This window comes from Shewanella morhuae (genome assembly GCF_900156405.1).
GTDB classification, from domain to species: Bacteria; Pseudomonadota; Gammaproteobacteria; order Enterobacterales; family Shewanellaceae; genus Shewanella; species Shewanella morhuae.
Genome location: NZ_FTNN01000002.1, coordinates 217,890 through 275,560, shown reverse-complemented (window position 1 = coordinate 275,560; position 57,671 = coordinate 217,890). Strand labels below are relative to the sequence as shown.

Annotated in this window: 54 protein-coding genes, 1 other RNA gene and 2 other annotated features (2 of these 57 cut by a window edge); of the genes, 40 read left to right on the top strand and 15 right to left on the bottom strand. The window is 42.9% G+C overall.

Annotation, left to right across the window (positions count from 1 at the left end; translation table 11 throughout):
- A protein-coding gene (locus BW947_RS03550) for a protein YgfX (protein WP_076496944.1) crosses the window boundary here: on the top strand, positions 1–372 show its 3' portion. 69 nt of this gene lie to the left of the window's left edge; only the last 372 of its 441 coding nucleotides appear in the window; the start codon falls outside the window, past its left edge; its stop codon occupies positions 370–372.
- A 30-nt stretch (positions 373–402) separates the two neighbouring features.
- Here the strand turns inward: BW947_RS03550 and nadB are convergent, their stop codons facing one another.
- Positions 403–2,016, bottom strand: a complete 1,614-nt coding sequence (nadB, locus tag BW947_RS03545) for an L-aspartate oxidase (protein WP_076496943.1) — start codon at positions 2,014–2,016, stop codon at positions 403–405.
- A gap of 189 nt (positions 2,017–2,205) precedes the next feature.
- Between nadB and rpoE the strand changes: the two genes are divergently transcribed.
- The 12 genes from rpoE (at position 2,206) to BW947_RS03485 (ending at position 12,250) form a co-directional block, all read left to right on the top strand.
- Positions 2,206–2,784: an RNA polymerase sigma factor RpoE gene (rpoE, locus tag BW947_RS03540; RefSeq protein WP_076496942.1), complete on the top strand. Its 579-nt coding sequence runs from the start codon at positions 2,206–2,208 to the stop codon at positions 2,782–2,784.
- A 26-nt stretch (positions 2,785–2,810) separates the two neighbouring features.
- Entirely contained in the window at positions 2,811–3,416 is a 606-nt protein-coding gene (locus tag BW947_RS03535) for a sigma-E factor negative regulatory protein (protein ID WP_076496941.1), read from the top strand.
- Between the two features lie 15 nt (positions 3,417–3,431).
- Positions 3,432–4,364 carry a MucB/RseB C-terminal domain-containing protein gene (locus BW947_RS03530; RefSeq protein ID WP_076496940.1) on the top strand — a complete coding sequence of 311 codons (933 nt, stop codon included), beginning with the start codon at positions 3,432–3,434 and terminating at the stop codon, positions 4,362–4,364.
- 10 nt (positions 4,365–4,374) lie between these two features.
- Positions 4,375–4,848, top strand: coding sequence for a SoxR reducing system RseC family protein (locus tag BW947_RS03525; RefSeq protein ID WP_076496939.1), 474 nt, complete (start codon positions 4,375–4,377; stop codon positions 4,846–4,848).
- Positions 4,849–5,014: 166 nt separating this feature from the next.
- Entirely contained in the window at positions 5,015–6,805 is a 1,791-nt protein-coding gene (gene lepA, locus BW947_RS03520; protein ID WP_076496938.1) for a translation elongation factor 4, read from the top strand.
- A gap of 185 nt (positions 6,806–6,990) precedes the next feature.
- Positions 6,991–7,908, top strand: coding sequence for a signal peptidase I (lepB, locus tag BW947_RS03515; protein WP_076496937.1), 918 nt, complete (start codon positions 6,991–6,993; stop codon positions 7,906–7,908).
- 1 nt (position 7,909) lies between these two features.
- Complete coding sequence (gene rnc, locus BW947_RS03510; RefSeq protein WP_076496936.1) at positions 7,910–8,590, top strand: ribonuclease III; 681 nt, start codon at positions 7,910–7,912, stop codon at positions 8,588–8,590.
- Positions 8,587–9,603, top strand: a complete 1,017-nt coding sequence (gene era / locus BW947_RS03505; protein WP_076496935.1) for a GTPase Era — start codon at positions 8,587–8,589, stop codon at positions 9,601–9,603. The genes rnc and era overlap by 4 nt, the downstream gene beginning before the upstream one ends.
- A 26-nt stretch (positions 9,604–9,629) precedes the next feature.
- The gene (gene recO / locus BW947_RS03500; RefSeq protein ID WP_076496934.1) at positions 9,630–10,340 is read left to right on the top strand and encodes a DNA repair protein RecO; all 711 of its coding nucleotides are present in this window, start codon (positions 9,630–9,632) and stop codon (positions 10,338–10,340) included.
- 70 nt (positions 10,341–10,410) lie between these two features.
- Positions 10,411–11,148 carry a pyridoxine 5'-phosphate synthase gene (gene pdxJ, locus BW947_RS03495; RefSeq protein WP_076496933.1) on the top strand — a complete coding sequence of 246 codons (738 nt, stop codon included), beginning with the start codon at positions 10,411–10,413 and terminating at the stop codon, positions 11,146–11,148.
- Entirely contained in the window at positions 11,148–11,531 is a 384-nt protein-coding gene (acpS, locus tag BW947_RS03490) for a holo-ACP synthase (protein WP_076496932.1), read from the top strand. Before pdxJ ends, acpS begins: the two co-directional genes overlap by 1 nt.
- Before the next feature lie 194 nt (positions 11,532–11,725).
- The gene (locus tag BW947_RS03485) at positions 11,726–12,250 is read left to right on the top strand and encodes an Mpo1 family 2-hydroxy fatty acid dioxygenase (protein WP_076496931.1); all 525 of its coding nucleotides are present in this window, start codon (positions 11,726–11,728) and stop codon (positions 12,248–12,250) included.
- A 94-nt stretch (positions 12,251–12,344) separates the two neighbouring features.
- Here the strand turns inward: BW947_RS03485 and BW947_RS03480 are convergent, their stop codons facing one another.
- Positions 12,345–13,619, bottom strand: a complete 1,275-nt coding sequence (locus tag BW947_RS03480) for an HlyC/CorC family transporter (protein WP_076496930.1) — start codon at positions 13,617–13,619, stop codon at positions 12,345–12,347.
- A 99-nt stretch (positions 13,620–13,718) separates the two neighbouring features.
- Complete coding sequence (locus BW947_RS03475; RefSeq protein ID WP_076496929.1) at positions 13,719–14,507, bottom strand: cytochrome C assembly family protein; 789 nt, start codon at positions 14,505–14,507, stop codon at positions 13,719–13,721.
- A 304-nt stretch (positions 14,508–14,811) separates the two neighbouring features.
- Between BW947_RS03475 and ffh the strand changes: the two genes are divergently transcribed.
- The 11 genes from ffh to BW947_RS03420 all read left to right on the top strand — a co-directional run bounded on the left by ffh (position 14,812) and on the right by BW947_RS03420 (position 25,821).
- Positions 14,812–16,185 (top strand): signal recognition particle protein, encoded by a 1,374-nt coding sequence (gene ffh, locus BW947_RS03470; protein WP_076496928.1) that lies wholly within the window; start codon positions 14,812–14,814, stop codon positions 16,183–16,185.
- Between the two features lie 217 nt (positions 16,186–16,402).
- Complete coding sequence (rpsP, locus tag BW947_RS03465) at positions 16,403–16,654, top strand: 30S ribosomal protein S16 (protein ID WP_006080788.1); 252 nt, start codon at positions 16,403–16,405, stop codon at positions 16,652–16,654.
- A gap of 20 nt (positions 16,655–16,674) precedes the next feature.
- Positions 16,675–17,205 (top strand): ribosome maturation factor RimM, encoded by a 531-nt coding sequence (gene rimM / locus BW947_RS03460; protein ID WP_076496927.1) that lies wholly within the window; start codon positions 16,675–16,677, stop codon positions 17,203–17,205.
- 15 nt (positions 17,206–17,220) lie between these two features.
- Positions 17,221–17,967 (top strand): tRNA (guanosine(37)-N1)-methyltransferase TrmD, encoded by a 747-nt coding sequence (gene trmD / locus BW947_RS03455; RefSeq protein ID WP_076496926.1) that lies wholly within the window; start codon positions 17,221–17,223, stop codon positions 17,965–17,967.
- Between the two features lie 34 nt (positions 17,968–18,001).
- Entirely contained in the window at positions 18,002–18,355 is a 354-nt protein-coding gene (gene rplS, locus BW947_RS03450; RefSeq protein ID WP_076496925.1) for a 50S ribosomal protein L19, read from the top strand.
- Positions 18,356–18,610: 255 nt separating this feature from the next.
- Positions 18,611–19,702, top strand: coding sequence for a 3-deoxy-7-phosphoheptulonate synthase (locus BW947_RS03445; RefSeq protein ID WP_076496924.1), 1,092 nt, complete (start codon positions 18,611–18,613; stop codon positions 19,700–19,702).
- A gap of 28 nt (positions 19,703–19,730) precedes the next feature.
- The gene (gene tyrA / locus BW947_RS03440) at positions 19,731–20,870 is read left to right on the top strand and encodes a bifunctional chorismate mutase/prephenate dehydrogenase (protein ID WP_076496923.1); all 1,140 of its coding nucleotides are present in this window, start codon (positions 19,731–19,733) and stop codon (positions 20,868–20,870) included.
- A gap of 241 nt (positions 20,871–21,111) precedes the next feature.
- Positions 21,112–22,776 (top strand): hydroxylamine reductase, encoded by a 1,665-nt coding sequence (gene hcp / locus BW947_RS03435; RefSeq protein WP_076496922.1) that lies wholly within the window; start codon positions 21,112–21,114, stop codon positions 22,774–22,776.
- 76 nt (positions 22,777–22,852) lie between these two features.
- Positions 22,853–23,971 (top strand): FAD-binding oxidoreductase, encoded by a 1,119-nt coding sequence (locus BW947_RS03430; protein ID WP_076496921.1) that lies wholly within the window; start codon positions 22,853–22,855, stop codon positions 23,969–23,971.
- 166 nt (positions 23,972–24,137) lie between these two features.
- The gene (locus tag BW947_RS03425) at positions 24,138–24,473 is read left to right on the top strand and encodes a hypothetical protein (protein ID WP_076496920.1); all 336 of its coding nucleotides are present in this window, start codon (positions 24,138–24,140) and stop codon (positions 24,471–24,473) included.
- A gap of 43 nt (positions 24,474–24,516) precedes the next feature.
- Positions 24,517–25,821 (top strand): cation:proton antiporter, encoded by a 1,305-nt coding sequence (locus BW947_RS03420; protein ID WP_076496919.1) that lies wholly within the window; start codon positions 24,517–24,519, stop codon positions 25,819–25,821.
- Positions 25,822–25,951: 130 nt separating this feature from the next.
- Here the strand turns inward: BW947_RS03420 and BW947_RS03415 are convergent, their stop codons facing one another.
- Both BW947_RS03415 and hpf (BW947_RS03410) read right to left on the bottom strand, forming a co-directional pair.
- The gene (locus tag BW947_RS03415) at positions 25,952–27,946 is read right to left on the bottom strand and encodes a chorismate mutase (RefSeq protein WP_076496918.1); all 1,995 of its coding nucleotides are present in this window, start codon (positions 27,944–27,946) and stop codon (positions 25,952–25,954) included.
- 41 nt (positions 27,947–27,987) lie between these two features.
- Positions 27,988–28,104, bottom strand: a sequence feature (Phe leader region).
- Positions 28,105–29,545: 1,441 nt separating this feature from the next.
- Positions 29,546–29,914, bottom strand: coding sequence for a ribosome hibernation-promoting factor, HPF/YfiA family (gene hpf / locus BW947_RS03410; protein ID WP_076496917.1), 369 nt, complete (start codon positions 29,912–29,914; stop codon positions 29,546–29,548).
- A 299-nt stretch (positions 29,915–30,213) separates the two neighbouring features.
- On the opposite strand from hpf (BW947_RS03410), the gene BW947_RS03405 reads away from it, so the two are divergent.
- Positions 30,214–30,906, top strand: a complete 693-nt coding sequence (locus tag BW947_RS03405) for a cytochrome b/b6 domain-containing protein (protein ID WP_076496916.1) — start codon at positions 30,214–30,216, stop codon at positions 30,904–30,906.
- A gap of 78 nt (positions 30,907–30,984) precedes the next feature.
- Here BW947_RS03405 and BW947_RS03400 read toward each other — a convergent pair whose 3' ends face one another.
- A complete protein-coding gene (locus BW947_RS03400) occupies positions 30,985–31,434 on the bottom strand; it encodes a c-type cytochrome (protein WP_076496915.1) in 450 nt (149 codons plus the stop codon).
- 189 nt (positions 31,435–31,623) lie between these two features.
- Here BW947_RS03400 and trpR point away from each other — a divergent pair, with 189 nt between their 5' ends.
- Positions 31,624–31,899, top strand: coding sequence for a trp operon repressor (trpR, locus tag BW947_RS03395; RefSeq protein ID WP_076496914.1), 276 nt, complete (start codon positions 31,624–31,626; stop codon positions 31,897–31,899).
- 186 nt (positions 31,900–32,085) lie between these two features.
- Here the strand turns inward: trpR and slyD are convergent, their stop codons facing one another.
- A complete protein-coding gene (gene slyD / locus BW947_RS03390) occupies positions 32,086–32,745 on the bottom strand; it encodes a peptidylprolyl isomerase (protein ID WP_076496913.1) in 660 nt (219 codons plus the stop codon).
- A 472-nt stretch (positions 32,746–33,217) separates the two neighbouring features.
- Positions 33,218–33,342 (top strand) — a sequence feature (Thr leader region).
- Between the two features lie 29 nt (positions 33,343–33,371).
- Between slyD and thrA the strand changes: the two genes are divergently transcribed.
- From thrA to BW947_RS03370, 4 genes are all read left to right on the top strand, one after another.
- The gene (thrA, locus tag BW947_RS03385) at positions 33,372–35,840 is read left to right on the top strand and encodes a bifunctional aspartate kinase/homoserine dehydrogenase I (RefSeq protein ID WP_076496912.1); all 2,469 of its coding nucleotides are present in this window, start codon (positions 33,372–33,374) and stop codon (positions 35,838–35,840) included.
- Positions 35,837–36,799, top strand: coding sequence for a homoserine kinase (gene thrB / locus BW947_RS03380; RefSeq protein WP_076496911.1), 963 nt, complete (start codon positions 35,837–35,839; stop codon positions 36,797–36,799). The genes thrA and thrB overlap by 4 nt, the downstream gene beginning before the upstream one ends.
- Positions 36,800–36,885: 86 nt before the next feature.
- Positions 36,886–38,169 carry a threonine synthase gene (gene thrC / locus BW947_RS03375; RefSeq protein ID WP_076496910.1) on the top strand — a complete coding sequence of 428 codons (1,284 nt, stop codon included), beginning with the start codon at positions 36,886–36,888 and terminating at the stop codon, positions 38,167–38,169.
- A 333-nt stretch (positions 38,170–38,502) separates the two neighbouring features.
- A complete protein-coding gene (locus BW947_RS03370) occupies positions 38,503–41,787 on the top strand; it encodes a S41 family peptidase (protein ID WP_076496909.1) in 3,285 nt (1,094 codons plus the stop codon).
- Between the two features lie 350 nt (positions 41,788–42,137).
- Here the strand turns inward: BW947_RS03370 and BW947_RS03365 are convergent, their stop codons facing one another.
- From BW947_RS03365 to BW947_RS03350, 4 genes are all read right to left on the bottom strand, one after another.
- The gene (locus tag BW947_RS03365; RefSeq protein ID WP_076496908.1) at positions 42,138–42,575 is read right to left on the bottom strand and encodes an OsmC family protein; all 438 of its coding nucleotides are present in this window, start codon (positions 42,573–42,575) and stop codon (positions 42,138–42,140) included.
- Positions 42,576–42,669: 94 nt separating this feature from the next.
- Positions 42,670–43,020 carry a DUF3325 domain-containing protein gene (locus tag BW947_RS03360; RefSeq protein WP_076496907.1) on the bottom strand — a complete coding sequence of 117 codons (351 nt, stop codon included), beginning with the start codon at positions 43,018–43,020 and terminating at the stop codon, positions 42,670–42,672.
- Positions 43,017–44,681: a PepSY-associated TM helix domain-containing protein gene (locus BW947_RS03355; RefSeq protein WP_076496906.1), complete on the bottom strand. Its 1,665-nt coding sequence runs from the start codon at positions 44,679–44,681 to the stop codon at positions 43,017–43,019. The genes BW947_RS03360 and BW947_RS03355 overlap by 4 nt, the downstream gene beginning before the upstream one ends.
- Before the next feature lies 1 nt (position 44,682).
- A complete protein-coding gene (locus BW947_RS03350) occupies positions 44,683–45,057 on the bottom strand; it encodes a DUF3649 domain-containing protein (protein WP_076496905.1) in 375 nt (124 codons plus the stop codon).
- An 820-nt stretch (positions 45,058–45,877) separates the two neighbouring features.
- Between BW947_RS03350 and hpf (BW947_RS03340) the strand changes: the two genes are divergently transcribed.
- A complete protein-coding gene (hpf, locus tag BW947_RS03340) occupies positions 45,878–46,234 on the top strand; it encodes a ribosome hibernation-promoting factor, HPF/YfiA family (RefSeq protein ID WP_076496903.1) in 357 nt (118 codons plus the stop codon).
- A 227-nt stretch (positions 46,235–46,461) separates the two neighbouring features.
- Here hpf (BW947_RS03340) and BW947_RS03335 read toward each other — a convergent pair whose 3' ends face one another.
- Entirely contained in the window at positions 46,462–47,184 is a 723-nt protein-coding gene (locus BW947_RS03335) for a YebC/PmpR family DNA-binding transcriptional regulator (RefSeq protein ID WP_076496902.1), read from the bottom strand.
- Positions 47,185–47,594: 410 nt separating this feature from the next.
- Between BW947_RS03335 and BW947_RS03330 the strand changes: the two genes are divergently transcribed.
- Together BW947_RS03330 and BW947_RS03325 are read left to right on the top strand one after the other, a co-directional pair.
- Positions 47,595–49,163 carry a methyl-accepting chemotaxis protein gene (locus BW947_RS03330; RefSeq protein WP_076496901.1) on the top strand — a complete coding sequence of 523 codons (1,569 nt, stop codon included), beginning with the start codon at positions 47,595–47,597 and terminating at the stop codon, positions 49,161–49,163.
- A 305-nt stretch (positions 49,164–49,468) separates the two neighbouring features.
- Positions 49,469–49,693, top strand: a complete 225-nt coding sequence (locus BW947_RS03325) for a TIGR02922 family protein (RefSeq protein ID WP_076497073.1) — start codon at positions 49,469–49,471, stop codon at positions 49,691–49,693.
- A 144-nt stretch (positions 49,694–49,837) separates the two neighbouring features.
- Here the strand turns inward: BW947_RS03325 and ssrA are convergent.
- Positions 49,838–50,193, bottom strand: a transfer-messenger RNA (tmRNA) gene (gene ssrA, locus BW947_RS03320).
- A gap of 71 nt (positions 50,194–50,264) precedes the next feature.
- Positions 50,265–50,756: an SsrA-binding protein SmpB gene (smpB, locus tag BW947_RS03315; protein WP_076496900.1), complete on the bottom strand. Its 492-nt coding sequence runs from the start codon at positions 50,754–50,756 to the stop codon at positions 50,265–50,267.
- Between the two features lie 283 nt (positions 50,757–51,039).
- Here smpB and BW947_RS03310 point away from each other — a divergent pair, with 283 nt between their 5' ends.
- Together BW947_RS03310 and BW947_RS03305 are read left to right on the top strand one after the other, a co-directional pair.
- On the top strand, positions 51,040–51,477 hold the full coding sequence (locus BW947_RS03310) for a type II toxin-antitoxin system RatA family toxin (RefSeq protein ID WP_076496899.1): 438 nt from the start codon (positions 51,040–51,042) through the stop codon (positions 51,475–51,477).
- Positions 51,467–51,802, top strand: a complete 336-nt coding sequence (locus BW947_RS03305; protein ID WP_076496898.1) for an RnfH family protein — start codon at positions 51,467–51,469, stop codon at positions 51,800–51,802. Before BW947_RS03310 ends, BW947_RS03305 begins: the two co-directional genes overlap by 11 nt.
- A gap of 153 nt (positions 51,803–51,955) precedes the next feature.
- On the opposite strand, the gene BW947_RS03300 is transcribed toward BW947_RS03305, so the two are convergent.
- Complete coding sequence (locus tag BW947_RS03300; protein ID WP_107884014.1) at positions 51,956–52,447, bottom strand: outer membrane protein assembly factor BamE; 492 nt, start codon at positions 52,445–52,447, stop codon at positions 51,956–51,958.
- Positions 52,448–52,941: 494 nt separating this feature from the next.
- On the opposite strand from BW947_RS03300, the gene BW947_RS03295 reads away from it, so the two are divergent.
- The 5 genes from BW947_RS03295 to BW947_RS03275 form a co-directional block, all read left to right on the top strand.
- A complete protein-coding gene (locus BW947_RS03295) occupies positions 52,942–53,733 on the top strand; it encodes an SAM-dependent methyltransferase (protein WP_076497071.1) in 792 nt (263 codons plus the stop codon).
- Between the two features lie 44 nt (positions 53,734–53,777).
- The gene (locus tag BW947_RS03290) at positions 53,778–54,059 is read left to right on the top strand and encodes a hypothetical protein (protein ID WP_425272268.1); all 282 of its coding nucleotides are present in this window, start codon (positions 53,778–53,780) and stop codon (positions 54,057–54,059) included.
- 20 nt (positions 54,060–54,079) lie between these two features.
- Positions 54,080–54,295 (top strand): hypothetical protein, encoded by a 216-nt coding sequence (locus BW947_RS03285; RefSeq protein WP_076496897.1) that lies wholly within the window; start codon positions 54,080–54,082, stop codon positions 54,293–54,295.
- 48 nt (positions 54,296–54,343) lie between these two features.
- Positions 54,344–56,092 (top strand): GGDEF domain-containing protein, encoded by a 1,749-nt coding sequence (locus tag BW947_RS03280; protein ID WP_076496896.1) that lies wholly within the window; start codon positions 54,344–54,346, stop codon positions 56,090–56,092.
- A 311-nt stretch (positions 56,093–56,403) separates the two neighbouring features.
- Positions 56,404–57,671 carry the 5' portion of a monovalent cation:proton antiporter-2 (CPA2) family protein gene (locus BW947_RS03275; protein WP_076496895.1) on the top strand. It continues 502 nt past the right edge of the window, so only the first 1,268 of its 1,770 coding nucleotides appear in the window; it begins with the start codon at positions 56,404–56,406; the stop codon falls past the right edge of the window.

Here is a 57,671-nt window from a genome sequence, read left to right as displayed (position 1 = left end):
GTTTGTGTCTGTTCTAGCGCTTTTCTACTTTGGCCGCAAAGCGGTAATATTGTGTTATCTCTCTTTAAATACCTGTGTATCTTACTGCTGATACTATTTTTGATATTACAGATGTGGCGACTGCAGCATTGGCATTTAGAGTTTGTACTGAATAATAAAGGCGAGGGACGTTTATCTACAGGGGAGCATTTTAAAGTGCTAAAGCGAACTTGGGTCACCCCTTTTGTTTGCTTGATTTACATCGATGTGGATACGCAAATACGTTTGTTAATGGTTTGGGCTGATATGGTCAATGATGCGCAGTATCGGCATTTATGCCGTCTGTTACTAAGAGCTAAAATACAACAGACTAAACCTTCTTCCGAGATTTAGCCTGTTTATTATCAAGCCAGAGTCACAATCTTACTTTTCAGGTTGTAAAATGGTGGGCTGAGGAGAGTCTAATTTTTCGGGATGATCAATATTAAAATGCAGTCCACGGCTTTCTTTTCTATCCATAGCACAGCGAATAATTAACTCCGCGACTTGCACTAAGTTACGTAATTCGAGCAAGTTATTACTGACTCTGAAGTTACTATAATACTCTTGGATTTCTTGCTGCAACATCATACAGCGTCGCAGCGCGCGCTCTAGGCGTTTATCTGAACGCACAATACCGACATAATCCCACATAAATAGCCGTAGTTCATGCCAGTTATGGGCAATAACGACTTCTTCATCAGAGTTAGATACTTGGCTTTCATCCCATACGGGGATGTGCCCCGGCATTTTAATTTTATTCAGTTGGCTCTCAATATCTTGCGACGCGGCGCGGGCAAACACCAAACACTCAAGTAATGAGTTACTTGCAAGGCGATTCGCACCATGCAGACCTGTGTAGGCGACTTCACCAATGGCATAGAGACCATTAAGATCCGTTTGACCGTGCATATCTGTCATCACGCCACCGCAGGTATAGTGCGCAGCAGGAACGACAGGAATTGGATCTGTAGTGATATCAATGCCCAGTTCTAAGCAACGGCTATAGATGGTCGGGAAATGCTTCTTCACAAAATCAGCATCTTTATGACTGATATCAAGATACACACAATCGGCACCAAGACGTTTCATCTCATAATCAATGGCACGGGCAACGATATCTCGCGGAGCCAGTTCGCCACGTTCATCAAAGTCTGGCATAAAACGACTACCATCTGGACGACGCAAGTAAGCACCTTCACCGCGTAGTGCTTCAGTGAGTAAAAAATTACGGGCATCGGCATGGTACAAACACGTGGGATGAAATTGATTAAACTCCATATTAGCGACGCGAGAACCAGCACGCCACGCCATAGCAATACCATCACCACTGGCCACATCGGGGTTTGAAGTGTATTGGTATACTTTAGAGCTGCCTCCTGATGCTAGCGCAACAAACTTCGCCTTGATTGTTTCGACGTGTTCTTCATCTCGGTTCCACACATAAGCGCCTAACACTCGATTACCTGGGCGATTCAATTTACGGGTGGTAATCAGATCGATGGCGTTATAGCGTTCTAAAACTTGAATGTTGGGGTGTAACAGTACGCGTGCTTGAAGCGTGGTTTGGACTTCTTTACCTGTGGCATCTGCAGCGTGTAAAATACGCCTATGGCTATGGCCGCCTTCACGGGTTAAATGGTAAGGTGCGTCTTTTTCATTGCCGTCTGTGGTTTCTTCTTTGTCGAAGGCAACACCACATTCAATAAGCCACTGCATGGCACTTTTAGCATTTTCGGCGGTAAAGGTAACAACATCTTTATCGCATAATCCTGCCCCTGCAATAAGCGTATCAGCAACATGGGATTCAATAGTGTCACTTTCGTCGAAAACGGAGGCAATTCCGCCCTGGGCGTAGTAAGTTGATCCTTCCGAGAGTGGGCCTTTTGAAAGCAGAATAACTTTTGCTTTTTCAGCAAGATGCAAAGCTAGTGTCAGACCTGCGGCACCGCTACCTATGACTAATATGTCAGATTGGTGTTCAACTACTTGTTTCATCGGGTATCATGATGTGATTGACGAGTACCAACTATGGTAAACCAACTCTCGGATTATGGGTACTTTCCTTTTTACCTTACTTTATTTATACAATTTTAGAACTTTTTCAAAGTACGCGAGTCTACATAAGTGAATATGATTCGAGCGACTGAGAAATCAGCCTTTTAGATTTAGGAGAAGTCGGCTCGGATGAGTGGACAATTAAGTGATCAACAATTAGTTGAGCGCGTACAACAAGGTGATAAAAACGCTTTTAACCTGTTAGTGCTTAAATATCAAAGTAAAGTCATTAGTTTGATTTCTCGTTATGTACGGAATCAAGCAGACGTTGCTGATGTAGCGCAGGAAGCGTTTATCAAAGCTTATCGAGCTTTGCCAAACTTTCGCGGTGAAAGTGCATTTTATACTTGGTTGTACCGCATCGCAGTAAACACTGCGAAGAATTATCTCGTATCACAGGGGCGTAGAACGCCTGCTAATGACGTTGATGTAGAAGATGCCGAATATTATGAAGGCAGTGATGCGCTGAAGGAGTTTGCCTCCCCAGAGCGATTAATGTTATCGGATGAAATCAAAAAGGTGATTTTCGATACATTAGAGACGTTGCCAGAAGAATTGCGTATGGCTATCTCGTTGCGTGAACTTGATGGTATGAGTTACGAAGATATCGCTATCGTCATGGAATGTCCCGTAGGTACAGTAAGATCGCGTATCTTCCGTGCTCGTGAGGCAATAGATAAAAAGCTTCAGCCCTTGCTGGAAGAATGACATCCTTATATTTAGACAGGTGAAAAATGGATAAATTAGGTCAAGAATGGGTATCTGCTACCGTCGATGGAGAGACTGATGCGCAGACCATGGCAGAGTTAGCTGCCGATACACATTCACATGATAAATGGCATAACTATCATATGATAGGTGATGCAATGCGAGGCGAATTGCCTCAGAATATTATGTTAGATCTGTCTGCTAGTATTGCCGCTGCCATCGAACTTGAGCCCGCAATTGTTGCGCCCAAGAGTCGTGCGCCAGCTGCACCACAAATTGCCGCTAATAGCGAACAAAGACGCGTTGTGCCTTTGTTTAAACAATTTGGTCAATATGCTATCGCAGCAACCGTTGCCATGTTTGCGATTGTGGGTGTGCAAAATTACAATCAAACTGCTGATGATGCCGCATCGCCGTCTCCAGTATTAATAACCCGACCTCTGATTGGTAGCGCGTCTCCAGTGAGTTTGCAAACGGGACCAGTACAACAGAACCAAGGTCATAGTAGCGATCAGGTGAACGAACAGCGGCACCGGATTAATACTTATATTCAGGACCACATGTTGCAACAACGATTGAACACGGGTGCGGTTGTTGAGGATAATAACGACGTTGTACCTGTTCCTAATTAATAATGAGGAGTTAGCTTGCGTCTAATCCTGTTGGCTTTATTAGCCTTGGTCTTCCCTGCGATGGCGCAAGAAGACATGGCAGCCAAGGTCTGGCTCGATAAAATGAGTCAGGCTTTAAAAGAAAAAGAATTTAAAGCATCGATTATTCAACTTCAGGCCGATCATATTCGGCCTTTGGTTTATCTGCACGGTAAGGTTAATAATCAAGAGGTTGCCTTTCTTGAATATCTTAACGGGCCGCCTAAAAATGCGGTTCGTGTTGGTAATCGAGTCACGTTTATAGAGCACGATGAGCCAGCTTACAGCATTGTTTCTGATCACATTCAAGGTGTTTGGCCTGCCGCTTTTTCTGCCAAAATGGCTGATTTAGAAGTCGGTTATCAATTTGTATTGGGTGGTAGAAGCCGCATTGCTGGCCGTCCAGGTCAAATGATCCGCCTCTTGCCAAATGATGAGTTTCGTTATGGCTTTCAGGTTTGGGTCGATATGGAAACCTATTTGCCACTCAGGTATGACATGCTGACTCAAGATAAGCAATTACTTGAGCAAATCATGGTAATTGAGCTTATCGAGCTCAGTGAGCCTCCGGCTATTTTACTCGAGGCCTATAAGCAAGAATGGCCAGCAGTGATAGATCAAGCCGAGCGTCAAGATGGCCAAAACTGGCAATTTTCTTGGCTTCCTGCAGGTTTTACCGTGGTCGTACGTGATCACCATAGACTGATTGGCAGCCAGGAAACAGTGGAATATATTGCACTGACCGATGGACTGGCAAATATTTCAGTTTATGTAGCGAGGGCTGGGACCAGCAAATTACCTGAAGAACTGATAACCCGTAACGGTTTATCGTTAGTATCAGAAAACGTAGGTAATGCCGAAGTGGTTGCTGTAGGAAAAGTGCCTACCGAAACCTTGGCACGTATTGCTAAAAGTCTGACGCTAAAATAGGACAAAGATTATGATGGAAGAAGTGGCTAGGGTCGTCGCCAGCGATAATCAAGGTTGGTTGACGGTTGAAGTTGAACTTAAAAGCACTTGTAAGAGTTGTTCTAGCAGTGAGTCTTGCGGAACCTCTGCCATTGCACAGGCTTTTTCTTCAAAAACTCAGCAATTCTCTATCCAAAGTGAACGCCGCTGCGAGGCTGGCGAACTGCTCAAGCTGGGGCTTCCTGAGAGTGTGATTCTAAAAGCAGCGGCATTAATTTATTTAATGCCGCTGTTAGGTTTGTTTATTGGTGCGGCGTTAGGACAGTATTTAGGCCAGCTATTTGAGTTTAATTCTAACCTTGGTGCTATGGGTTTTGCGGTGCTAGGAGCTTTATTGGCGTGGACTTTGGGTAAACAACAAGCTAAACGTTTAGAAGAAGATGCTCAGCCTGTGATTTTGGCTTATTTAGGTATGAGTCTTAATTTGCGAGAATTAGCTCAATAATTTCAATGTGTTATTTTTTATTAAATAACAGTTAACTGCGGTTTTGGGCGTGGTTTTATCCTAGTGCCCTAAGTAAGAGTGAATGTGATTGGTATTGAAACCGCAATCAGGTACAATTTCGCTCCTTTAAACCGTATCCATTTTCAGTATTAGTCATTGCAGCATAATGAAACAAATTAGAAACTTCTCAATTATTGCCCATATCGACCATGGTAAATCGACGCTATCAGATCGTCTTATTCAGGTTTGTGGCGGGTTAACCGACCGTGAAATGGATACTCAAGTTTTAGATTCTATGGATCTAGAACGTGAGCGTGGTATTACGATTAAGGCACAAAGTGTCACTTTGGATTACAAAGCCAAAGATGGCCTCGTCTATCAACTTAACTTTATTGATACCCCTGGTCATGTTGACTTCTCCTATGAGGTCTCGCGCTCATTAGCAGCCTGTGAAGGCGCTTTACTGGTGGTTGATGCGGGTCAGGGCGTTGAAGCTCAGACACTGGCAAACTGTTATACCGCTCTGGATATGAATCTGGATGTGGTACCCATTTTAAACAAGATTGACTTACCTCAAGCTGATCCTGAACGTGTTGCTGCCGAGATTGAAGATATCGTCGGTATTGATGCGATGGATGCTGTGCGTTGTTCAGCTAAAACGGGTGTCGGTATCGACGAAGTTTTAGAAGTCATTGTTGCTAAAATTCCTCCGCCAGAAGGCGATCCCAACGCACCATTGCAAGCCTTGATTATTGATTCTTGGTTTGATAACTACTTAGGTGTAGTGTCTTTAGTGCGGATTAAACACGGTAGCCTGAAAAAAGGCGACAAGTTTAAGGTGATGTCGACAGGGCAAAACCACACAGCAGATCGCGTGGGTATTTTCACACCAAAACAAACCGATAAAACCGAGCTTAAAACCGGTGAAGTAGGTTTTGTTATTGCGGGTCTTAAGGAAATTCACGGCGCGCCCGTGGGCGATACTTTGACGTTAGCTAAAAATGGTGCTGAAAAACCGTTACCTGGCTTTAAGAAAGTTAAACCGCAGGTATACGCTGGCGTATTCCCTATTTCTACCGATGAATATGAAAACTTCCGTGATGCGCTGAATAAGCTCAGTTTAAACGATGCTTCATTATTCTTTGAACCCGAAAGTTCATCGGCACTGGGTTTTGGTTTCCGGATTGGCTATTTAGGCCTACTCCATATGGAAATCGTGCAAGAGCGTTTAGAGCGTGAATACAACCTAGAGTTGATCACCACAGCGCCAACCGTAGTGTACGAAGTGGTGATGACCAGTGGTGAGACAATTTACGTCGATAACCCGTCTGATTTACCAGCGCTTAATAATATTGAAGAAATGCGTGAGCCGATTGTTGAGGCCAACATTTTAGTGCCAAAAGAATACTTAGGTAACGTGATTACCCTCTGTATTGAAAAGCGCGGCACACAAGTCAATATGGTATACCACGGTAATCAAGTGGCTGTGACATATCATCTGCCGATGGCGGAAGTGGTCATGGACTTCTTTGACCGTTTAAAATCGACTAGCCGTGGTTATGCATCACTCGAATATAACTTTATTCGTTTTGAACCTGCTGACATGGTGCGTTTAGATATTCTGATTAACGGCGATAGGGTCGATGCTTTAGCTATGGTTATCCATAGATCAAACATTCGTCATCGCGGCTTAGCCTTAGTGGATAAGATGAAAGAACTGATTCCACGTCAGATGTTTGATATTGCGATTCAAGCGGCAGTGGGCAGTCAAGTTATTGCTCGTTCAACCGTTAAAGCGCTACGTAAAGATGTAACGGCTAAATGTTATGGCGGCGACGTTTCTCGTAAGAAAAAACTCTTAAATAAACAAAAAGAGGGTAAGAAACGTATGAAGCAAGTCGGTAACGTTGAGGTGCCGCAGGAGGCATTCTTAGCGGTACTTAAGCTAAACGAGTAATCGTTAGCATAAGAACGTGACAATTTAGTTGACTATTGCGCCGCTGTTTGCGGCGCTTTAGTTAGGTTATCGTGTTGATTTATGCCTTTGGATTTATCAAGGACAAGTGCGGTAAGTTAACTAAAGTTTGATATTCGCTGAGTTAGGATAGGTTAATTATTTTTAAAGCAGGAGTTCAATAATCAATGGCAGCGTATTTTTCAATTATTCTAGTAATCATCACCCTGTTCTCAGGGATTATTTGGTTAGTCGATGTGCTCTTTTTTGCCCCAAAGCGTCGTGAAAGTTTAGCGTTAGCAAAAGCTTCTCAAGCCAATTTGACTGAAGAAGCGGAGTACCAAATCATTCGCGAATCGACCATTGTCGAAACGGCACATTCTATTTTCCCTGTGATTGCGTTCGTACTGATCCTACGTTCATTCATTTATGAACCATTTCAAATTCCATCGGGCTCTATGATGCCAACCCTGCTTGTGGGTGACTTTATTCTGGTGGAAAAATTTAGTTATGGTCTTAAAGATCCGGTGTGGCGTAATAAACTGATCGAAACGGGCGAGCCTAAACGTGGCGACGTGATCGTGTTTAAATATCCTGAAAACCCCACCATTGACTACATTAAACGTGTCGTAGGTTTACCAGGTGATAGAATTATTTATCGTAACAAACAGTTGATGATTCAAAGTGCCTGCGGTGTTGAGCAAACCGATTGTCCTGAACCACAGGTTATCGCCCGTACTGAAGTCAACCGTGGTGAGTACAACCAAGATGGCGTGCCATTACTGCGTTATACCGAGCAGTTAGGCGAGGTTACCCACGATATTTTGATCAACCCGGGTCGTCCCGATATGTTGGCCTATTTTAAGCGTGAAGGTAATTTACCCGCGGGTGAGTTTTTAGTGCCTGAAGGGCATTACTTTGCCATGGGTGATAACCGTGATAACAGTACTGACAGCCGTTTCTGGGGATTTGTACCCGAAGAAAACCTTGTTGGTAAAGCAGTAGCGATTTGGATTAGTTTTGAATTTGATCGTTCAAAGGCCGACTTTATCCCTAGTTGGGTACCAAGCGGTGTACGTTTTGAGCGTGTAGGTGGAATAAAATAGCATGGAACCGATTAAAAATTTGCCACGTTTGTGTCGTACATTAAGTTATGAGTTCAATAATATTGAGCTGTTGACGCAAGCGCTGACTCACAGAAGTGCGGCAAATAAACACAATGAGCGCTTAGAGTTTTTAGGCGATTCAATTTTATCTATCGTGATTTCTGATGCGCTATATCATCAGTTTCCGAAGGCGACTGAAGGCGATTTAAGCCGGATGCGCGCCACGTTAGTGCGCGGTGATATGTTAACTGTCATCGCTCAAGAATTTAAGCTCGGTGACTATTTATATTTGGGGCCTGGTGAACTAAAAAGTGGCGGTTTTAGACGCGAGTCAATTCTTGCTGATGCGGTCGAAGCCATCATTGGCGCGGTCTACCTTGATTCTAATCTTGACATTTGCCGAGCATTATTATTGAAATGGTATGCTGAACGTTTGGCCGAAATCCAGCCGGGTATCAGCCAAAAAGATGCTAAAACGATACTGCAAGAGCATTTGCAAGGGTTTAAAAAGCCGTTACCTGACTACCAAGTCATCAACATCGAAGGCGATGCCCACGATCAGACATTTACCGTTGAATGTCGCATTGAAGATTTGAGTCAAAGCGTGATTGGTGTTGCCAGCTCACGCCGTAAAGCCGAGCAAATCGCGGCGGCTCAAGTATTGGAGTTACTAAAGAAATGATCAAAAAAACAGACTTGTCAGGTAAGGATGTTGCCAATATGGCCACTGAGCCGAGTTTAGATGAATTACTGGCAAGGATGAATGCGGCTGCGCCAACGTCGTCGGCCCAATATGATGTGACTTATTGCGGTATGGTGGCGATCATTGGTCGCCCTAATGTTGGTAAATCGACGTTAATTAACCGGTTGCTTGGACAGAAGGTGAGTATTACTTCTAAAAAGCCGCAAACGACGCGTCACCGTATCATGGGTATTCATACCGATGGTCCTAAGCAAATCGTGTTTATCGATACTCCAGGTTTGCACATTGAAGAGCAACGGGCGATTAACCGCCTGATGAACCGCGCCGCAGCCAGTTCGCTTGCCGATGTAGCGATGGTGATTTTTGTGGTCGACGGCATGACGTGGACTGCCGATGACGAGATGGTGCTGAGTAAATTACGCCGTGGCGGCGAAGAGCGTCAGACGATTTTGGCAATCAACAAAGTCGACAATATCAAAGATAAAGAATCACTCTTCCCGTATTTGGAAGAAGTGGCTAAAAAATATCCGTTCGACGAGATTTTACCCATTTCTGCCAGTAAAGGCACCAACGTCCAGCGAATTTTAGAGCTGGCGGCGGCATCAATTCCTGAAGGACCATTCTTCTTCCCTGAGGATTATGTTACCGATCGCTCGCAGCGTTTTATGGCGTCGGAAATTGTGCGTGAAAAACTGATGCGTTTCCTCGGTGATGAATTGCCCTACGATGCTACGGTTGAAATTGAACAGTTTAAGATGATGGAGAACGGTGTTTATCAAATTAATGCCTTGATCCTTGTCGAGCGCGAAGGCCAAAAACGTATGGTAATTGGTAGCAAAGGCGAGCGTATTCGTACTATTGCAACCCAAGCGCGCTTAGACATGGAAACCATGTTTGATAATAAAGTTTTCCTCGAAGTGTGGGTGAAAGTGAAATCGGGTTGGGCTGATGATGAACGTGCCCTACGTAGCTTAGGTTACGGCGAAGATTAAATTTTAATTCCTGCGAGCGCTTACCGATGAAACGTGGTTATGTTCTGCATCATCGTCCATATCGAGAGTCCAGTGTGTTAGTTAACCTTTTAGTTGACGGCATTGGACGAGTTGATGTGGTTGCCCGAACGGGCAGCGGTAAGCGTTCAATTAAGAGTATTCTCCAGCCTTTCCAGCCGCTGATTTTTGAATTTAGCGGCAGATCTGAATTAAAAACCTTAACCCAAGTTGAAGCCGCAGCACCCGCTGTGCCGCTTACCGGCCATAGTTTATTTGCTGGCATGTATATCAATGAGTTACTGATGCGTACTTTGTCTGTACAGCACAATGCCGAAGCATTATTCCTCATTTATCATCAGGCTTTAGTTGGTTTAGCTACTAGATTTTGCCAATCCCAATTGCGCTACATTGAACTGGCCTTATTGCAAGAACTGGGTGCTATGCCCTCACTTGGCCGTGATACGCAAGGTGAGCCGCTGAACCCTGAAGATTACTATCAATTAGTGCCCGAGTTAGGTTTTCAATTTGTACTTAACTCCCGTGCCCGCAATGCCTACCAGGGGGCTATGCTCTTGGCTTTAAGTGATAATCAGCTTAATGATGAGCAGTTTTTAACTGCAAAGTTATTGATGCGGTCTTTATTAAAGCCATTACTCGGGGCTAAACCTTTACTCAGTCGACAATTGTTTATCAACTCTGCCATGCCGACTAAAATTGATGCGAATAATTCGCCTTAGCGCCTGTTTTTTAGCGCGAGCCTAAGTACAATAGGCCGCAATATCAGCGTTAATAATTAAGGAGTTCCCGATGAGCCGTATCCTATTGGGCGTGAATATCGACCATATTGCGACCCTGCGCCAAGCCCGTGGCACTAACTATCCTGATCCAGTGCATGCCGCTGCGGTAGCTGAACACGCTGGCGCCGATGGCATAACGATTCATTTACGTGAAGACCGACGCCACATCATCGATCGTGATGTATATCTACTCGCAAAAACATTAACAACTCGCATGAATTTTGAATGTGCGGTAACCGAAGAAATGCTCAATATCGCCTGTGAAATTAAGCCAACTTATGTCTGTTTAGTGCCAGAAAAACGCCAAGAAGTGACTACTGAAGGCGGTTTAGATGTGGCAGGGCAATTGGATAAAATCACCGCAGCAGTAAGGCGTTTAGCCGCAGAAGGTATTCAAGTCTCGTTATTTATTGATGCCGATAAAAGCCAAATTGATGCTGCGGTTGCATCAGGGGCTCCGCTTATCGAAATCCACACGGGTTGCTATGCCGATGCTAAAACGCAAGCACAAGAAGCCACTGAGTTAGCGCGTATTAGCGAAATGGCAAAATATGCCCATGGCAAAGGTTTAGTCGTTAACGCAGGTCATGGTCTGCATTATCACAACGTCAAGCCTATTGCGGCAATTCCTGAGTTATACGAGCTCAATATTGGCCATGCGATTGTCGCACGTGCTGCCATTGACGGTTTAGCGACAGCAGTGAAAGACATGAAAATGTTAATGCTTGAAGGGCGTCGAGGCGAATAATGGCGATTGTTGGTTTAGGTACCGATATCGTTGAAATTGAGCGGATAGAGGCGCATGTGGTGCGCGCAGGCGACAAGCTCGCTAAACGTGTGCTGACCGAGGCTGAGTTGGCCATTTATACTGCCCATAGTCAGCCAAGTCGTTATCTTGCCAAGCGTTTTGCTGCAAAAGAAGCCGCAGCCAAAGCGCTTGGCACCGGTATTGGTCGCGGTGTGTCGTTTCAGCATATTCACATTGGCAATAATGATGATGGTGCGCCGATGATTCATTTTACTGATGGGGCTTTAGCGCGTTTGCAACAACTTAATGCAGTGATCGGGCATATCTCTATTGCAGATGAAAAGTCTTACGCAATAGCAACAGTCATCATCGAATCCCAATAGATAAGCATCTGTATTTATTAATTATATGAGGGAGCCTTCGGGTTCCTTTTTTATTTTCCAGAGAGTTTTTATCATAGCACATAACAATTTATACACTTTTACTGTTCACTCCAGTTATTTTACGTTAGCTTGGTGCTTCAATATATCCTTATTGGATGCTGATAATAGCAGCTGTAAATTTAAAGGGGCCCGAAATGAAATCCGCCGTAGAGCAGTTATCAACCTACAAAAGTGTGCATCTAAATCAGCGTAATATTCAAACGCATTTTATTGGTATCCCACTGATTATTTGGTCTGCTTTCCTATTGCTGGCCACTGTACGTATTCCATTGGGGGGGATTGGTGAAACCAGCTTAGCAGTTATCGTGGGCGTATTTGTGTTAGCTTATTATGTTCGTTTACACCTAAGGCTCTCAATAGGGCTCATTTTATTTATGATCCCAGTACTAATGACTACGCAGTGGGCTGCGCATATTGCCGGCGCGACTTGGCTGGCCCTAGGGGTGTTTGTTATGGGCTGGGTGTTGCAGTTAATTGGTCATCAATATGAAAAAGCCAAACCTGCTTTTGTGGACGATTTAAATCAGCTATTAATTGGGCCATTTTTTTTGATGGCAGAAGTCTATTTTATGCTGGGCTTAGAAAAAGCACTGAAAACGCAAATAACGCCGATGGCAATTGAAAAGCGCCGTGCGCTTGAGGCTCAAAAACTTAGATAGCAGTGAGTCTATTGCTGGATATTGTTTCAATTGAAATAAACATCATCGGCTGGGCTGTATAACAATGTTGCTTGGCCGATTCTGTCATTGAGGGTTAAGTTCTCGGTGGATAATAAAACTGCGGCATAATACGCACGGTTTTTATCATATTCTCTGCCACATCGACTATCTCTAAAGGATAGCCAGCCAAACGTAAACTGGTATTGACTGAAGGGATTTCTTCTAAATATTCCAGAATAAGACCATTAAGGGTTTTAGGGCCATCGGTTGGGAAATTCCACTTCATTTCTTTATTTAAATCGCGGATAGTTATGCCCGCGTCGACGAGATAGCTACCATCTTGTTGTACCTGAATATCGTCACTTGGGGCTGTTAACATTGAGGTGGTGAAGTCACCAACAATCTCTTCAAGAATATCTTCAAGTGTGACTAAACCTTGAATATCACCATACTCATCGACAACTAAGCCGATACGTTCTTTATTTTGTTGGAAGTTAGCCAGCTGTACGTTAAGTGGCGTACCTTCAAGGATGAAATAGAGCTCTTTTACTGCCCGCAGTAAAGACGACTTACTAAATTGCTTTTTAGACTGTAGGCGCAGCGCATCGCGTAAATGAATAAAGCCCACCGCATCGTCGATGGTGTCGCGATAAATTAGCACGCGGGTATGTGGACTTTGAATGACCTGACGGTTGATATATTTAAACTCATCATTCATGTTAATTGCGTAAATATCAGAGCGCGGCACCATAATATCTTCAACAGTGACTTTTTCTAAATCTAAGATTGATAACAGCATTTCTTGGTGGCGTTGGGGGATGAGCGCGCCAGCTTCATGCACTACGGTGCGTAATTCTTCTTGGCTTAATGCATCGCTACTGTTTACCGTTTTTATCCCCAACAGCCGTAAAATAGCTGTGGTTATCAAGTTAACACCTGAAACAACGTAGGCGAAAACCGTTGAAAGTATGATAAGTAATATACTAGAAGGGAAGGCAATACGTTCAGGATTGAGAGCTGCAATAGTCTTTGGCGTAACCTCAGCAAAAACGAGCACAACTAAGGTGAGTACACCAGTGGCAATAGCCACACCTAAGTCACCCCAAAGGCGCATACCAATGATAGTCGCAATGGCAGAGGCTGAAATGTTGACTAAGTTATTACCGATCAAAATTAAGCCAATTAAACGGTCAGGACGCTCAAGCAGTTTTAAAGCCCGAATCGCTCCCTTGTGGCCGTTATTGGCTAAGTGGCGTAAACGATAGCGATTGAGAGTCATCATTGCGGTTTCTGAGCCTGAAAAATAGGCTGAGAATAGGATAAGCACTAATAAAATGATCAGGAGTGCGCTTGTCGATATAGCGTCCAAAAAAGGCTCCAATATGGCCAGTAAACTTAATTAAATACCGACATTTAAAAAAAGTGTCAAGTCGGCGGCAGGATTAACTGCCTTTGCCGACTTAAATGTTTAGCTGAGGATTAACTCTTTGACAATACGTGCGCCAAAATAGGCAAGAGAAAGTAAGCCTGCGCCAGTTAGCGTGTAAATGACCGCTGTCTTTATCTTACAACCTACCCAATATTGCTGCCACAACATAGTTATATAAACAAACCATGCCATTATAGATAAAATTGCCTTGTGACCTTTGCCATCGGCGAACATGTCGTCGAGGAAAATAAATCCGGTAGCAAGTGACAAACTGAGCAGAATAACGCCGATAATAACCAAATGATAAAGTTGTTTCTCAACCGTCATCAGTGGTGGGATACCAGGGCTCAGCATAAATTGTTTTTTCTTCAGTTTATTTTGGATCATCGCCAATTGTATCGCATATAGCGCTGCAATCATTAGGGCACTGTAAGCCATGAGCGACAACACTACATGGGCTAATACTTCAGGATAAAGTTCAAAATGAATAATAAACTTAGGTGGTAACAGCCAGAGTAAGGCAACTGAGAGTACCGAACAGGCATAAACGACGGGTACGACTACAATCACTTTTAACCTAAACATCAATATGGTAAAAGTGAAAGCGATAATCCAGTTTACTAAGGAAATCACATTCGTCAGGCTAAAGTTTTGACCATCAGTGGTGAAAATCACTTGTGAGAGTGCAGCTGCATGTAATATCACTGCAATAGCCGCAAAGCTTGCGACAGCGCGGCGATTTGGCCCTTCTGGATGAAATAATCGACTCGTCACTAATACCAATGCAATGCAGTAAAAAAACATGGCTGAGGCAGAAAAGATGACCATGGGTAATTAGCCTATTTGTGTAGTTAAAGGTGCCTTAAAAACGGGGCATACAGATCAATATTTACCCTAGAATAACATGAGCTGTTGGCAAATGGGCAGTGACATGAGTTGCAAAATTTAGCAGATTCTTATTGTTATGCATAAATAATGTGTCATCAGCGATAAAACATGACACAAAGCAAGTAAAACACTTAAGTACAATCAAGTAAGCACCATCAAGATGAGTGCAGTAGTAGCATAATGTGCATGCATCGTTATAATATCATCTATCAATAGAGACTCTTTAAAGGTATAGAACGGGACGATGTTTGAGAACCTAACCGACAGACTGTCACGCACACTGAAAAATATCAGTGGCCGTGGTCGCTTAACTGAAGAAAACGTTAAGGAAACTCTGCGCGAAGTGCGTATGGCACTGCTGGAGGCCGATGTTGCCCTACCTGTAGTACGCGAATTCGTTAATAACGTAAAAGAACGTGCTGTTGGCCAAGAAGTCTCTAAAAGCTTAAGCCCTGGTCAAGCCTTTATTAAGATCGTTCAAAACGAGCTTGAAAAGTCTATGGGCGAGGCGAATGAAGCTTTAGATTTAGCGACTCAGCCGCCTGCCGTAATTATGATGGCAGGCCTGCAAGGCGCAGGTAAAACCACCAGTGTGGCAAAACTGGGTAAGTTTTTACGCGAGCGTCATAAAAAATCAGTATTAGTTGTCAGCGCCGACGTTTATCGTCCTGCGGCGATTAAACAGCTTGAAACCTTAGCGCAAGAAGTCGCTGTGGAGTTTTTCCCATCGGACGTCAGCCAAAAGCCCGTTGATATCGCTAAGGCAGCTATTGCCCACGCTAAATTAAAGTTCATCGATGTGGTGATCCTCGATACCGCAGGTCGTTTGCATGTCGATGAAGCCATGATGGACGAAATCAAAGCGTTACATGCTGCGGTTAAGCCTATTGAAACCTTATTCGTTGTTGATGCGATGACAGGTCAAGATGCGGCGAATACGGCCAAAGCATTTAACGAAGCATTACCATTGACCGGGGTTATCTTAACCAAAGTCGACGGTGATGCGCGTGGTGGTGCAGCGTTATCGATTCGCCATATTACAGGTAAGCCGATTAAATTCCTCGGCGTGGGCGAAAAAACGGATGCGCTAGAACCGTTCCATCCGGATCGTATTGCTTCACGTATTCTCGGCATGGGCGATGTATTATCGCTTATCGAAGAAGTGGAGCGTGGCGTAGATAAAGAAAAGGCCATGAAGCTCGCTTCGAAAGTGAAGCAAGGTGGTAGTTTCGATTTAGAAGATTTCCGTGAACAGTTACAGCAAATGAAAAACATGGGCGGCATGATGAACATGCTGGAAAAACTGCCAGGCGTAGGTCAATTGCCCCCAGAAGCCTTAGCACAAATCCAAGATGGCAAAATGACCGGCCAAATGGAAGCCATGATCAATTCGATGACGTCTAAGGAACGTAAGAACCCTGACTTAATCAAAGGCTCACGTAAACGTCGTATTGCTGCGGGTTCTGGTACGCAAATCCAAGATGTAAACCGTTTGCTTAAGCAATTTACCCAAATGCAAAAAATGATGAAAAAAATGTCGGCTAAAGGCGGCATGCAAAAAATGATGCGCGGTATGCGTGGCATGATGCCACCAGGAATGAAGTTTCCTGGGCGTTAATCATACATTTCTGGTTGAATTTAATACGTTATCAGTCGGTAGGTTCTGATTGTGATGATGAGTGTACTAAGGTGGTAGGTTTAATAATCGCCATCTTAGGTTGCATTCGTTGGAAACTCAGGTAAAATCTTTCGGCTTTCTATCTGGAACTCTTCGCGAACACGGGGTTCCAGTTTTTATTTTTGCTTCAAGCAAATCATTAGAGGATTGAAAACGCATGGTTACCATTCGTTTAGCTCGTGGCGGCGCAAAAAAGCGTCCATTTTATAACATCGTTGTTGCTGATAGCCGTAACGCTCGTGACGGTCGTTTCATCGAACGTGTTGGTTTCTTCAACCCATTGGCCCGTGGCCAAGAAGAAACGTTACGTTTAGACCTAGCACGCGTTGAGCACTGGGTTTCTAACGGTGCAGCTGCTACAGAACGTGTAGCAAAATTGATTAAAGACGCTCGTAAAGCAACTGCTTAATAGCGTTAAGGTATAGATTGATGAGCAGTAACCAACAGCCAGTCGTACTGGGGAAATTAGGCTCCTGTCATGGCATTAAAGGTTGGCTGAAAATCACCGCCTATACCGATTCTGTTGAAGGTATCTTTGACTATTCGCCTTGGCTTATTAAAGAAAACGGTGAATGGCGCGAAATTAAGGTCACCCAGTGGCGTCATCAAGGCAAGGCTTTAGTGGCTTTACTTGACGGAGTAGAAACACGGGAGCAAGCGCAAATACTCACAAATTGTGAGATTGCGATTTTGCCGGAACAGATGAGTGACTTGCCAGTAGATGAATTTTATTGGCGCGATCTCATCGGTTGCGAAGTGGTCAATACAACAGGTTATAACATGGGTGTCGTCGATCAGATCGTGGAAACAGGATCAAACGATGTACTACTTGTTAAAGCCAACGCTAAAGATAGTTTCGGCAAAGTGGAACGTATGATCCCCTTTGTCCCTGAGCAGTTCATCAAAACGGTGGATCTGCAAGGTAAACAGATTTTAGTGGATTGGGATCCTGACTTCTAAGTCGAGGTACAACAGATGTGGTTAGGGGTAATAACCCTGTTCCCAGAGATGTTCCGTGCCGTGACAGACTTTGGAGTTACGGGTCGAGCCGTGAAAAACGGCCTGCTTGAGTTGCACACGTGGAATCCTCGTGATTTCACCCATGATAGACATAATACGGTAGATGATCGACCTTACGGCGGTGGTCCCGGAATGTTAATGATGGTGCAACCTTTGCGTGATGCCATCCATGCGGCGAAAGCTGCAGCGGGTGAAGGTGCGAAGGTGATTTACTTGTCACCTCAAGGACGCAAGCTGGATCAGCAAGGCGTCACTGAGTTGGCTCAATCATCGCGTTTGATTTTGGTGTGTGGTCGATACGAAGGTATTGATGAGCGTATCATTCAAACGGAAGTGGATGAAGAATGGTCGATTGGGGATTACGTGCTTTCGGGCGGCGAATTACCAGCGATGACTCTGATAGATTCAGTATCGCGATTGGTTCCTGGCGTGCTAGGAAAACAAGCTTCGGCGGAGCAAGATTCTTTCTCCGACGGTTTATTGGATTGTCCACATTACACTCGCCCTGAAAGCCTTGATGGCCTTGACGTACCGGCAGTGCTGCTAAGTGGCAACCACGAACAAATTAGACTCTGGCGTTTACAGCAAAGCCTTGGTAGGACTTTACTGAGACGGCCAGAATTATTGCAAAATCTAGCTCTGACTGACGAACAAACGACTCAATTAGCGCAGTTCGTTGAAGCAATGAACAAGCATGCTTAGTCGTAGCTCAGTTAATTCTAGAACGGAGTAAGTTATGAACAACATCATTAAAATGCTCAACGATGAGCAAATGAAACAAGACGTACCTGCGTTTGGTGCTGGTGATACAGTAGTAGTTCAGGTTCGTGTTAAAGAAGGTGAAAAAGAGCGTTTACAGGCTTTCGAAGGCGTGGTAATTGCTAAGCGTAACCGTGGTCTGCACTCTGCATTCACAGTACGTAAAATCTCTAATGGCGAAGGTGTTGAGCGTGCTTTCCAAACGCACAGCCCACTGATCGCTAGCATTGAAGTTAAGCGTCGTGGCCGCGTTCGTCGTGCCAAACTGTACTATCTACGTGAGCGTTCAGGTAAATCTGCACGTATCCGTGAGAAGCTGGGAACTAAGTAATAGTTACCGCTACAGAAAAAAAGACGTAGTGTTCGCACAGAAAACCGCCCTAGTGGCGGTTTTTTGTTGCTATTTTTTGAGTATTCTTACTTGATCTCGATGGTATGTGCAGGCATAGTAGTCATCCGTTCGTAATGCCGCACCATTACGACAGTTCGCTTTGGATGGTGACACTATTGGTCATTATGAAATGAAATCCCGTTGCTTAGGTATCAATTCAACAACGGATTAAATACTCAGTATTAGGTGGTAAGCATGCAACAAGATACGATTAACAACGTACATATCAGTTCAGAGAAAGTATTAATTACCCCGCAAGAGCTTAAAAATGCATTGCCGCTGCCTGATCATGCTTACCGTTATATCCTAAATGCCCGTAAAACCGTGGCTGATATTGTCCATAAACGTGATAGCCGAGTATTGATCGTCACAGGTCCTTGCTCCATCCACGATATCGCCGCCGCCAAAGAATATGCCCTAAAGCTTAAAACGCTACACGATGAACTTAGCGATGAGTTTTACATCTTAATGCGCGTGTATTTTGAAAAGCCGCGTACCACCGTTGGTTGGAAGGGCATGATTAACGATCCTGATATGGATGGATCCTTTGATGTTGAAAAGGGTTTGAAAATGGCCCGAGAATTGATGATTTGGCTTGCAGAATTAGGGCTACCAGTTGCAACTGAAGCACTCGATCCTATCAGTCCGCAATATATTTCAGAATTAGTGACTTGGTCAGCGATTGGTGCACGTACCACAGAATCGCAAACCCACAGAGAAATGGCATCCGGTTTGTCTATGCCCGTTGGCTTTAAAAATGGTACCGATGGTAAGTTAGAAGTCGCAATTAATGCACTTAAATCTGCGGCTAGCAGCCACCGATTTATGGGTATTAACCAGCAGGGGCAAGTGGCATTATTACAAACTGCAGGTAATCCCGATGGTCACGTCATTTTACGGGGCGGTCTAACACCTAACTATGACGCCGCTAGCGTAGCTGAGTGCGAGCTGCAATTGCATAAGGCTAAGCTTAATGCGCGTCTGATTATTGACTGCAGTCACGGTAATTCATCCAAAGATTACAGCCGCCAAAAGAGTGTCTGTGAAGATGTGTTCGAGCAAATTCATAATGGCAATAAATCAATTGTTGGTGTCATGCTGGAAAGTCATTTAAACGAAGGGAATCAAAGTTGTGATAAACCGCTGCATGAGCTAGCGTATGGTGTTTCTGTGACAGATTCTTGTATTAATTGGCAAAAAACGGAAGCAATTTTACGTAATGGGGCATCAAAGTTATCTTCAGTACTCCCAACACGCTTTGTGAAACTTAACGTCGCCGTAGCTTAAATTAGCCACAGCCTAATGGACTTAATTGATGAACGAAAAAACTACCGCTGAATTAGAACACTTACGCGGCCTAATAGATGGTGTGGATCAGCAACTATTACATTTACTGCGTAAACGTTTAGATTTGGTTGCGCAGGTTGGCACTGTAAAACATGCTGCTGGATTGCCTATTTATGCGCCGCAGCGTGAGGCCGCTATGTTGGCTAAACGCCGTGAAGAAGCAAAAATAATGGGCATTGCACCACAACTAATTGAAGATATTTTACGCCGCCTTATGCGTGAGTCTTATCTTAATGAAAAAGATGTTGGCTTTAAGCAAATCAAAACTGATTTAGGCTCAGTGGTCATTGTGGGTGGTAAAGGCCAGTTGGGGAGCCTGTTTCAACAGATGCTTAAGCTGTCGGGTTATCAAGTTAACATTCTTGATAAAGACGATTGGCAACAAGCTGAGAGTTTATTTGCCGATGCGGGTATGGTGTTGGTAACGGTGCCGATTGCCATTACTTGCGAGCTTATTCGTGAAAAGTTAACCAAGTTGCCCAAAGATTGTATTTTAGCCGATTTAACCTCGATTAAAACAGAACCAGTAAAAGCCATGCTTGAGGCACATTCAGGCCCTGTTGTTGGCTTTCATCCGATGTTTGGTCCCGATGTTGGCAGCCTAGCAAAACAAGTCGTGGTCGTTTGCCACGGCCGCTCACCGGAAAAATACCAATGGCTGCTGGAGCAGATTGCTATTTGGGGCGCGCGTATTGTGGAAGCCGAACCTGAACGTCACGATAATGCGATGCAATTAGTGCAGGCTATGCGTCATTTTTCGACTTTTGTTTACGGCCTAAACTTATGTAAAGAAGAGGCCGATATTGAAACTCTGTTGCAATTTAGCTCACCTATTTATCGTTTAGAGTTAGCAATGGTTGGCCGTTTATTTGCTCAAAGCCCAGAACTTTATGCCGATATTATTTTTGCTCAGCAAGCCAGTCAACATGCAATCAGCGACTATTTGGATAACTATCGTGAAGCATTAGCTTTGCTTAAACGTGGCGATAGAAATGAGTTTATTAAGCAATTTGAAACCGTAGCAAAATGGTTTGGTGATTTTGCCCCTCAGTTTCAGCGCGAAAGTCGTATCATGCTGCAATCAGTCAATGATATGAAAACTAATTAGTAAACCAATAGAAACCAGTTTATCCCAAGTTAAATGGCTTGCGCCATAAAACGCTCATCATTGATGGGCGTTTTTTATGCTACTGAATAAATGCCCTTGTTTTTATTAGCAATTGCTTAAGGTGATCGCTCTCTAACATTTAACATTCCATCTTAAAAATGACTGTCGCTTATGCTGTGTTTAGGTAGACTAGTTTTAAACATGTAAAAATAAAGCATGAATTTAAATTAGGAGTCTATCCATGTTCTGTATTCAATGTGAGCAAACTATTCGTACACCCGCTGGCAATGGTTGTAGTTATTCTCAAGGTATGTGTGGCAAGTTGGCTGCAACGTCTGACTTGCAAGACTTACTGATTTACATGCTACAAGGCGTTTCAGTGTATGCGGTTAAAGCTCGTGAAATGGGCATTGTCGATGCCGAAATTGATAGTTTTGTGCCTAAAGCATTTTTCTCTACCCTAACGAATGTCAATTTTGATGATGATCGCATTATGGCTTATGCCCAGCAAGCAGCTAAGTATCGTGCTCAGTTAAAGACTTCTTACGAGGCGGCTTGTGTACAAGCGGGCGTTACTGCTGAGCAGGTACCAGAAGTCGCTCAGTTAGTGCTGGGAACTAATAAAATCGAAATGCTGGCACAAGCCCCCATCGCGCTGTTGAATAAAGATAAACATGAAGTGCATGAAGATATCATGGGGCTCAGATTATTGTGCTTATATGGTCTTAAAGGGGCCGCGGCCTATATGGAACATGCCCATGTGCTCGGTCAGACCGATGCAGAGGTAGCGGGGCGTTTTCATGAAATCATGTCTTTCTTGGGCGAACCGAGTGTCGATGCTGATAAGCTATTTACCACCGCGATGGATATAGGTCAGCTGAACTACCGCATCATGGCAATGCTTGATGCGGGCGAAACCCAAGCTTTTGGTCACCCAGAACCAACAGTCGTTAATACTAAGGCGGTTAAGGGTAAAGCGATTCTAGTTTCGGGTCATGATATGAAGGATTTAGAGCTTATCCTCGAACAGACGGTCGGCAAGGGTATTAACGTGTTTACCCATGGCGAAATGCTGCCAGCGTTAGCGTATCCCGCCTTTAAAAAGTATTCACACTTGGTCGGCAACTACGGTAGTGCTTGGCAGAACCAACAGAAAGAGTTTGCCAATTTCCCCGGTGCAGTGGTAATGACATCTAACTGTATTATCGATCCAAATGTTGGCAGTTATAGCGATCGTATCTTTACTCGCAGCATTGTTGGTTGGCCTGGTGTGATTCATCTAGAAGGTGATGATTTTTCTGCGGTGATTGATAAGGCGCTTGCTTTAGATGGGTTTAGTTATGATGAAATCCCACATCAAATCACCATCGGTTTTGCCCGCAATGCTTTGATGGCGGCAGCGCCTGCAGTGGTTGAAAATGTTAAGAGCGGTGCAATTAAGCATTTCTTCCTCGTGGGTGGTTGTGATGGCGATAAAGCGGACAGAAGCTACTTTACTGATCTTGCTAAATCGACACCTAAAGATTCACTCATTCTAACTTTAGGTTGCGGCAAGTATAAATTTAATAAGCTTGAATTTGGTGACATTAACGGTATTCCACGTTTGCTCGATGTGGGCCAATGTAACGATGCCTATTCTGCTATCCAGTTAGCAATTGCGTTATCGGAAGTGTTTGAATGTGATATCAATGAGTTGCCACTGAGTTTAGTGCTTTCTTGGTTTGAACAAAAAGCCATTGTGGTTCTACTAACGTTATTGTCATTGGGTGTTAAAAATATCCGTACAGGCCCAACACCTCCGGCATTTCTAACGGCGAATTTAGCTAAAATTTTGGAAGATAAATTTGGCTTACGTAATACCACTACTGTCGAGGCCGATTTAAAAACCATGTTAAACGTGGCTTAAGTCAACCGAGAACTCTTGTTTAACTGCGGTTTTAGGCTGTTCAATAAAGCCGCAGTGTTGTGTGGATAAGAATGCTATGAATATGAACGTGATGGCGGGGACTGGGGCATTATTGGTTGCGCCTCAAAGATCAGAAAGTGTCAATCAACTGGTGTGTGTTGAACGCTGGAATGAAACCGCGGATGTGGTCAGTTTTCGTTTTCAAGCGGGTGAACCGATGAAGTTCGATTACAAACCCGGTCAGTTTATGACTTTTGTACTCGAGATCAATGGCGAGCAAGTATGCCGTAGCTATACTTTATCTTCATCGCCTTCACGGCCCTATTCTTTGATGGTGACGATAAAACGTGTCGAGGGTGGGCTGGTATCTAACTACCTGATTGAAAATCTTATTCCTGGGCAGAGTGTAAGAGTGCTACCGCCAACGGGACAATTTAACTTAATTGATATTCCTGCACAGAAATATCTTTTTTTGAGTGCGGGTTGTGGCATTACGCCTATGTATTCAATGTCTCGTTATCTGACCGACACCCAAATTAATGCCGATATTGCCTTTGTACATAGTGCGAGATCAGAAGCCGATATTATTTTTAAATCATCACTAGATACTATGGCGAGTCGCTTTAATACTTTCAAACTCAGTTATGCATTAGAGACTGGCACCGAAACCGTTACCAGCCATTCGCCCATGATAAGCTTTGATTTCGGGCGGTTAACGGCGAAAATGCTACAAACTGCAGTGCCTGACTTTGCTGATAGAACCATCTATTTATGCGGGCCAGAGCCTTATATGAAGGCAGTAAAAGCATTATTGGATGAACTTAGTTTCGATATGCGTCAGTTACACCATGAAAGCTTTGCTACCGCTTCGATCGCTGCGCGTAGTCAGCTTATGCAAGATGAATTTTCAGATAAAACTAATACAAATCGACAAGAGGTGGCTTTTACCTTGTCTATTGGTGAACGCAGTACAAGGCTAAAGCCAGGACAAAGTTTGCTGGAAGGGATTGAGGCTGAAGGATTACCTATTATTGCGGCTTGTCGTTCGGGAGTTTGCGGTGCGTGTAAATGCCAAGTATTAGCGGGCGAAACCGTATCGACGAGTGTGATGACTCTCACCGCTGCTGAAATTGAAGCTGGGTTTGTGCTAGCTTGTTCCACAACATTAACCTCCGATGCAACACTTAAGATCTAATGTGCTGGTGAAATCGTGCTGGCCATGTAGTGTTTATTTGCTTCATTTTTAATTGGATGGAAATATTTCTAATCCTTAGTTGCGCTTATCTCAGTGAGAACGTAAGGTTAAAGACAAGGGCGTAGAATGTTTGCGCCCAGTCCATTAGTCTGGCTGGAGTTTCTCAATGACAATGACAACCACTTATGCCACAAAAATTGAAGATCGTACTCTTGGGCATTTGTTGTACGCCTTAATGTCGGGTTTTCCTTTATTGTTACTCCCCGTGCTGCTAAGTCTGTTTATTAATTTTTCTCAACGCCAATCCCATGGCAATCCATTGTTAGCATCACATTTGCGTTGGCAACGTCATTCTAATATCGCCTTTTTGGGTTTATTAGTGCTCGGTTATTGTGTGCCGCAAACTTGGCTCAGTCTTTCGATTTACTTCTTCGGGGTTATTTGGTTTTGTAACAGAATCATTAGAGGCTGGTTAAGTCTATTGGATGGTTTAGAAATCTAAACTTATGTTAGAGTCTCTAAATTGATAATATTTAGAGGCATCTATGTCTAGTTACCAAATACTCTGTCTTCTCTGCGCCTTGGCTTTAATCACTTCTGTCATGTCTTCTCGCGTTCATAAACTACAAGAAACAGTGGCCATTACGGCTATTTCCCTTGGAATGAGTTTATTGTTACTCCTCGGAGGGAAAGCATTAGGCGGCGACGTTTATTTGTATTTTGTTTCAGGACTAGAGAAGCTCGATTTTCAAGCGCTGTTGCTCAATGGCATGTTAGGTTTTTTACTTTTTGCCGGTGCATTACAGATCCGTTTAAAAATACTAAGGCAACAGAAGTGGGAGATTTTAATCCTCGCTTTTGTTAGCACCTTATTATCCACTTTTATCATTGGTGGGCTGTTATTTTGGCTGGCACCTATGTTGGGGTTACCCTTATTACTCAGCCATTGCTTGCTGTTTGGGGCGCTAATTTCGCCAACCGATCCTATCGCCGTTTTGGCTATTTTAAAGAAAATGGGTGCGCCGGAAGATATTGCTATCCAAGTAGAAGGTGAATCTTTATTTAATGATGGTATAGGATTAGTGATTTTTGTGGCGATATCGCAATTAGCATTCTCCACTGAGCCACTAACGTTTATACATATCTCTGAGTTATTCATTCGTGAGGCCGTAGGCGGGGTCATTTATGGCTGCGTACTGGGTTTTTTACTGCATCATTTTTTCCGCTATTGTGAAGAAGAAACACAATTGATGCTGGTCACGTTGCTTATTCCAACCGCGGGATATGTGATGGCTGAGGTACTTGGGGTTTCTGGACCTTTGGCAATGGTGAGCGCGGGGATCATTATAGGTAATTTCAGCGTGCCTAAGTTTTTTACCCGCCATGAGCGAGTTAAATTACTCATGTTTTGGTCGCTAATTGAATCCTTCTTCAATGCCTTACTCTTCCTGTTACTGGGTTTATTACTCTTGCTCGTCACTTTTAAGGCGCCATTGTGGTGGTTTATGTTTGTGGCTATTCCTCTTGTGCTGCTGGCACGTGCCTTGAGTGTATTATTACCCTATTTGAGCTTTAGATTGTTCAAATCATATAACCCCTATGCAGAGACTATTCTAATTTGGGGTGGGTTAAGAGGAGGGTTAGCCCTTGCTATGGCAATGAGTTTACCTAAAGGCATAGTGATAGATGCCATTGGTGGTGTGGAATTACGGGAGTTGCTGCTTGTGATGACCTATGCCGTCGTCGTATTTTCTATTTTAGTACAGGGTTCTACCATGGCAGGGCTTATCCGTAGGAGTAATTCAGTCATCAATACATCAAAAGCTGTCGGTGCTGTTAAAAATACATAAAAGATGATTTTGGCTATAATTTTAAACCAGCTAGTCGTTACATAGACTAGCTGGTTTAAAAGCGACTCCGGATGGAGATAAATTTAATTAGCCTTTGATAATCATCACTAATTTTAATTTTAGCCTCACGTTAGTGAGTTCGATAAAGCTCCCGCACCACAGCACTCATTAAGTTAAACGACTCATTATTATCACTGTTATTAAGTGGGCAATTGAGTATTAACCCATCCACTTTAAGCTGCTTAATACCTTGAGTTTGCACGAGTAATGAGTCTTCTGCTACCGCATAACTAGGGTTAATTAATATAGGGAGATGACTGGTGGCTTTAATTTGGATCAGGCTAGCTAAATCTAATGAGGGCAGGTTAGCACTATTTAAGGTTCTAATGCCTGAGTCACAGAGGATGAGTTGCTGATTACCTTGGCTTAAGATCACCTCTGTCGCGGTGAGTAATTCCTCAAAGCTTGCCATATCATTACGCTCAAGGATTAATGGCATGGGTAATGTGCCTATTTGAGTGAGCAAGGTTCGATTAAACATCTGCTTGCCTGCGAGAAATAACATATCAGCATGCTGAATGGCGAACTGCAAATCAGCTTCTTGTTCTATCGCAATAATGCATACAAGATTATATTGGTGCAGGATTTGACGTAGTTTAGATAACGTCATTTCTGTCATCGGAACTTGGTTAATAGCATTGAGCAAAATGGCTTGGAACCCCACTTCCTTAAGCTGCTTTACTTGTTGTTCAAACGCTGATAACGCTAAGTGTGAAATACTGTTATTCAATGTTATTTGGGCGATGGCACCAATGTGGCCAGCACCGATAGACATAGCACCGCAGCTGATCTCACTCGCTTGCTCTTTATAGGCTTTACTATATCTAATAGGGTTTGTGTTTGCTTCATTATCGCTAATAATTTGCCCCTTAGACGTGTTAGGTTCAATTAGTAACTGGCTGTTGCTCAACTGCGTTGGTTTTACTGTTTCGCAAGGATAGCAACCTAATACCTTGATAAAGCGCGTGATCCGTTCAAGCTGTTTTAAACCCGCCTGCATAGATTCACTGGAGATATTAGCGTCGATATCCAAATAGAACATCTCTTCCCAAGGTGTTCCTGGGATAGGGCGTGACTCTAATTTACTCATGTTTAACTGATGTGCTTTCAGTACTAACAAGGCTTCTACTAAAGCACCAGCTTTTTGGCCAGTCGCCATAATCAACGTGGTCTTAGCGGGTAACTGCTCTGGCACGGCAACGGCTTTGCGGGCAACGACAATAAAGCGGCTTTGATTAATCTTCTGATTTGCTAAGCCTGCTTCTATAGACTCTAGCTGATAAAGGGCACCGCCTTCGGCGCTGCCAATCGCAGCAGTGCTATTATCAGAGCTTTGGTTTACCTTCTCCATCGCTTCTGCGCTGCTCGAGCAGTATTCCAGTCTCAAATCTTTGTGCTGGCTTAAATATTTGCTGCATTGGTTAATAGGTTGCGGGTGGGCGTAGACTGTTTTGATATCTGCTAATTTACTGCCGACTTTCCCCAATAAACAATGACCTACTTCTATTGTAGTTTCACCGACGATAGACAGACTCGTGTGTTGCAGTACGTCATACACTTCATTGATCGAACCTGAAGATGTATTCTCAATCGGGAGAAAGCCATAATCGGCATGTCCAGACTCAACGGCTTGCACTATTTCATCAAAGCTTTGGCAGCCTAAATCCAGCATTTCGACTTGGCGACGTTGGCAGTAGCGGCTAGCGGCGAGGTAGGAGTAAGAGCCTCTAGCACCGAGATAGGCGATACAATACTGCTGTTTCTGTGTTTCAGGGTTGGCACGGCCGTGAAGGTAAGCTTGCTGATTTAATACTGAATCTTCGATAATACTCTGGTAGAGAGAGAGAACATAGTGTGCATCTAATCCCTTTTCTCGCCCTTCTTTTACTAGTCGAGCGAGTAGTTCTTTTTCCCTTTGAGTATCTCTGATTGGCCTAATATCGACTTCTTTACTACGAGCGACTTCTAAACTTAAACGACGACGCTCTGCGAGTAATGCCAGCAGTTCATTATCTAGATTAGTAATCTGTTCTCGGGTTTGATTTAAAGGCTGTGGTGTATGCATTTCGACCTCAATTGCCGTTATATATTTTATTAATCGTTAAATACAAAAAAGCCTCCCAGTTGGGAGGCTTTGGATTTTTACTTTCGTTTTTACACAGTAAATCCGCCTCCTAATGTGAGGGTATAAAAAAGAAAGTAAAAAAAATTGTAGTTATTATTTTCATAGTCTTAAGCTAAAGGGCTAGGGCTTAGCTGTCAATCAAAACTTTCCTAAAGGCGTACCAAAAGAAAGCGCACCCGAAGGTGCGCTGGTTTGAGTATTATATATGGTCAAGCTAGTTTATCCTCCTTATGGTCAATATGGGACAAGGTAAAACACTCGTTTATCTTACATTTACGTGTAACAGTAAAATGTTAACAACTAACTAGGTAACGACTTACATTTACATTGAACATTAATAAGTACTTTTGACGGCATAGCGAATAAAGTTGAAACTATGCTGTTTACAGTACCAGCTAACTTACGTTGATATATCTTGCATTTATTTGAAAACTAACAACTACATGGAGCTATAACATTAAAATATGGAGCTATAACATTAAAATGAAAATTTATGAATAAACGATTTGCGGCTCATTTTTTGTACTAAGTACATGTTGCTGTAAAAACAGCTTAGCCTTGTCATGCGTTTAAGGTATTACTACTTACGTTATTACTTTTTACATTTGAATCTAACGTATTAAGATATAGAACATGTAAAGCTTTTTCATTTGTAACTATTACATTATTTATCAAGTCTAGATGTCCTCCTCTTTCAATGTTGGTTAACTATTATATAGATGCTTACGGTTGAAATATCAAGTAAAAACTAAATTTTAAAATTAAAAACTGTGTAGTGAGATTTTACGTTGTTGAGTTTTATAATGAATTACATCCGATAGTTATATTAAAGAATTTAACTAGGTTACCTCTCTTTAAAGTTATCACTAACTATTTTAACTGCTGCAGTTGGTTTAAGTATTGATTAGGCTGTCTTTTCCCTAAGTAATTATAACTAAATCTTAAGGGTAAAGCTTAGAGCCAAATTGCAAATCAACCTTATGTAACAATGATAAGTGGCAATAAAGACGGTTTAATGTGGTGAAACCTCCTACTCCTGTATTTATATTGATGAAGTGTTTCTATGTATCAAGCCAGTATTTTAACCCCTTATTTTTATTCGGATTTTAATGGTTTGCTCCTTGTTTTTATTTGAATGTGAATGTAATTAGCCTGCGTTGACGTTAGTTTTTACTCCACCCCATTTTTGTTAAGATGTTAAAGTGATATATGTTAGTTTTTTAACGATATTTAATGGTTCTCAGGTGAAAATTAAATGTTAATGATAAATTGTTAGTGCTCCTTAGTTATGTCTAATGGTGACCATATGAAATTTAGTTATTAAGCCTGAATTGGAACGTTGAAATTTAACATGTCTAAAATTATTTTATATTGTATCGTTTTTACTTAATATGCCTCTTTTTTTAGTGTAGTGGATATTTAGTTAACGTGTGTTTTTTACAAAAAATAATTCACCATATATTTATAAATCTGCGATCTAACTAAAGTTATACTTTATTCTTTCAACATTAAACGTATCTTGTACTAAGTGAGCCTAATTTATATTGCATCTTCTTCTTCGTACTCATTGTACTCGTCGTTAACTTCTTCAGCAGTATCATTTGTCGGTGCTAATGACGTAGACCGCAGCGCTTCAGGTTTATGTGTTATGCGATTGAGTTGCTTCTCTAATTTTTGGCCCATAGCATTAATCGCAGTGTATAAGTTTTCATGTTTTGCTTGAGCGAAGAGTTCACCATTTGGGATGCCAACCGATGCTTCTATTTTGAAACCTGGTTTCTCCTCTGTAATGGTTACGTGGGGATTTATCATTTGCACATCATGTCTTGAAAGTTTTTCGAAACGACTTTCAATACGTTCACGAATAGGAGCTGTAACTTCAAGTTGCTTGCTAGTAATCTTTAGCATATTTCAAACCCTCTGCAGTTTCCTTGGATTTCAGATTACCAAGGTTGGCACTATAAAACGAGATCTACATCACACTTTTGTGCTGGTTAGATATCGTTAGCTGGATATTTGATCGCTTAGACAAATATCAATAATTCTTAGCCAAAAAGTCTTGTATTGCCTGCTAAATAGAGTCATATTCGATGGGATAACTCCGCAGTCTTTGCCCTTGTTTACTTATATTTACTTTAGGTTCCCCCCTTAACTCCGATAAAATACTTGAACTTATTTCACTCGTTTACGTTGGATTTGCCCATTTTATGAATACTGAACACGTTAAAATTAAAGTCTGGGATTTACCCACGCGAATTTTCCATTGGGGCATGGTGTGTCTATTAGCGCTTTTATGGTGGAGTGCTGATGCTGGCGAAATGCAGTGGCACCAGATTTTTGCTTATAGTTTGTTGGTTCTTATTGGATTTAGAATCCTCTGGGGGATCATTGGTAGTGATACCGCACGATTTCGCCACTTTGTTCACCATCCCAAAGTTGCGCTGGACTATTTAAAAGTGATTAAGACTAAGGGCGTGTCAGTTGTACTTGGACATAACCCTATTGGTGGCTACATGGTTGTTGCATTGATAGGGATTATTAGCCTTCAGTTAGTCACAGGCTTGTTTGCGACTGATGATATTTTTACCGAAGGTCCGCTTTATAGTTATGTGAGTTCTGATACCAGTAGCTTTTTGACCTGGCTACATAAAATGAACTTTAACCTTATCCTCTTACTAAGTGCTATTCACATACTGGCAGTGATTATTCATGCCATAAAAGGAGATAAGTTAGTCGGTGCTATGTTTAGTGGTTATAAAAAGGTCTCTAAGGTGGCATTGTCATCAAGCTCGAAAAGTGATCTTACGTTTAAGTCAGAGTGGTTCGCTTTAGCACTATTGACTGTATTAGCGGCCGTGGTCTTTGTGTATTTAATCTGGCCAATAGTACAAGTGTTGTAGATTTATACTTAGTTTTGAAACAACAAAAAGCCTGCTAATAGCAGGCTTTTTGTTGACGATAAGATAAACAGAACAACATTAGTCTTTCTTATATACGTCGTGACAACCTTTACAGCTTTTTCCTGTATCCATAAAGGCTTGCTTGATTTCAGCTTGGTTACCTTTTTGAGCTACAGTGGCAAGAATGGCAGCATTCTCTTGAAAGGTTTTCATTTTTGAATCGAAATCAGCTCTGTCCTGCCAAATTTTAGCTAAGGCTTCTGTGTCACCTTTGTCTGAGCCATCAATAAAACCTTCAAATGGAATTTTTGATAGGGCTGCAACGTTGGTTGCACGCATTGCGAAGGTTTCTGCTTCGAAAGGTTTTTTACCTTTCATCATGGCTGCCATGTCGCCGAAGTTATAAGATATAAGACCAAATGCAGATTGGCGGTATTCAATCGCATCTTTTGGTTCTTCAAAATTGTGTGCCTGCGCAGCTGAAGCGAATAGAGCACTGGCAACGAGAGTAAGTAGTAGTTTTTTCATTATATTCTCACAAATTAGCGTTGAAGTGTGACATTGTCTTGCTATTGTACACAAATTAACTTGATGTACTAGAAGCATTTTTTTCAGTTTTTTTCTAGATTAGTATCTAAACATAACAAGTTATTTTATAGAGGCTAAATCTGTTAAACTGCCTTACGTAATGCTTGAACAGTACTTATGAGGGTAATTATGCGAGCAAATTGGGATTTAGTATTAGAAAAAATATTGAGCCATAGCAACTATGAAGATCTTTCTGTGTTGTTTCATTTATTGTTAACCGAGGAAGAACGTAGTGCCGTTGCTGGACGCTTAAAGGTATTTCAGTTGTTACTGGATGGAAATATGAGCCAAAGACACATAGCCGCTGAGTATAAGGTGAGTATCGCCACTATTACACGTTGTTCTAATTATCTAAAAAATATGTCACCTGAACATAGAGCCAAAATTCAAAAATTGATTAGCTAATGTCTGAGTGTAAGTTTCAAGTCAATACTCAACTATCCGTTAGTAATTTACCATTATCACACAGGTTTTTTTGTATAAAAAATGCACGACCTTAAATTAAGGGCATGCATCTTAAAATATTAAACCATGTCATTAGTTCAATCGCTCAGGGATACACTATTTCTAGTTCACCTTTGCGTAAGCTTTTTAGCCGCGGCAACCACAGCCGCCATTGCCATCACAACCTGTTTTAGGTGTGTCGCAGGCTTCGTGCTCTTCATGGTGATGCCCATGATCGTGGTCTGAACCGCCACAACAGCCGCCGGCTTCTTCCTTACCTGAACCACCACAGCATCCACCACCACTATGATCGTGATCATGTCCATGACTTCCACAACCGCCTTTTGCATGAATGTGACCGTGTGCTATTTCTTCTGCACTACCTTCACGAACGTCAATAATTTCAACGCTGAAATTCAATGCTTGGCCGGCTAAAGGATGGTTACCATCGACGATAACAACATCGTCTTTAACTTCCATAACTTGAACTGGGCGTTGACCCATTTCAGTTTCAGCAATAAAGCGCATACCTGGAACGATATCTTCGATATCACCAAATGCCTCTAATGGCACAGCTTGGCGTAGTCCATCGTGGTAAGGGCCATAGGCTTCTTCGGCGCTAATAGTAACGTCGAGTTTTTCGCCTTTAGTTTTACCTTCTAACGCGGCCTCTAAACCTGGGATCAGGTTTTCAGTGCCGTGCAGATATAGCATAGGTTCAGAGTCGAAAGAGTCTTCTAATAGTCTGCCTTCTTCATCTGATAAACGGTAATGAATAGTTACCGCGCTGTGTTGAGTGATCTTCATATCGCCTCCGGTTCAGAATGTGCGCGCATAATAACGTGCTTTCTTAGCGCTGGCGATAAGTTGAAGTCGCTTATGTTAGATACAGCACAGCTTTATTATCCTTGAATTAAATAGCGCTGCGTATACGACAATATAATGAATGTAATTTTTGACACTTAGCCTATAGATTTTAACGGAATCATGATGTAGAACAAATTATGTGGCCTTAATCAAGGTGATAAATATAAGTTGTTTAAAAACATTGGTTTACCTAGGTCTTATGGCTCTTGTTGACGTTGACGTTAAAAGTTTACTATTGAATAAATCGCATTTTTACCCCTAGAAAACCTCACAATATCTAATCTTGAATGGTTATTTCATCGAACGCAGTAAATTGTTAATAAATAATTAATTTAAGGGGTTGACAAGTGTAGGTAAAAAAAGCAATTCTGTTTATCAGAAATTAACATGGATTAGCCCAAACGTATGAATAGCCTCGGTTTCGTAGTAACTACCATTATTACAACCACCACTACAACGATAGTGGGGGCGGGCTGATACACCCTAAAGAAATTTACTAATGAGCCCGCTTCCCACAAAGAAGCGGGCTTTTTTGTTTCTAGGCGGGCGCGGTGCAGGAGAATAAGATGAAAGTAATGAAATTTGGTGGTACCTCGCTTGCAAATTGGCAGCGATTCTCTATGTCGGCGGATATCATCGCCCAATCATCCCAACTTGAGTCGGTGGCGACTGTTTTATCTGCCCCGGCAACCGTGACTAATGCGTTGTTAGAAATGGTGGATGTTGCGGTTAAAGGTGAAAACTATGCGCCAGTCTTGCAGCATGTCGAGCGAGTATTTACGTCTTTGTACCAAGATGCGGTTAACTCAGTGTTATCGAGTGAGCAAAGCGAGCTGCTTTTCTCAGGGCTCAATGCCCAATTAGTCATCTGGCAAGACAGATTACGAGGTGTTGCATTACTGCAAGAATGTCCCGATGGCATCCGCGCTGAAATCGTGGTTGCTGGTGAGCGTTTATCTGCAGCCTTAATGGAACAAATCATGCTATCTAAGGGGATCGCTTCGGCTCAACTCGATCCTCGCGCTTTATTTTTAGGTCGTGGCAGCCCCCTTGAGTCTGTGGTTGATATTGGGCTGAGTAAACCCAGATTTAAAGTATTACCGCTAGACGAAAAACGGGTATGGGTGATGCCAGGTTTTACTGCTGCAGACGCTCACGGTAAGGTCGTCACTTTAGGGTGTAATGGCTCCGATTACTCCGCCGCTGTGCTCGCTGCGTGTTTAGATGCCTCTAGTTGTGAGATTTGGACCGACGTTGATGGGGTTTATAATATTGATCCACGCGTTGTGGCCGATGCTAAATTATTATCACAACTGAGTTATCAAGAAGCGATGGAGCTGTCTTATTTTGGTGCAAAGGTATTACACCCTAAAACAATCGCACCTATCGCCCAGTTTCATATTCCTTGTTACATCAAAAATAGTTTTAATCCTAAAGCGCCGGGCACGCTCGTATCCGATAAAGCCGATGAGAGTGGCCTGCAGGTTAAAGCGATTTCTAATCTTGATAATCAAACCATGTTTGATATTTCAGGCCCCGGCATGAAAGGCATGGTCGGTATGGCGAGCCGTACCTTAGCGGCAATTTCCCGCAGCGGTGTGTCGGTGTCTTTAATCACTCAAAGTTCTTCGGAATACAGTATCTGTTTTTGTGTTGCCACCGCTGAGGCGGAAAAAGTGCAATGGGCCTTAGAGCAAGAGTTTGAATTAGAAATAAAAAGTGACTTACTTGAGCCAATTGAAATGCGACACGATCTGGCCATAATCTCGTTAATTGGCGATGGTATGCGTACCCACAAAGGAGTTGCTGCACGTTTTTTCCAAGCTTTAGCACAGGCAAACGTGAACATTATTGCCATTGCCCAAGGATCGTCTGAACGGTCGATTTCGACGGTCATCGAGCAGCGTAAAACTAAGCATGCAGTTGCGGCCTGTCATCAAGGTTTTTTCGATGTGCAGCAATATTTAGATGTGTTTTTAGTCGGTTGCGGCAACGTGGGCGCTGGCCTGCTTGAGCAGATAAAACAACAATCTTCCATGCTCAAAGAGCAGCACATCAGCATTCGTGTTTGCGGTATCGTCAATTCAAACAAGATGTTACTCAATAGTGCGGGTATCGATTTAAATAACTGGTCTAGCTTGCTTGCCGATAGCCAGCAAGCCTGTGATATCCCAGCGTTACTCGTATGGGCGCAAGAACAACAATTACTGAACCCTGTGTTGGTGGATTGCACTTCAAGCGAGCAAGTATCGGATCTGTATTTAGAGGTGATGAACTCAGGTTTACACGTGGTCACGCCGAACAAAAAGTCTAATACTCGCGATTATGCTTATTATCAAGCGCTGCGCCAAACGGCATTAAAACAGCGTCGCCAGTTCTTATACGAAACCACGGTAGGCGCTGGATTACCTGTTATCGATAACCTGAAAAAACTGTTATTTGCAGGTGATAAACTGCATAAGTTTAACGGTATTTTATCGGGCTCCTTATCCTTTATTTTCGGCATGCTTGATGAGGGCATGACGCTGTCAGAAGCAACTGGTCTTGCAAGGGATAAATGTTTTACAGAACCCGATCCCCGTGATGATTTGAGCGGTATGGATGTGGCGCGTAAAGTGTTAATTCTTGCCCGTGAAGTGGGATTAAAGTTAGAGCTCAGTGATGTGCAGGTTGAGTCTGTATTGCCGGCCGAGTTTGATGATTCAGGCGATGTTGAAAGCTTTATGGCGCGTTTGCCAGAGGTTGATGCTGCTATTGCTGCTAAAGTGGCGCAGGCCAAAGCCCAAGGTAAAGTGCTGCGTTATGTGGGGCAAATTGAGGATGGCGTGTGCCGTGTACGTATCGCGGAAGTTGATGCACAAGATCCGCTATATAGCGTTAAAGGCGGCGAAAATGCCTTGGCATTTTATAGTCGTTATTACCAACCAATCCCCTTTGTGCTGCGCGGCTACGGCGCTGGAACGGAGGTGACCGCCGCTGGTGCGTTTGCCGATGTGTTAAGAACTTTGAATTGGACTCGTGAGGTGAGCGTATGAGTTTGACTGTTTACGCACCAGCCTCTATGGGTAACGTGGGCGTAGGATTTGATTTGCTGGGCGCGGCATTGGCGCCTATCGATGGCAGTTTACTTGGTGACAGAGTGACGATTGCTGCAGCAAAATCGGGTGTGATTTTGGCGCAAACTGGCGCTTGGGCTCATAAACTTCCTGAAAATCCGCAAGATAATATAGTGTATCAGTGTGCCGAGTTTTTCTTAAAAACTCTTAGTCGAGAGTTTTTAACAGCGCAGGGTAAAGTAGATGAAGGCGTGGCACTGACACTGGAAAAAAACCTACCTGTTGGTAGTGGATTAGGTTCGAGTGCAAGCTCTGTCGTGGCGGCATTATATGCCTTGAATGAACATTTTAATCGACCCTATAACGAGCAAGCATTGCTCGAGTTGATGGGGGAGTTTGAAGGTAAAATTAGCGGTAGTGTGCATTACGACAACGTGGCCCCTTGTTACTTGGGTGGCATGCAATTGATGCTTAATGTGCCCGGCACAATTTGTGAAGCGATACCGAGTTTTAAAGACTGGTATTGGGTTGTAGCTTACCCAGGGATTTCACTTTCAACGGCGATGATGCGTAAGCTCATGCCTAATCAATATGATAAAGCTGTCACTATTGATTTTGGTCGTTACTTAAGTGCCTTTGTACATGCGTCTTATCAACAAAACGCTAAGCTGGCGATCAGCGTATTAAAGGATGTATTAGCTGAACCTTATCGCGCTGCTGCCATTCCGGGTTACGACAATGCTAGAGCTGCCTTAGCCGATTTAGGCATGTTGACTACGGGTATTTCGGGCAGCGGTCCCACACTGTTTTCGATTACTGACGATTTAGCCACAGCTAATGCCGCTAAAGCTTGGTTAGAGCAGCATTATTTAACCGAGGCGGGTGGCTTTGCCCATGTGTGTCGCCTTGATGAGCAGGGCACGCGTAGAGTCGATTAATGCTTTTTTTGGCATTAAGGCTAAATATCACGGTTAAATATCAAAAAATCAGTATTTAAGTATTAGCATCAAAAGGTTGAGTGAGCATGGAACTATATAATTTAAAACATCCTACACAAAAAGTGAGCTTTAAAGAAGCGGTGCAATTAGGGTTAGGTAAAGACAGAGGTTTATTTTTTCCAACCCAAATACCGGTCTTAGACGATATTGAAGGGTTACTGGCGCTGCCATTTGTTGAGCGCAGTAAAAAAGTGCTCGGGGCATGGCTTGCCTCAGAGTTAGGGCAAGATGCGGTCGATAAATTGGTTGAGCGCGCCTTTAACTTTGATTTACCTTTGGTTACTGTTGACGAGCAGCGTGCTTGCCTTGAATTGTTCCATGGTCCAACGTTGGCATTTAAAGATTTTGGTGCGCGTTTTATGGCGCAGTGCGTTAATACTTTTGTGGGTGACACACGCTTAACCATTCTTACTGCAACATCGGGCGACACTGGCGCCGCGGTTGCCGATGCCTTTTATGGGCTTGAGAAGGTTAATGTCGTCGTGCTTTATCCTAAGGGTAAGATCAGCGAGCTACAGGAAAAGATGTTCACGACTTTGGGTAAGAATATTCACACAGTCGCTGTTTCGTCCGATTTTGATGCCTGCCAAGATTTAGTGAAACGCGCCTTCGATGATGCCGATGTTCGTGATGGTTTGAGCTTGAACTCCGCTAACTCTATCAACATTAGTCGATTGCTTGCACAAATTTGTTACTACTTTGAAGCGGTTGCTCAGTCTAAGCAGCGTCACGATGCCGAACCGGTGATTGCTGTACCCAGTGGTAATTTTGGTAACCTCACCGCGGGTTTATTTGCTAAAGCGATGGGATTACCGGTTAAACGTTTTATCGCCGCGACCAATGCTAACGATACTGTGCCGCGCTATTTAGCTAATGGCCAGTGGCAGCCAAATCAAACCCAAGCGACGATGTCTAATGCGATGGATGTCAGTGAGCCAAGTAACTGGCCGCGAGTGGAGGCAATTTGTGAAAAATTAGGTTGGCCATTGAGTGACTTAGTCGGTATTCGCTTGTCGGAGGAGCAAACTTCACAGGCGCTAGCTGAGTTATACGCACAAGGCTATGTATCTGAGCCCCATGCCGCAATTGCAGCTAAAGCCTTGTCGTTAACTCTATTGCCTGACGAAGTGGGCATATTTTTAGGGACGGCACATCCCGCAAAGTTTAAAGATGTAGTCGATCGCGAGCTTAGCCTGAGTTTACCTTTGCCTGCAGAATTGGCCGCCGTTGCGAATAAACCGATATTATCGGCAGAGTTACCAGCTGATTTTGCGGCATTAAAAACCCACCTATTTAAGATATTATCTTAAATATCAAATCATAATGGGCATGGGGATTATATGTTAAGGGAGCTAAGCTCCCTTTTTTATTACCCGATGACAATGCAAGCGAAACCAGCGGGTTTATTTTATCTTCTCATTTTTTATCTACTTGATCTGTATTGATAAAATGGATGACACATTTGCTAAAACTTCTCTTACACAAGGTTACTGAACTTTGGGCTCAATTCTGCTAGTTTGGATACAAAATAGGGCAAGCATAGCTGTATATACTTTGGCCTATCACCTATAAATCGTGCGTCATAAAATAGTCCATCATCAAAAATAAGCACATTAAAAATAACAATTAGATAGAGGTCATACATGAAACTTCGCTATTCCGTTGCCAGCTGTATGCTTGCCCTAGGCACGTTAAGCGCAGTACCAGCCATCGCGGCTGATACCGCTAGCAATCAAGGGTATTACCGCGCGCCAGCCTTGCACGACCAAACCTTAGTCTTTACCGCAGAAGGTGATTTATGGACTCAGACCTTAGGTCAAAAGGCCGCGACTCGCTTAACCAGTTTGCCCGCAGAAGAGCTCGGTGCCAGTATTTCTGCCGATGGTAAGTGGGTGGCTTATGTAGCCAATTATGAAGGCGCGAGCGAAGTGTATGTGATCCCTGTTACGGGCGGCGTAGCCAAGCGAGTAAGTTTTGAGAATAGCCGTGTGCGGGTGCAAGGCTTTACGGCCAAAGGCGACATTTTATATTCTACCGACAGTGGCTTTGGCCCTGCCAATAATTGGATGCTGCGCAGTGTTGATCCTAAAACCCTGACGACCACTGATTTGCCTTTAGCCGATGCGGTCGAAGGTGTGATTGATGACAACAACGATTACGTGTATTTCACCCGTTTTGGCCTGCAAGTGACGGGGGATAATGCCAAAGTGTACCGTGGTGGCGCAAAAGGCGAATTATGGCGTTTTAAACTCGGCAGTAAAACCGAAGCACAGCTACTTAGCGGTCAACACGACGGTTCTGTACGTCAGCCTATGCTGTGGCAGGACAGACTCTATTTTATCAGCGACAGCGATGGTAACGATAACCTGTGGTCGATGGCGCTCGATGGTTCAGACGCAAAACAGTTGACCCAATTTAAAGATTGGCAAGTCCGCAGCGCGCGAATGGATAAAGGTAAAGTGGTATTTCAGCAGGGCGCAGATATTCATGTATTTGATATTACTTCTGCTAAAGACTCGTTACTTAATATCGAGCTCCTCTCTGATTTTGCCCAGCGCCGTGAGCATTGGGTGAAAGATCCTATGGATTACGCGTCCTCTACCGATTTGGCACTTGCTGGCGATAAAGTTGTGATTACTGCTCGCAGCCATATCGCCATAGCGGGGATTGATGGCTCGCGCTTAGTACAAGTTGCGCTGCCAGGGACTTATCGTGTTAGAGAAGCTATTTTGAGCCAAGATGGCAAATCTGTTTATGCCATTAGCGACATGACGGGTCAGCAAGAGATTTGGCAATTCCCCGCCGATGGCAGCAGTGGTGCTAAACAGTTGACGAAAGACGGCCATACTTTAAGAATGAGCCTTAACCTGTCACAAGACGGTCGGTTTATCGCCCACGACGATAACGATGGCAACGTTTGGCTACTGGACTTAAAGAAAAATACTAACCAAAAAATCATCACTAACGGTGAGGGACTTGGGCCTTATGCCGATATCCGCTGGTCTGGTGATAGCCGTTTTATTGCATTAACCAAGTCAGAAATCGGTAAGCAAAGACCGCAAATTGTTCTTTATTCCGTGGATGAGAATAAGGCCGAGACACTGACTAGCGACAAGTATGAATCCTATTCACCCACCTTTAGTCGCGATGGGCAGTGGCTCTATTTCCTGTCAAATCGCCAATTTAGTGCAACACCAAGCTCGCCTTGGGGCGACAGAAACATGGGACCCGTATTTGATAAACGCAGCCAAATATTTGCTATTGCCTTAGTTAACAATGCCAAATTCCCCTTTAGTAAACCTAATGAGCTCAGCGTGAGCGAAACTGACAAAACCGCAGCTAAAGATAAAGCTAATCCACTAACCATCGATTGGGCGGATATTTCGCAGCGCTTATGGCAAGTGCCTGTTGATTCAGGTAATTACAGTGAGCTTCGCGCTGTTGATGGTAGGCTTTATGTGCTTGACCAAGCGATGGGTGATGACACCGAGCCGAGTTTAATGACCATTGAATTTGATCCCTTGAGCCCTAAGGCCGAAGTGTTTGCAGAGGATGTGGGTCATTACGCAGTTTCTGCCAACGGTAAAAAGCTGATGCTGCGTAAACATAGTGATGACAAGGCGCTACTGATTGTCGATGGTGGCGATAAGTTGGGTGATACGGATAATGCCAAAGTGCGAACGCAGCAATGGCAATTAGCGATTTCTCCTTCGCTTGAATGGCAACAAATGTTTGAAGATGCTTGGTTAATGCATAAGGAATCTTTCTTTGATAAAAAGATGCGCGGCCTTGATTGGCAAGCGACTAAAGCTAAGTACCAACCTTTGCTCGACCGCCTAACCGACCGCAATGAGCTGAATGATATTTTTATGCAAATGATGGGCGAGTTAGATTCTTTACACTCGCAGGTGCGTGGCGGGGATTTACCACAGGATCCCGATGCCGCTAAAACGGCAAGTTTAGGCGCACGTCTACAACAAACAGTAGATGGCGTTAACATTGCGCATATTTACAGTAACGATCCTGAATTACCCGCCAATGCTTCACCGTTAAATCGTATCGAAGTCGATGCCAAAGCAGGCGATATGTTGTTAGCCATTAATGGCACGCCAGTAGCGAATGTGGCTGATGTTACGCGCCTTTTACGTAATCAACAGGACAAGCAAGTATTGCTACAGCTAAAACGCGGTAGCCAAACACATAAAACCATCGTCATGCCAGTTAGTGCTACGGTGGATAGCCAGTTACGTTACCAAGATTGGGTGAGCCATAACGCCGCAGTGGTTGAGGATGCGAGTAAGAGCAAGATTGGCTATTTGCACTTATATGCTATGGGCGGCGGTGATATTGAAAGTTTCGCCCGTGAGTTTTATACCAATTATGATAAAGATGGCTTAATTATCGATGTGCGCCGTAACCGTGGTGGCAATATCGACAGTTGGATTATCGAAAAATTATTACGCCGAGCGTGGGCTTTCTGGCAACCGACTCACGGTGCTGCTTACACCAATATGCAGCAAACCTTCCACGGTCATTTAGTGGTATTAACCGATGAGCTAACCTATTCCGATGGCGAAACCTTCGCCGCGGGGATTAAAGCGCTCGGCATTGCGCCGTTAATTGGTAAACAAACAGCAGGAGCGGGTGTGTGGCTATCTGGACGTAATACTTTGACCGATAAAGGTATGGCGCGGGTGGCCGAGTATCCACAGTATGCAATGGATGGCCGCTGGGTGCTCGAAGGGCATGGCGTAACGCCAGATATTGAAGTCGATAACCTGCCGTTTGCCACCTTTAACGGTAAAGATGCCCAACTTGAAGCTGCGATAAGCTATTTAAAAGATGAATTAGTCAAGCAACCTATTCCCGCTTTAAAAGCGCAACCGCTGCCCGCAAAAGGCATGGCGCAGGATATTAAAGCTAAGTAATCGATATTTATATTTAGAATTAAACCGAGATTTAACTGAAATTTAAGATATCGCAGTTAATATAGCCGCGTACAAAGTTAGGGTGTTGTCTCTTAGTTCCCGAGACAACACCCATTTTTATGTCCATTCATTATCTTACTCATCCCCGTTGTTGTACTGCATGCTTACAATCAGCGCATACTCTCGTCTTTTATGTGCCGTTATTTGACTCAGGCTTAAACATTATCCAGTTGTAATGATATTTTTTGTCGCATTTAGATGGCCTAGCCGTCTTGCGAAAGATTAGCGTTGGGCAATAAAAAAGCCTGCTTAGGAATACCTCAAGCAGGCCGTAAAGATAATGTTTAACGCTAAAACTTAATTTGAATATCCGTAGCTAACGTATTGGCAATAAAACAGTTTGCATGGGCCTTTTCGTGGATCTTTTCTAGTGTTTCGTGATCAACGTTAATCCCGTCAGCAAAAACTATTTTAGGATTGAGTACCATTTTAATAATGGCGAGTTTACCTGCTTCATTTTTCCCAAGCTCTGCGGTTGCGTTATCTATATAGGACGTCACATTTAAGCGTTTAAGGTGAGCAATAGTCAGAAATGTGAGCATATGGCATGAGGATAACGTGGCTAATAAACTTTCCTCAGGATTAACATTCTGCGCATTACCTTTGTAATCGGGCGCAGCAGAGGCCTGAATGGTCTGGCCGCTGCCAAAAGTAATGCTGTGGTCTCGGCAAAATTCGCCTTCTTCGGCAGGTGAAGTTTGCCAGTTGACCATTAACTTAAAGCCCATGATTTTCTCCTATCTGAAAGACTTGATGGCACTATAGCCTAGCGGTGATCACATAGCTATGATCTGCCCCCCTTAGCTGGGTATGTCAGATGCGTTATATCCCTGATGCAAATAGTAAAGTGCTTGTTAATACACTGCTTGTGACTATCCATATGGGTAAATAACGTGGGCTAAAACTTAAGGTTAAAATCACTAACATTGCCGCGAGGGAGATGATCCCCATAAACAAAATACTCCCATAGGCCCAACCTTGATCGCTCACGCAGGCACTTAGGCTAAACGCCAGTAATAACCAAGCAAACAGAGTGAGCAGATAGCTCTGCCACTGTGCTGGTGGGCGATTGAATACATCTTTAAAATGACCAAATTTAGCTAAAGCGAATAGGGCAAGCGAGAGATAACTCAAGCCTAATATCCCCACTATGGGCATAAATTCTGGCATCATGATTTGGCTTCCTCCAATGAAGACTGCGAGGTTAATTCGCTGCGGCGCGTCTTATCCGCCTTTACATGTGTTTTATTCAACGCGGGTCTTGCGACTGGGGATTTTGCTATCAATGTTAATCGGTTGCTGGCAAATAACATCGCGCAGCCAAATATAACGGCGAGCAGGTCAAATCCAACTAAAGGCCATTGGTGAGATTGGATATTGTCGATGAGATTACTCGGTGAGGTAAAAGCATTGAGCACTGGTAGTGCACAATACAAGCTTCCTATGAGTATTAATGCCATCTGCCATTGACGACGTGAACGCCCCCAAAAAGCCCATACTCCCATTGCCACTAACGCGATAAAGAAACTGTGAATTTCCCATTCAGAGCGGCCAGAGAAGTGGGTTGCTAATAACCGATTAGCATAAAAGAAGGCTACGGTACCTAAAGGCAACCCCAAGATAAACATAAAGTTTAGTCCTTCAACTAAACGTAATCCCAAGCTCGGCTTGTCGCCTTTATCCAGTCTTTTTTGCTGTTTTTGACGAATGCGAATAGCCCACATTAAGGTGCCGGTTGCAATCATGGCGCAGCCCAATAATCCGCAGAAAAAGAATAAAATCCTTAATAGTGGGGCTGCAAAACGCGCAGTGTGCAATGACATCATCGTATCGTAGGTCGCTGATGCCCCCGAGGCATCGTGCGGGCTGGCATACTTGAGTTCACCATTAACACCGTTAAAGATCAAAATATTGGCCTCGTCGGTCACGTCTTTACCTGTATTTTGGTAAAAGGTCACTTGGCTATTTTGATCTTTAGGGTATGACACCGTGACTTGTTTAATCGGCGTGTCACCCCACGCGGCTTTTACTTGCGGTAGCAATTGGCTCAATTGCATTTGTGGCGCACTAATTCCTGCGGCTTTCTCAGTTTGTCTTGCGGGGTTCAGCTCTTTTAAAAAGGCTTGGTTGTCACCGGAATAGGCAGTATTAACTGTCCATGGAATATACATCAGCATTAGGGTGATAAGCCCCGTATAAGTGATCATAAGATGGTAGGGCAGAGCGATAACAGAGCTCACATTGTGGGCATCTAACCAAGAACGTGTACCTTTATCGCGCCTAAAACTGAATAAATCTTTAAAAATCCGCTTATGGATAACGATGCCGCTGATAAGGGCTATCAACATAAACATAGTGCAAACACCGACGATATAACGTGCAGTGATAGCAGACATATAGTGTAAGTCAAAGTGCAGACGATAAAAGAAATTGCCGCCGCGACTTTCGCGCACCTCTGAGATCATGCTGCTGCCATCGGCTAAAGCCACGTGTTCTTCAGTTTTACCACGGCGTTGGCCTTTTTCTGGCGGGAGTTGCCAGCTAACACTTTGAAAGGGTTTTCGTTCAGTCGGAAAATCTATCATCCAGCGCTGCACCGCCGCTGGCGAATGTGTTTCTATATATTGTTGGTTTTTATCTAGTTGGTTTTCTAGGGTATTAGCTTGATAGTCCTGATAAACACCTTGATGTAATTCGGGCTCATTCCATAGGGTTATTTCATGGCGGAAATAGCTCAAACTACCCGCAAAAAAGATAAGTAATAATACCCAACACACCAGTAAACCTGCCCAAGTATGTAACCACGATAAGGTTCTGAAAAATGTTTCTTTCATCCTACTGTCCACATATTTGAAGCAAGCCAAAAAAGAATAAACTAACAAGGCCTAAATCTCGCCACGCATGCCAAGTCTTACGTACACAAAAGGCGTAAATAATGGCAACGGCATAAAAGAGAAATGACAACATATTGGCAGTTAACGTGCTTTCTAATCTCGGCATCGGTAACACGACAGTTAATAGGCAGGCCAAGCTCGCAGCCGCAATATAACCCGTCAACAGGGCGGCGCTCGCGCGGGCAAATACTTTAAAGGCAAACACTGATTGCTCTTGTTTAAACCATTGCACAATTCGCCGTGAAATCTGCGAAAACGAGCGTATTTGATCTGCAGAAGGTTGCGTTGAGGTTTCAAACGCGGATGTATTAGACATAAGTGCCACTTCTCATTTCTAGCCTATGTGGATTTGTTACCGTTATCCGTTGCAGCTCATTGTGTTTTAAGTTTTTTGTTTAATGACATAAAACTCAGCTTAAGATCGAATGCATTGCTATATCAGGGATAGCTCATCGCAGAAGTATACCGCAGTTAACTCAAATGATAAACGATATCATTTAGATTGAGGCGTAAATATGTGATCTTTGGCGACTCGCTCAACACGAATTTATTCAAGGTCAGTCTTAGGGGGAGTATCAAAACGAAACATCCCATGTAACTCAAGCGTTTTAGTAGCAAAGAGGTAATACCAATCATATTAACTATCTGTTCATTCGGCGGGAGTTCAACGCGCTTTAGACAAGGCATATAGTGGTGCTCTGTCGAAAGCCTTAAACGCAGTATATGCAGTTAAATCTGCCGCCCTTTGGGTCTCACTGGCATCCCACTCCCATGTTGCATTGACTTAAAAGGGAATAACCATTTCTGCGTCAATGCGCCTCGGATTGAAATACCAGTGAGGCTCTGAACTGATTAGATAGTTAATGTGGTTGGTATAATGTAAATATAACCGTACTATTCTTAGGTTATTTAAATATTTGTAATATGCTAAAAACAATTAAATGTTTAAAAATTAGACATTTAATGTTGTTTTAATGGGGGTGGTAGTTGCAGTTTCTTGATAGATGTCACATTTAGGAGGTGCTAATACCAGTGTTGAGCTAAATATTTACGAATAAGGCTTGTGTTTTATCCTGCATGCCCCAAGCTCTAATAGTGAAGCGAAAAAAAAGTAATGACACTAAAAGGGACAATCTATGAAAATAAATATTTCTGGTCACCACGTTGATGTTACTGATTCTGTTAGAGAAGATGTTAACGATAAATTTGCTAAAATCGCCACTCATTTTCCCTCTTTGGTCGCACTTGATATTATTATCTCGAAGGAACATGGCGAGTATCAAGTTGAAATTCGTACCAATTATGAAGGTGCACGTATTGCTGCTTCGGGTAATGATCAAGTGATGTATCCTGCAATTGCAGCAGCAGCTAAAAAACTTGATACAGCACTTAAACATCGTAAAGGACAGCTGAAAGCCGATTTACATGAAAAGCCAAGTTGTACTACACCAGCTATCGCCCATGAAATTATTCAAGAAATGGATCTACGTTAGGTTCTAGTTATCACTCATCATTTTAGATGAACACCAAAAAGGGCCTAAACGGCCCTTTTTGTATTACTGGCTTTTCATCAATGAATAAATTCAAATATTATTTTTCCTGTCAGTTAATGCACAATATTATTCTGCACAGTTGGCGATCACATAAATAAAAATGCCGCCCAACTTAAGTGGACGGCATTGTTAAAAATCTACGTTTTAATGAGTATCACCTGGTGATATTACTCGTCGATTTCTGCATTGTGATAGACGTTTTGTACGTCGTCACAATCTTCTAATGCGGCAATAAACTTCTCAAACATGGCGACATCTTCACCTTCAACTTTTACCATGTCTTGCGGTACGAAGGTGATGTTGTCGAATTCAAAGTTGATATCTGGCATAGCATCAGTGAGTGCCGTTTTAACTTTAAAGTACTCAGTGTGCGGCGCATAAACTGTGATTAAGCCATCTTCCAGCTCAACATCGCTTACATCAACGTCAGCCATCATCAGCAGTTCTAAAATCGCATCTTCGTCATTGCCGGCAAACACGAACACGGCTTGATGATCAAACATGTGGCCGACTGTACCTGGGCTACCGAGTTTGGCATCGTTTTTCACAAAGGCTTGACGCACTTCAGTGAAGGTACGTTTTACGTTATCGGTTAAGCAGTCAACAATGACCATACAGTTACCAGGGCCAAAACCTTCGTAACGGGCAGTATCGTAATCTTCACCGCCACTGCCTTTGGCTTTTTCAATTGCGCGCTCAATAACGTGTGCTGGGACTTGATCTTTCTTTGCGCGCTCAATCAAACGGCGTAGTGATAAATTTCCATCAGGTTCAACGCCGCCTTGTTTAGCAACGACGTATATCTCTTTACCGTAGCGTGAATAAATGCGGGTTTTTTGACCTGCTGTTTTCGCCATGGATTCTTTCTTGTTTTGATATGCTCTGCCCATCTTGATCTCGTTAGCTCAAAAAATTGCGCCGATATTAGCAGTTTTCTCGGCATATGTGCAGCCGTTCCGGTAGGATTTCTTGTGCAGAAGACGACATAGCGCGCATTTCAACATGAAGTTTGCTTTATCAAAAAGTAACATTTCAATAGCAATTAAGGTCACATTGCGATAAATGTAGACTCACGCCATACGTCGGTGAGACGGTTGATGATAGTTTTGAGCTAGCTTTATGAATGTGGATAAATAAATTATCTACTTTATTCAGAGGAATAGACTAAAAAACGAATAGTATTTTTATTCAAGCTAACCTAACAGGGCTTGTTATCGCTTAGTTGCAGTGCCTTCTATTGAATGATTAGACCCTTTGCATTCATTCTTCATCTTGACCTTATTATTGCTACGGGAAGAACATGAAAATCCAGCATAAAATTTTAATATTCATCAGTTTAGTGCTTGTTACCCTTAGCCATTTATTATTAGCGTGGTTGAATCTTCCCGATAGTTTGCAAGCCCTGTTAGTCGGTATTATCGCCGCGGGTATTGTGATGTGGCTCATGATGCGCTCATCGAAGATTGAGCTCGACATGGATGAAGCCAATCGCAAGGCATTGAAAGATAAAAATGCCCCAGCCCATGACATCAGTATACTAACAAGTAAAATCGCAATTGGTTCAGCTGAGGTTTCTCACTTTATTGATTTACTTAATAAATCGATAGAATCTAACGGTGAACATGCCAGTGCAATTGCCGTCGCCGCAGGGCAACTAAGCCAAACTACCGCACAGCTTGGCGACAATGCAGCTGATATTTTAGCTCAAGCACAAGAAGCCGAGCGCGTTAGTGTCCAAGGACGTAGCCAAGCGCAAAAAAGTGTTACGGCGATCCGCTCCCTTAGTGTTGATATTGATACTGCCGCAGAGCAAGTACAGACACTTAAATCACGAGCTGAGCAAATCCAAAAAATTACCGAAGTGATAGATACTGTTGCACAGCAAACTAACCTTTTAGCATTAAATGCTGCAATAGAAGCGGCACGAGCCGGCGAACAGGGGCGAGGTTTTGCTGTTGTAGCTGACGAAGTACGTAGTCTTGCGGGTAAAACGGCGGATGCGACCCAAGATATTGGTAAAATGCTCTTAGAAATCCGCAGCGAAACGGATAAAACCTCGGGATTAATGGAAAGAGTCGTGACGCAAACTGCCGATGTGGTTGCGGCTATGGGCGAGTTGGATGAACACTTTACCGACATTTCAATTTCAGTGACGCAATCTGCTCAAGCCCTTGAGGATATGGAGGATTCATTCAAACAATATAACAACACCACAAATGATATTAGCCGTTCGGTGACGCAAATTCGTGACTCTTTAGCCAACACAGGTAAACAAAGCCTAAGTGTATCAGAGCAGGCATTTACCTTGTCTTTAACTACCGAAGGGATTTTTAGAGCGCTTTCTGAGTGGGATACGCACACTTTTGATCAGCAAGTTTTACAGTTGGCTAATGCTGCCGCTCAAGCGTGTGGTGCGATATTATTACAGGGTTTAGTCAATAAGGTTTTCAGTGAATCCGATTTCTTTAATCCTCAATACCAACCCATTACGAATACAAATCCGCAAAAATACAGCACGGCATTCGATCGTTATACCGATCAGCACTTTCCTGCTATCCAAGAACCGATATTGGCAAAATACAGTGAAATTATTTATGCGGGAGCGGTTGATAAAAAAGGTTATTTCCCAACACATAATCAGCGTTTTAGCCAAGCCCTGACAGGTAAAATTGATATCGATATAGTGCACAATCGTACTAAACGCCTTTTTAATGATCCGACTGGGATCCGTTGTGGCGGTCATATAGAACCTGTATTACTACAAACCTATAAACGTGATACTGGCGAGGTCATGCATGATCTATCTGTTCCCATTTTTGTTAACAAAAAACACTGGGGCGGTTTTAGAGTGGGATTTAAAGCGAAATAAATGATGAATAACTCGCGTATAAGACGCTTACGTTACATTGATAAAAGTACTTTGATTTATCTCCATTATCCATTTCGAGTTTTTAAGTAACATTATTGACATGTTTTGGCATCTTTTTGTTAAAGTGATTAAATATCCAAAATATACAGTACTATGCCGTATAGTTCGGAAACGGTGTGTCAAACGGCTAGGTAATATCTTAGTTTTTTGGTGGTGTCTTGGGGTTATGTTAGCTACAAGGGCAGGAGCGCTCTTGCTAGGTGATTGAGAACGCAGCTGACGCTGCTTAATGTGAGTTTAAAATGATGCAAGTAAAGCAAGCTACTGTAACTGTTTTATATTATGACGCGCCTGTAGGATTAATTATGCACAATGCTGTACTCGATGGTTTATCAATTAGTGAGTTGGGGCGCGTGATGATACCTGCAAGTTTTCGTAAGGGAAAATCAATTATCGCGGTACTCGAAGGCGAATGTAAGATATTGAACTCATTAGGTGAACGGGTTTTTGCACAGCCTAATATAGGATAATCTTTCAGACGAGTAGGTTAACCTTTCAAGCTCGTTATATCTGAAAATAGTGATATATATTGCACATTTTGGTCGTTCAGGCTTGTTAAATTTCAGATAAGAAAAAGGACTGAAACCTTAATGGAATCAGTCCTTTATATTATTTGGTGGAGGCGGCGGGACTTGAACCCGCGTCCAGAACACCTACATCCAAGGCGCTACATGCTTAGTCTCTCTTTTAGTTAACCCGAATAAACTCCGAAAGACAGGATTTCATTGGGTGAGTCCGGTACTATTTCGCGGTTCACCCCCGGACAGAGTTCCCTCGCTATCAAATGTAATATGACCATCTGTATACACTGCCCATTTGAGAAACATGTGTCAGATGGCTAGCTAGCCTAAGCTGCTAGAGAGTAGTTAGAGTCGTTTGCAACTATAACGGTGCGGCTTTTTACGAGGCCAACCGCCCCTCGGCATGCTCCCAGGGTTTCGTGAATCCTGTCGAATCCAGAATCGCCCCCAAGACGTTGATTGTAACCCGTAGTCTAATGATCACCTAGCATCATTTACTTCAAGTTCAATCGTTTGTTCATTATCCGTGCATTTTCTCTTTTTTCATCACTCGGGCTTTTTCTACTTCCCATTCACGCGCTTTAGTATCTTCGCGTTTATCGTGATCTTTTTTACCTTTACCCAGACCTATTTCCACTTTCACCCACGCACCTTTACGCCAGTACATTGAGATCGGAATGATGGAATAGCCTTGACGCTCGACTAAGCCTGCTAGTTTATCGAGTTCTTTACGGTTGAGTAGTAGTTTTTTTAGACGTAAAGGGTCGCAGATTACATGTGTCGATGCTGTATTTAGGGGAATAATGGTACAGCCATGCATGAAGGCTTCACCATTTTTCAAAAATACGTAGCAGTCGGACAGGTTTACCTTACCCATACGAATAGATTTAACTTCCCATCCCATAAGAGATAGTCCAGCTTCCATTTTTTCTTCGAAACGGTATTCGAAGGTTGCGCGCTTATTACGTGCGATAGTCGCAGGCGCTGCTTTGCTTGATTTTTTCTTTACCATAGTGCCGCCATTATACGCACGGAGAATCAATTTGATATTGATATAAGGATTTATTTAGTGAATTTCAAGGCTTCATCGTGTTGTTGCTGTTTTTTTGAACGCAATATCGTTATTGAGCTAACTGCGCGGCGCCGTGCAAGGGGTGCGTTTTTTGTGTATCGTGATAAAATCTGAGCAAATTTCGATTGCTTCCTTAATTGCTTCTTTTATGCACATGATTTTTTTAGTGTATTTTGAGTTTATTAGGGTTGCGTGAATACGTTAGTAAAGAGTGCTAGGTCCTATGCCGCAAATTTCTCGAAGTGTGTTAGTCCGTTTTAGTGCGATGCAAATGTATAACTTAGTCAACGATGTTGAGTCATATAAAGAGTTTTTACCAGGGTGTGTAGGAGGCAAGGTCCTCGAGTTTGATGGTCAGACTATGCTGGCATCTGTGGATGTGAGCAAAGCAGGGATCCGTAAGACGTTTACAACCCGTAATCAGGTCATTCCTGGTAAGCGTATTGATTTAACGTTAGAAAATGGACCCTTTAAGCATTTACTTGGGCAATGGCGTTTTACCGAACTGACTGAAGATGCCTGCAAAGTAGAGTTTGAGTTGAGTTTTGAGTTTTCAAACTCGTTAGCCGATATGGCTTTTGGCAAAGTGTTTAATGATCTTATGATGTCAATGGTAACCGCTTTTACCAGCCGAGCTAAGGTGATTTATAATGACAAATGAAACAGATAAGTTTGTGGTCGATGTCGTTTATGCATTGCCCACGCAGCAAAAAGTTATTCCGGTGAATGTCAGTCCCGGTACCTCTGCGATAGAGGTAGTACGTTTGAGTAACATAGTCAGCTTTTTCCCTGAGATTGATTTGGATACCGTCAAATTAGGTGTATTTAGCAATGTAGTTAAGCATGACCAAGAGATTTTACCGGGGCAAAGGGTTGAGATTTATCGTCCTCTAATTGCCGATCCCAAAGATGTTCGTCGGCGTCGGGCAGATAAAGCGAAGGATGAAGGCCGAGCAAATAAAGTGACGGGCGGGCGTAAGTCGTGAGTTTATAGCGCTAATAATAAAGAGCCCTGCAATGGCAGTGCTCTTTATCATCAAAAAGTGTGAGCTGAAAGATTTAAACATAACTAAAAAGCACTCATTGTTGAGTGCTTTTTTATCGCATTTTCAATTAGGCTAGTTACATAATCTGCGATACTACTTTATTGGTTTTGTTATTTGTGCTTCAGTTTCGTTTTCTTGAACTAATGGTTTTTCATCAGGGCGTTGTAATGGGATCTGCGGCACTAACTCGGTTTTATTACTCGTGGGTAAACTACTTTGTTCTAGTGGTGTATTAAATTCTTTGTTCAGCTCATAATCGCCGTTCACTGCAGTGAGTTTGTCACCTGTAAAGTGCAAAATAAGTTCTTTATGAACAATGCTCGCATCACGGCCACTTTTATAATGATACACATAATACCAAGTATCGTTGGCAAAACTATCACGTAACACAGGGCGCCCAAGGATGTATTCGGCCTGTTCCTTAGTCATATCAATACGCAACTTTTCAACTTGCTGCGGTTCCATGTAGTTACCTTGTGGAATGTCAGGTTTATATATCAACCAATCGAATACGCTACAGGCACTGAGCGAAACAGAGAGCGCTACAGCGCTCAACAGGGTAAGACTTTGCTTTTTATTGATCATTGTATGCGCTACTTCTGAAAATCTGGCGGCCATAATACCCAAGCATTCCCCCTCATGACAAGGGCAATTGGGCTTTGCTGCCGTCATAGATAGAATTGTGTGAGTTTTCGACCCGTTATGTCGGCTTTAGTTCTCTTTTTTACAGGATATTTATTATTTCTCGTCTTTGAGGTCGATGGTTGAGAGTGGCTTGTAACCCCTAATTGAGGTTATTTTTACCTATACCTATACCTATACCTATACCTATACCTATACCTATACCTATACCTATAGATATAGCTAGAGCTAAGTTAGGTCATAAAGTTAGGTCATAAATTTTATTTATAGTTTTTTTGTTAAAGCGAAGGAATTAACTACATAGTTAAAAAGTAGCGGGCACAAGCGGATAAGCATAGTAATGCGCTTTAAATCAGATTAAAGTTACCGATATGTTTAATTTTGGTGTTTTATCGTCATGTTTTGGTGAGTCTAGATACTGATTAAGGATGGATATTTTGGGTTCTTTAGTTTGCGTTGGTACAGGTTTACAGCTGGCAGGACAGATAAATGTGATGAGTCGCAGTTATATTGAACACGCGGATATTGTGTTTTCACTCTTGCCTGATGGTTTTTCGCAGCACTGGATCCAGCAAATCAATCCGAATGTCATTAATTTGCAGCAGTTTTATGCTCAAAATACGGAAGTTAAGAATCGTCGTGATACTTATGTAGAAATGGTGGCAGCTATTTTAGAAGCGGTTCGAGCCGGTAAAAAAACTGTATGTGCACTATATGGTCACCCAGGTGTATTTGCCTGTGTATCCCATTTAGCCATTCGACAGGCTAAAGCAGAAGGGTTTTCGGCAAAAATGGAGCCAGGAATATCAGCTGAAGCCTGTTTATGGGCCGATTTAGGTATCGATCCTGGCAACTCGGGCCATCAAAGTTTTGAAGCCAGTCAGTTTATGTTTTTTAACCATGTACCCGATCCAACAACGCATTTATTGTTATGGCAGATTGCGATAGCGGGGGAACATACGTTAACGCAGTTTCATACGACCACGGATAGATTACAGATTTTAGTTGAGCAGTTAAGCCAATGGTATCCGATGGATCATCAAGTGGTCGTGTATGAAGCCGCAAATTTGCCGATTCAAGCGCCAAGAGTTGATTATTTACTTTTAAGTGAGTTACCCAAGGCACACTTGTCTCCAATCAGTACTTTGCTGATCCCTCCGGCAAAAAAGCTCGAATACAATTATGCTATTTTGGCTAAGTTAGGGATCGGCCCCGAAAATTTGGGCTAAATTGTAGTGCGATATAGAGTCATTATTAATAGTAAGGAGAATATATGTTTACATTATCGGATTTTTTTACCCAGCTAGGCCAAGATGCGCAGTTGATGAAAGACTATAAACAGAATCCAGAGGCTGTAATGTTTGCCCATGGCTTAAGTACTGAAGAAATGGCAGCCGTGATGGCTGGAGATCTGAAAAAACTCAAAAGCCTGAGTGGGGATGGAGATTACCAATCTTTCCTATTAGTTAATCATGGTAACCGTTCTGATTACCATGAAAATGTGATTAGTTTAATAGAGTCAAAATTGAGTAGTTCTAGAGTTGGTATTATTTAAACTAATTTGAAGGAATAAGCATGTCTACATTATCGGAGTTTTTTACTCAGATTAGCCAAGATGCACAGTTGATGGAAGACTATAAACAGAATCCAGAGGCTGTGATGCGTGCCCATGGCTTAATTGATGAAGAGATTAATGCTGTGATGAGCGGAAATATGGAGAAACTAAAAACGTTAAGTGGATATGAGAATTATCAATCTTACCTTGTTATTTCACATGGTAATGGTGATTAATTGAAGCTTTTTGGCGTGTACATTTCGGCAATATTGAGCATACTCTGTATGCCCTCGATTGCTGCATCTACAAATTATGATGAAACGCTAACTAAGATTGAAAAATTACAACATTCCGATTTACCCGCTGCAATAAATCTACTTAAAACGATTGAATCTGAATTTGATACGATGTCACGCTCGCAACAGGGACAGTTTTTGGTCTTTAAAGGCGCAGCTTCTATTTATGCTGGGCAGTATCAAGCTGCAATCGATATGTTGAGTCGCTCAGAAGCCTTACTGAAAGATTCTGATATGCTATTTTCTGCATATAGCTATGAGGCGACAGCCCATATTGCTTTACGTGATTTCAATGATGCTTTCAATGCGATGGGAAAGAGTCTTGGGTTAATTGAACGAATAGATGATATTAATCTCAAACGTGCATCATATTTACGCTTGGCTAGTTTATATTCGGCAATGGGGATTATTGAAGAAGTTCCAACATATGCAGCTAAAGCCTATGCTCTCGCTTCCCCTAATGATGTTAAAGATATTTGTGTATCTAAATTATATTTATCCGTCCATCAGCTAGAGATAAAGTCTTATTTTCAAGCATTTGAGGAATTTAAATCCACTCGTAGTTATTGTGAGTCTAATGGTTATCCACTAATTGCATATATTGCATTAAAAGGCATGGGGGAATCCAAGCTGAGATTGAATGAGCCACACTCAGCTGTATCTTATTTATTAGATTCTCTAAAAGGTTATGAGTCATTTAATTTTCAGCTTGAGATAAATAGTGCGCATGAGTTGCTAAGTGAAACTTATTTGATGTTGCAAGACTTTGCGAAAGCAGAGTTACATGCTCAATATATTATGAAACTTTCGGATGACTCTAGTAATACTATGCTGAAGCACGGTGCATCTCGCATGCTCGCCAAGCTAAATGCTCAAAATAAGCAATTTGAGCAAGCCTATGAGTACTCAAGAAAAGAGCAACAGTATAATCAGTTAATTTTTGATGAGTCCAAGATGAAGACACTCGCTTATCAAGCTGCCCAATTTAACGCCAATGAGCAGTCGCGTGAAATCTATTTACTTAACAAAGAACGTGAGTTATATGTTTCTCAGCAAACAGTAAAAGAACGTGAATATACTAATATGCTGATGTTTATCACTATTCTTTTAGGGGGATTGTTCTTTCTCGGTATTTTACTGGCTGTTGGCCATGCGCAGAAACGTAAATTTATGCGTATGGCGAGAATGGATGCACTGACGGGCATATTGAATCGTGGTGCTGGACAGGAATTGGGGGAAAACCTTTTTGTGCAAGCCACTGCCCGCGGTGGGGATTTTTGTGTCATTTTATTTGATTTAGATTTATTCAAACATATCAATGATTCCTATGGTCATGGTACGGGCGATTGGGTGCTAAAGAAGGTCGCAGATTCTTTAAAATCCTATATTCGTAATGGAGATGTATTTGCCCGTATTGGTGGTGAAGAGTTTGCGATTCTGCTGCCTTACGCGAATGAAGAAAAAGGCATGGAAGTGGCGGAGCTGTGTCGAGCACGCATCGAAGCGATAGAGACACAGCATTCTGGTCATAAATTTGTTATTACTGCGAGTTTTGGCGTGAGTGGTTTAATGGCTGATGATTTGAGTCTCGATCCATTATTTCATCGTGCCGACATGGCGCTTTATGCTGCTAAATCTCTTGGTCGCAACACCGTTGTGCGTTATTCCGAAGCACTTAAGTGCGATCAGCAAGCTACAGATTTACGGCGCTATGTTGCATCAACCTCAATATCCTAAAAAGTATTAGCTATTAAGTGGTCGGTTACGTATTGACTGCTATTCCTAAGTTCACAACATCGAGTTTGTTACGCTAGTGTTATAGACTGCTAGCCATATAAGCAGGACTTATTAGATCTTATTGTCTTTAATCACATCCTTTGTGTGTTTTCTCGTCTCTAAACATTGTTAACATCAAAAAAATTATACTATTTACTGAATTGCCTTGACCTTGTTTATAAATAAATGGGATACCATAGCTGATCGTTACACTCGCTGTGGCGGGGTTACTTGATGTAATTATGTGTTTTCTTTTCTCTGTTGGAGCCTTCATGGAACACTCGAGTTTACTCACCTCAGTGCTACTTTTTTTATTAGCTGCAGTCATCTTTGTTCCTTTGGGCAAACGTTTTGGCGCCGGCCCAATTCTTTCCTACCTTGCTGCAGGGATTATTTTAGGCCCAGGTGGCATGGCATTGGTTTCTGACCCCGCTGCTGTATTGCACTTTGCCGAGTTGGGTGTGGTATTGATGTTGTTTGTGCTGGGGCTTGAGTTGAACCCAAGTAAATTATGGGAACTACGCAGTGCTATTTTTGGTTTAGGTAGCGGCCAGTTGTTATTGTCATGGGCCGCGATTGGCGGGTTAGCTTGGGGCTTTGGTTTGCCGGTAGAGGCCGCTCTAGTGGTTGGCGCGGCGTTATCTTTATCATCAACGGCTTTTGCCGTACAACTGATGAATGAGCATAGATTACTCACTACACCGCTCGGACGTGATGCTTTTGGTGTTTTATTACTGCAAGATCTGGCAGTCATTCCCATGTTACTGCTGACGGCATATTTAGCGCCAAACTCTGCTCAGATTGAGCATCACACAGTTCCTTGGTATTGGACTAGTCTCGCATTAATTGGTTTTGTACTCGTGGGCAAATATCTATTGCCCAGAATACTTAGGCTCGTTGCAAGCAGCGGAGTACGTGAAGTGCTGACTGCTTTTGCATTGTTATTGGTGATGGGTAGTGCTGAGTTAATGGAGTGGTTAGGGCTCTCTGCGGGGATGGGAGCTTTTCTTGCGGGTATTATGCTTGCAAACTCCAGTTATCGCCATCAACTAGAAACTGATATCGAGCCTTTTAAGGGATTATTGCTCGGGCTATTTTTTATGGCAGTCGGTATGAGTATGGATTTGAAGTTATTCTTAACCGATCCATTAGTCATCTTAGGCATTTTAATTAGTATGTTGCTGATTAAGACCATTGTATTAATGTTGCTTGGCCGCATTAGGCACCATAAGTGGCGGCCGAGTATTGTACTTGGGCTTATTCTTGCTGAAGGTGGTGAATTTGCATTTGTACTATTATCGCAAGCACAGATATCTGGGATCCTTGGCGATAAAATCGCTCAAATACTAGTGCTTGCCATTGGCTTATCTATGGCGATTACTCCGCTGCTTTTTACCTTGTTTCGCGCCACTAAACCTAAGGTTGTAGACACGCGTTTGCCTGATACCATTAATGTTACTGAGTCTGAAGTGGTGATTGCAGGCTTTGGTCGTGTGGGCCAAATTACCGGTCGTATTCTGGCATCATCTGGGATCCCTTT

What these genes read in the sequence shown, in the direction of transcription:
- nadB (WP_076496943.1), bottom strand. Translation starts at nt 2,016, where the DNA reads ATGAAACAAGTAGTTGAACACCAATCTGACATATTAGTCATAGGTAGC.
- rpoE (WP_076496942.1), top strand. Translation starts at nt 2,206, where the DNA reads ATGAGTGGACAATTAAGTGATCAACAATTAGTTGAGCGCGTACAACAA.
- BW947_RS03535 (WP_076496941.1), top strand. Translation starts at nt 2,811, where the DNA reads ATGGATAAATTAGGTCAAGAATGGGTATCTGCTACCGTCGATGGAGAG.
- BW947_RS03525 (WP_076496939.1), top strand. Translation starts at nt 4,375, where the DNA reads ATGATGGAAGAAGTGGCTAGGGTCGTCGCCAGCGATAATCAAGGTTGG.
- lepA (WP_076496938.1), top strand. Translation starts at nt 5,015, where the DNA reads ATGAAACAAATTAGAAACTTCTCAATTATTGCCCATATCGACCATGGT.
- lepB (WP_076496937.1), top strand. Translation starts at nt 6,991, where the DNA reads ATGGCAGCGTATTTTTCAATTATTCTAGTAATCATCACCCTGTTCTCA.
- rnc (WP_076496936.1), top strand. Translation starts at nt 7,910, where the DNA reads ATGGAACCGATTAAAAATTTGCCACGTTTGTGTCGTACATTAAGTTAT.
- era (WP_076496935.1), top strand. Translation starts at nt 8,587, where the DNA reads ATGATCAAAAAAACAGACTTGTCAGGTAAGGATGTTGCCAATATGGCC.
- recO (WP_076496934.1), top strand. Translation starts at nt 9,630, where the DNA reads ATGAAACGTGGTTATGTTCTGCATCATCGTCCATATCGAGAGTCCAGT.
- pdxJ (WP_076496933.1), top strand. Translation starts at nt 10,411, where the DNA reads ATGAGCCGTATCCTATTGGGCGTGAATATCGACCATATTGCGACCCTG.
- acpS (WP_076496932.1), top strand. Translation starts at nt 11,148, where the DNA reads ATGGCGATTGTTGGTTTAGGTACCGATATCGTTGAAATTGAGCGGATA.
- BW947_RS03485 (WP_076496931.1), top strand. Translation starts at nt 11,726, where the DNA reads ATGAAATCCGCCGTAGAGCAGTTATCAACCTACAAAAGTGTGCATCTA.
- BW947_RS03475 (WP_076496929.1), bottom strand. Translation starts at nt 14,507, where the DNA reads ATGGTCATCTTTTCTGCCTCAGCCATGTTTTTTTACTGCATTGCATTG.
- ffh (WP_076496928.1), top strand. Translation starts at nt 14,812, where the DNA reads ATGTTTGAGAACCTAACCGACAGACTGTCACGCACACTGAAAAATATC.
- rpsP (WP_006080788.1), top strand. Translation starts at nt 16,403, where the DNA reads ATGGTTACCATTCGTTTAGCTCGTGGCGGCGCAAAAAAGCGTCCATTT.
- rimM (WP_076496927.1), top strand. Translation starts at nt 16,675, where the DNA reads ATGAGCAGTAACCAACAGCCAGTCGTACTGGGGAAATTAGGCTCCTGT.
- trmD (WP_076496926.1), top strand. Translation starts at nt 17,221, where the DNA reads ATGTGGTTAGGGGTAATAACCCTGTTCCCAGAGATGTTCCGTGCCGTG.
- rplS (WP_076496925.1), top strand. Translation starts at nt 18,002, where the DNA reads ATGAACAACATCATTAAAATGCTCAACGATGAGCAAATGAAACAAGAC.
- BW947_RS03445 (WP_076496924.1), top strand. Translation starts at nt 18,611, where the DNA reads ATGCAACAAGATACGATTAACAACGTACATATCAGTTCAGAGAAAGTA.
- tyrA (WP_076496923.1), top strand. Translation starts at nt 19,731, where the DNA reads ATGAACGAAAAAACTACCGCTGAATTAGAACACTTACGCGGCCTAATA.
- hcp (WP_076496922.1), top strand. Translation starts at nt 21,112, where the DNA reads ATGTTCTGTATTCAATGTGAGCAAACTATTCGTACACCCGCTGGCAAT.
- BW947_RS03430 (WP_076496921.1), top strand. Translation starts at nt 22,853, where the DNA reads ATGAATATGAACGTGATGGCGGGGACTGGGGCATTATTGGTTGCGCCT.
- BW947_RS03425 (WP_076496920.1), top strand. Translation starts at nt 24,138, where the DNA reads ATGACAATGACAACCACTTATGCCACAAAAATTGAAGATCGTACTCTT.
- BW947_RS03420 (WP_076496919.1), top strand. Translation starts at nt 24,517, where the DNA reads ATGTCTAGTTACCAAATACTCTGTCTTCTCTGCGCCTTGGCTTTAATC.
- BW947_RS03415 (WP_076496918.1), bottom strand. Translation starts at nt 27,946, where the DNA reads ATGCATACACCACAGCCTTTAAATCAAACCCGAGAACAGATTACTAAT.
- hpf (WP_076496917.1), bottom strand. Translation starts at nt 29,914, where the DNA reads ATGCTAAAGATTACTAGCAAGCAACTTGAAGTTACAGCTCCTATTCGT.
- BW947_RS03405 (WP_076496916.1), top strand. Translation starts at nt 30,214, where the DNA reads ATGAATACTGAACACGTTAAAATTAAAGTCTGGGATTTACCCACGCGA.
- BW947_RS03400 (WP_076496915.1), bottom strand. Translation starts at nt 31,434, where the DNA reads ATGAAAAAACTACTACTTACTCTCGTTGCCAGTGCTCTATTCGCTTCA.
- trpR (WP_076496914.1), top strand. Translation starts at nt 31,624, where the DNA reads ATGCGAGCAAATTGGGATTTAGTATTAGAAAAAATATTGAGCCATAGC.
- slyD (WP_076496913.1), bottom strand. Translation starts at nt 32,745, where the DNA reads ATGAAGATCACTCAACACAGCGCGGTAACTATTCATTACCGTTTATCA.
- thrA (WP_076496912.1), top strand. Translation starts at nt 33,372, where the DNA reads ATGAAAGTAATGAAATTTGGTGGTACCTCGCTTGCAAATTGGCAGCGA.
- thrB (WP_076496911.1), top strand. Translation starts at nt 35,837, where the DNA reads ATGAGTTTGACTGTTTACGCACCAGCCTCTATGGGTAACGTGGGCGTA.
- thrC (WP_076496910.1), top strand. Translation starts at nt 36,886, where the DNA reads ATGGAACTATATAATTTAAAACATCCTACACAAAAAGTGAGCTTTAAA.
- BW947_RS03370 (WP_076496909.1), top strand. Translation starts at nt 38,503, where the DNA reads ATGAAACTTCGCTATTCCGTTGCCAGCTGTATGCTTGCCCTAGGCACG.
- BW947_RS03365 (WP_076496908.1), bottom strand. Translation starts at nt 42,575, where the DNA reads ATGGGCTTTAAGTTAATGGTCAACTGGCAAACTTCACCTGCCGAAGAA.
- BW947_RS03360 (WP_076496907.1), bottom strand. Translation starts at nt 43,020, where the DNA reads ATGATGCCAGAATTTATGCCCATAGTGGGGATATTAGGCTTGAGTTAT.
- BW947_RS03355 (WP_076496906.1), bottom strand. Translation starts at nt 44,681, where the DNA reads ATGAAAGAAACATTTTTCAGAACCTTATCGTGGTTACATACTTGGGCA.
- BW947_RS03350 (WP_076496905.1), bottom strand. Translation starts at nt 45,057, where the DNA reads ATGTCTAATACATCCGCGTTTGAAACCTCAACGCAACCTTCTGCAGAT.
- hpf (WP_076496903.1), top strand. Translation starts at nt 45,878, where the DNA reads ATGAAAATAAATATTTCTGGTCACCACGTTGATGTTACTGATTCTGTT.
- BW947_RS03335 (WP_076496902.1), bottom strand. Translation starts at nt 47,184, where the DNA reads ATGGGCAGAGCATATCAAAACAAGAAAGAATCCATGGCGAAAACAGCA.
- BW947_RS03330 (WP_076496901.1), top strand. Translation starts at nt 47,595, where the DNA reads ATGAAAATCCAGCATAAAATTTTAATATTCATCAGTTTAGTGCTTGTT.
- BW947_RS03325 (WP_076497073.1), top strand. Translation starts at nt 49,469, where the DNA reads ATGCAAGTAAAGCAAGCTACTGTAACTGTTTTATATTATGACGCGCCT.
- smpB (WP_076496900.1), bottom strand. Translation starts at nt 50,756, where the DNA reads ATGGTAAAGAAAAAATCAAGCAAAGCAGCGCCTGCGACTATCGCACGT.
- BW947_RS03310 (WP_076496899.1), top strand. Translation starts at nt 51,040, where the DNA reads ATGCCGCAAATTTCTCGAAGTGTGTTAGTCCGTTTTAGTGCGATGCAA.
- BW947_RS03305 (WP_076496898.1), top strand. Translation starts at nt 51,467, where the DNA reads ATGACAAATGAAACAGATAAGTTTGTGGTCGATGTCGTTTATGCATTG.
- BW947_RS03300 (WP_107884014.1), bottom strand. Translation starts at nt 52,447, where the DNA reads ATGATCAATAAAAAGCAAAGTCTTACCCTGTTGAGCGCTGTAGCGCTC.
- BW947_RS03290 (WP_425272268.1), top strand. Translation starts at nt 53,778, where the DNA reads ATGTTTACATTATCGGATTTTTTTACCCAGCTAGGCCAAGATGCGCAG.
- BW947_RS03285 (WP_076496897.1), top strand. Translation starts at nt 54,080, where the DNA reads ATGTCTACATTATCGGAGTTTTTTACTCAGATTAGCCAAGATGCACAG.
- BW947_RS03280 (WP_076496896.1), top strand. Translation starts at nt 54,344, where the DNA reads ATGCCCTCGATTGCTGCATCTACAAATTATGATGAAACGCTAACTAAG.